52 protein-coding genes and 1 tRNA gene (1 of these 53 cut by a window edge) are annotated in these 56,113 nt (G+C 64.1%); 29 read left to right on the top strand and 24 right to left on the bottom strand.

What is annotated here, in order from left to right:
• Positions 1–470, bottom strand: partial view of an alpha/beta fold hydrolase gene (locus J1C49_RS13420; RefSeq protein WP_370639415.1) — the 5' portion only. Its footprint begins 514 nt before the window's first position; the window shows 470 of its 984 coding nt (coding positions 1–470); it begins with the start codon at positions 468–470; the stop codon falls past the left edge of the window.
• Positions 471–498: 28 nt separating this feature from the next.
• Positions 499–1,440, bottom strand: a complete 942-nt coding sequence (gene metA, locus J1C49_RS13415) for a homoserine O-succinyltransferase (protein WP_227446338.1) — start codon at positions 1,438–1,440, stop codon at positions 499–501.
• 166 nt (positions 1,441–1,606) lie between these two features.
• Here metA and J1C49_RS13410 point away from each other — a divergent pair, with 166 nt between their 5' ends.
• Positions 1,607–2,209 carry a hypothetical protein gene (locus tag J1C49_RS13410; protein WP_227446337.1) on the top strand — a complete coding sequence of 201 codons (603 nt, stop codon included), beginning with the start codon at positions 1,607–1,609 and terminating at the stop codon, positions 2,207–2,209.
• Here the strand turns inward: J1C49_RS13410 and J1C49_RS13405 are convergent.
• On the bottom strand, positions 2,181–3,053 hold the full coding sequence (locus tag J1C49_RS13405) for an ATPase (RefSeq protein ID WP_227446336.1): 873 nt from the start codon (positions 3,051–3,053) through the stop codon (positions 2,181–2,183). The two genes, J1C49_RS13410 and J1C49_RS13405, sit on opposite strands and share 29 nt — an antisense overlap.
• 73 nt (positions 3,054–3,126) lie before the next feature.
• Positions 3,127–4,269, bottom strand: coding sequence for a glycosyltransferase (locus J1C49_RS13400; protein ID WP_227446335.1), 1,143 nt, complete (start codon positions 4,267–4,269; stop codon positions 3,127–3,129).
• 141 nt (positions 4,270–4,410) lie between these two features.
• Here J1C49_RS13400 and ccmE point away from each other — a divergent pair, with 141 nt between their 5' ends.
• Together ccmE and J1C49_RS13390 are read left to right on the top strand one after the other, a co-directional pair.
• A complete protein-coding gene (gene ccmE / locus J1C49_RS13395; RefSeq protein WP_227446334.1) occupies positions 4,411–4,866 on the top strand; it encodes a cytochrome c maturation protein CcmE in 456 nt (151 codons plus the stop codon).
• Positions 4,867–5,005: 139 nt separating this feature from the next.
• Positions 5,006–5,500 carry a cupin domain-containing protein gene (locus J1C49_RS13390; RefSeq protein WP_227446333.1) on the top strand — a complete coding sequence of 165 codons (495 nt, stop codon included), beginning with the start codon at positions 5,006–5,008 and terminating at the stop codon, positions 5,498–5,500.
• Between the two features lie 3 nt (positions 5,501–5,503).
• Here the strand turns inward: J1C49_RS13390 and mnmA are convergent, their stop codons facing one another.
• On the bottom strand, positions 5,504–6,646 hold the full coding sequence (mnmA, locus tag J1C49_RS13385) for a tRNA 2-thiouridine(34) synthase MnmA (RefSeq protein ID WP_227446332.1): 1,143 nt from the start codon (positions 6,644–6,646) through the stop codon (positions 5,504–5,506).
• Positions 6,647–6,768: 122 nt separating this feature from the next.
• Between mnmA and J1C49_RS13380 the strand changes: the two genes are divergently transcribed.
• The 5 genes from J1C49_RS13380 to J1C49_RS21745 all read left to right on the top strand — a co-directional run bounded on the left by J1C49_RS13380 (position 6,769) and on the right by J1C49_RS21745 (position 12,645).
• Positions 6,769–7,047, top strand: coding sequence for a DUF1153 domain-containing protein (locus J1C49_RS13380; protein WP_227446331.1), 279 nt, complete (start codon positions 6,769–6,771; stop codon positions 7,045–7,047).
• 93 nt (positions 7,048–7,140) lie between these two features.
• The gene (gene ctrA / locus J1C49_RS13375; RefSeq protein WP_227446330.1) at positions 7,141–7,857 is read left to right on the top strand and encodes a response regulator transcription factor CtrA; all 717 of its coding nucleotides are present in this window, start codon (positions 7,141–7,143) and stop codon (positions 7,855–7,857) included.
• Between the two features lie 225 nt (positions 7,858–8,082).
• Complete coding sequence (gene ligA, locus J1C49_RS13370; protein WP_227446329.1) at positions 8,083–10,218, top strand: NAD-dependent DNA ligase LigA; 2,136 nt, start codon at positions 8,083–8,085, stop codon at positions 10,216–10,218.
• On the top strand, positions 10,215–12,305 hold the full coding sequence (gene recG / locus J1C49_RS13365) for an ATP-dependent DNA helicase RecG (protein ID WP_227446364.1): 2,091 nt from the start codon (positions 10,215–10,217) through the stop codon (positions 12,303–12,305). The genes ligA and recG overlap by 4 nt, the downstream gene beginning before the upstream one ends.
• A 217-nt stretch (positions 12,306–12,522) precedes the next feature.
• Positions 12,523–12,645 carry a hypothetical protein gene (locus J1C49_RS21745; protein WP_255670710.1) on the top strand — a complete coding sequence of 41 codons (123 nt, stop codon included), beginning with the start codon at positions 12,523–12,525 and terminating at the stop codon, positions 12,643–12,645.
• A 200-nt stretch (positions 12,646–12,845) separates the two neighbouring features.
• Here the strand turns inward: J1C49_RS21745 and J1C49_RS13360 are convergent, their stop codons facing one another.
• Positions 12,846–14,489 carry a CTP synthase gene (locus J1C49_RS13360; protein ID WP_227446328.1) on the bottom strand — a complete coding sequence of 548 codons (1,644 nt, stop codon included), beginning with the start codon at positions 14,487–14,489 and terminating at the stop codon, positions 12,846–12,848.
• A 261-nt stretch (positions 14,490–14,750) separates the two neighbouring features.
• Positions 14,751–15,110: a preprotein translocase subunit SecG gene (gene secG / locus J1C49_RS13355; RefSeq protein WP_227446363.1), complete on the bottom strand. Its 360-nt coding sequence runs from the start codon at positions 15,108–15,110 to the stop codon at positions 14,751–14,753.
• Positions 15,111–15,272: 162 nt separating this feature from the next.
• On the opposite strand from secG, the gene nthA reads away from it, so the two are divergent.
• Genes nthA through J1C49_RS13340 form a run of 3 tightly spaced genes read left to right on the top strand, consistent with a single transcriptional unit; the run spans position 15,273 to position 16,887 of the window.
• Positions 15,273–15,893 carry a nitrile hydratase subunit alpha gene (gene nthA, locus J1C49_RS13350; protein ID WP_227446327.1) on the top strand — a complete coding sequence of 207 codons (621 nt, stop codon included), beginning with the start codon at positions 15,273–15,275 and terminating at the stop codon, positions 15,891–15,893.
• On the top strand, positions 15,890–16,564 hold the full coding sequence (gene nthB, locus J1C49_RS13345) for a nitrile hydratase subunit beta (protein WP_227446326.1): 675 nt from the start codon (positions 15,890–15,892) through the stop codon (positions 16,562–16,564). Before nthA ends, nthB begins: the two co-directional genes overlap by 4 nt.
• Positions 16,561–16,887 carry a nitrile hydratase accessory protein gene (locus tag J1C49_RS13340; protein WP_227446325.1) on the top strand — a complete coding sequence of 109 codons (327 nt, stop codon included), beginning with the start codon at positions 16,561–16,563 and terminating at the stop codon, positions 16,885–16,887. The genes nthB and J1C49_RS13340 overlap by 4 nt, the downstream gene beginning before the upstream one ends.
• Before the next feature lie 314 nt (positions 16,888–17,201).
• Here J1C49_RS13340 and J1C49_RS13335 read toward each other — a convergent pair whose 3' ends face one another.
• Complete coding sequence (locus tag J1C49_RS13335; RefSeq protein WP_227446362.1) at positions 17,202–17,597, bottom strand: DUF6524 family protein; 396 nt, start codon at positions 17,595–17,597, stop codon at positions 17,202–17,204.
• Positions 17,598–17,751: 154 nt separating this feature from the next.
• Here J1C49_RS13335 and J1C49_RS13330 point away from each other — a divergent pair, with 154 nt between their 5' ends.
• Together J1C49_RS13330 and J1C49_RS13325 are read left to right on the top strand one after the other, a co-directional pair.
• A complete protein-coding gene (locus J1C49_RS13330; protein WP_227446324.1) occupies positions 17,752–19,047 on the top strand; it encodes an adenylosuccinate synthase in 1,296 nt (431 codons plus the stop codon).
• Positions 19,048–19,056: 9 nt separating this feature from the next.
• Complete coding sequence (locus J1C49_RS13325) at positions 19,057–19,290, top strand: DUF2842 domain-containing protein (protein ID WP_227446323.1); 234 nt, start codon at positions 19,057–19,059, stop codon at positions 19,288–19,290.
• Positions 19,291–19,751: 461 nt separating this feature from the next.
• Here the strand turns inward: J1C49_RS13325 and J1C49_RS13320 are convergent, their stop codons facing one another.
• Complete coding sequence (locus J1C49_RS13320) at positions 19,752–23,111, bottom strand: hypothetical protein (RefSeq protein WP_227446322.1); 3,360 nt, start codon at positions 23,109–23,111, stop codon at positions 19,752–19,754.
• A 139-nt stretch (positions 23,112–23,250) separates the two neighbouring features.
• Here J1C49_RS13320 and J1C49_RS13315 point away from each other — a divergent pair, with 139 nt between their 5' ends.
• Complete coding sequence (locus J1C49_RS13315) at positions 23,251–23,937, top strand: thiamine diphosphokinase (protein WP_227446321.1); 687 nt, start codon at positions 23,251–23,253, stop codon at positions 23,935–23,937.
• Here the strand turns inward: J1C49_RS13315 and J1C49_RS13310 are convergent.
• The 9 genes from J1C49_RS13310 to ssb form a co-directional block, all read right to left on the bottom strand.
• Positions 23,858–24,808, bottom strand: coding sequence for a DMT family transporter (locus tag J1C49_RS13310; protein ID WP_227446320.1), 951 nt, complete (start codon positions 24,806–24,808; stop codon positions 23,858–23,860). The two genes, J1C49_RS13315 and J1C49_RS13310, sit on opposite strands and share 80 nt — an antisense overlap.
• Before the next feature lie 392 nt (positions 24,809–25,200).
• Complete coding sequence (locus J1C49_RS13305; protein WP_227446319.1) at positions 25,201–26,130, bottom strand: AEC family transporter; 930 nt, start codon at positions 26,128–26,130, stop codon at positions 25,201–25,203.
• Positions 26,131–26,289: 159 nt separating this feature from the next.
• Entirely contained in the window at positions 26,290–27,090 is an 801-nt protein-coding gene (locus tag J1C49_RS13300; protein ID WP_227446318.1) for an MBL fold metallo-hydrolase, read from the bottom strand.
• Positions 27,087–27,899 carry a TatD family hydrolase gene (locus tag J1C49_RS13295; RefSeq protein ID WP_227446317.1) on the bottom strand — a complete coding sequence of 271 codons (813 nt, stop codon included), beginning with the start codon at positions 27,897–27,899 and terminating at the stop codon, positions 27,087–27,089. Before J1C49_RS13295 ends, J1C49_RS13300 begins: the two co-directional genes overlap by 4 nt.
• 253 nt (positions 27,900–28,152) lie before the next feature.
• Complete coding sequence (locus J1C49_RS13290) at positions 28,153–28,518, bottom strand: DUF4345 family protein (protein WP_227446316.1); 366 nt, start codon at positions 28,516–28,518, stop codon at positions 28,153–28,155.
• 294 nt (positions 28,519–28,812) lie between these two features.
• Positions 28,813–28,886: transfer RNA gene (locus J1C49_RS13285), tRNA-Gly, on the bottom strand.
• A gap of 86 nt (positions 28,887–28,972) precedes the next feature.
• A complete protein-coding gene (locus tag J1C49_RS13280; RefSeq protein ID WP_227446315.1) occupies positions 28,973–31,027 on the bottom strand; it encodes an ASKHA domain-containing protein in 2,055 nt (684 codons plus the stop codon).
• Between the two features lie 505 nt (positions 31,028–31,532).
• The gene (locus J1C49_RS13275) at positions 31,533–32,696 is read right to left on the bottom strand and encodes a CaiB/BaiF CoA-transferase family protein (RefSeq protein WP_227446314.1); all 1,164 of its coding nucleotides are present in this window, start codon (positions 32,694–32,696) and stop codon (positions 31,533–31,535) included.
• Between the two features lie 338 nt (positions 32,697–33,034).
• Positions 33,035–33,592 carry a single-stranded DNA-binding protein gene (gene ssb / locus J1C49_RS13270; RefSeq protein ID WP_227446313.1) on the bottom strand — a complete coding sequence of 186 codons (558 nt, stop codon included), beginning with the start codon at positions 33,590–33,592 and terminating at the stop codon, positions 33,035–33,037.
• 137 nt (positions 33,593–33,729) lie between these two features.
• Between ssb and J1C49_RS13265 the strand changes: the two genes are divergently transcribed.
• Together J1C49_RS13265 and J1C49_RS13260 are read left to right on the top strand one after the other, a co-directional pair.
• Positions 33,730–34,335, top strand: a complete 606-nt coding sequence (locus J1C49_RS13265; protein ID WP_370639414.1) for a lytic transglycosylase domain-containing protein — start codon at positions 33,730–33,732, stop codon at positions 34,333–34,335.
• Between the two features lie 253 nt (positions 34,336–34,588).
• Positions 34,589–35,116, top strand: a complete 528-nt coding sequence (locus J1C49_RS13260; RefSeq protein ID WP_227446312.1) for a hypothetical protein — start codon at positions 34,589–34,591, stop codon at positions 35,114–35,116.
• A gap of 27 nt (positions 35,117–35,143) precedes the next feature.
• Here the strand turns inward: J1C49_RS13260 and J1C49_RS13255 are convergent, their stop codons facing one another.
• The 6 genes from J1C49_RS13255 to miaA all read right to left on the bottom strand — a co-directional run bounded on the left by J1C49_RS13255 (position 35,144) and on the right by miaA (position 43,483).
• The gene (locus J1C49_RS13255; protein ID WP_227446311.1) at positions 35,144–37,228 is read right to left on the bottom strand and encodes an ABC transporter ATP-binding protein; all 2,085 of its coding nucleotides are present in this window, start codon (positions 37,226–37,228) and stop codon (positions 35,144–35,146) included.
• Between the two features lie 102 nt (positions 37,229–37,330).
• Positions 37,331–38,524: an ABC transporter permease gene (locus tag J1C49_RS13250; protein WP_227446310.1), complete on the bottom strand. Its 1,194-nt coding sequence runs from the start codon at positions 38,522–38,524 to the stop codon at positions 37,331–37,333.
• A 13-nt stretch (positions 38,525–38,537) separates the two neighbouring features.
• Positions 38,538–39,584, bottom strand: a complete 1,047-nt coding sequence (locus J1C49_RS13245) for an ABC transporter permease (RefSeq protein WP_227446309.1) — start codon at positions 39,582–39,584, stop codon at positions 38,538–38,540.
• Positions 39,585–39,709: 125 nt separating this feature from the next.
• A complete protein-coding gene (locus tag J1C49_RS13240; protein ID WP_227446308.1) occupies positions 39,710–41,380 on the bottom strand; it encodes an ABC transporter substrate-binding protein in 1,671 nt (556 codons plus the stop codon).
• 251 nt (positions 41,381–41,631) lie between these two features.
• A complete protein-coding gene (locus tag J1C49_RS13235; protein ID WP_227446307.1) occupies positions 41,632–42,546 on the bottom strand; it encodes a helix-turn-helix domain-containing protein in 915 nt (304 codons plus the stop codon).
• Positions 42,547–42,553: 7 nt separating this feature from the next.
• Positions 42,554–43,483 (bottom strand): tRNA (adenosine(37)-N6)-dimethylallyltransferase MiaA, encoded by a 930-nt coding sequence (gene miaA, locus J1C49_RS13230; RefSeq protein WP_227446306.1) that lies wholly within the window; start codon positions 43,481–43,483, stop codon positions 42,554–42,556.
• A gap of 183 nt (positions 43,484–43,666) precedes the next feature.
• Between miaA and pyrH the strand changes: the two genes are divergently transcribed.
• The 13 genes from pyrH to lpxB form a co-directional block, all read left to right on the top strand.
• On the top strand, positions 43,667–44,419 hold the full coding sequence (gene pyrH, locus J1C49_RS13225) for a UMP kinase (RefSeq protein ID WP_227446305.1): 753 nt from the start codon (positions 43,667–43,669) through the stop codon (positions 44,417–44,419).
• A gap of 182 nt (positions 44,420–44,601) precedes the next feature.
• Positions 44,602–45,165: a ribosome recycling factor gene (gene frr / locus J1C49_RS13220; RefSeq protein WP_227446304.1), complete on the top strand. Its 564-nt coding sequence runs from the start codon at positions 44,602–44,604 to the stop codon at positions 45,163–45,165.
• 65 nt (positions 45,166–45,230) lie between these two features.
• Positions 45,231–45,956 (top strand): isoprenyl transferase, encoded by a 726-nt coding sequence (locus J1C49_RS13215; protein ID WP_227446303.1) that lies wholly within the window; start codon positions 45,231–45,233, stop codon positions 45,954–45,956.
• Positions 45,953–46,741 carry a phosphatidate cytidylyltransferase gene (locus tag J1C49_RS13210; protein WP_227446302.1) on the top strand — a complete coding sequence of 263 codons (789 nt, stop codon included), beginning with the start codon at positions 45,953–45,955 and terminating at the stop codon, positions 46,739–46,741. Before J1C49_RS13215 ends, J1C49_RS13210 begins: the two co-directional genes overlap by 4 nt.
• A gap of 4 nt (positions 46,742–46,745) precedes the next feature.
• Positions 46,746–47,921 carry a 1-deoxy-D-xylulose-5-phosphate reductoisomerase gene (dxr, locus tag J1C49_RS13205; RefSeq protein WP_227446301.1) on the top strand — a complete coding sequence of 392 codons (1,176 nt, stop codon included), beginning with the start codon at positions 46,746–46,748 and terminating at the stop codon, positions 47,919–47,921.
• A 52-nt stretch (positions 47,922–47,973) separates the two neighbouring features.
• Positions 47,974–49,317 (top strand): RIP metalloprotease RseP, encoded by a 1,344-nt coding sequence (rseP, locus tag J1C49_RS13200; RefSeq protein ID WP_227446300.1) that lies wholly within the window; start codon positions 47,974–47,976, stop codon positions 49,315–49,317.
• A 219-nt stretch (positions 49,318–49,536) separates the two neighbouring features.
• Positions 49,537–49,668 (top strand): hypothetical protein, encoded by a 132-nt coding sequence (locus J1C49_RS21740; protein WP_255670707.1) that lies wholly within the window; start codon positions 49,537–49,539, stop codon positions 49,666–49,668.
• Between the two features lie 209 nt (positions 49,669–49,877).
• Positions 49,878–52,214, top strand: a complete 2,337-nt coding sequence (gene bamA, locus J1C49_RS13195) for an outer membrane protein assembly factor BamA (protein WP_227446299.1) — start codon at positions 49,878–49,880, stop codon at positions 52,212–52,214.
• Between the two features lie 73 nt (positions 52,215–52,287).
• Complete coding sequence (locus tag J1C49_RS13190) at positions 52,288–52,854, top strand: OmpH family outer membrane protein (RefSeq protein WP_227446298.1); 567 nt, start codon at positions 52,288–52,290, stop codon at positions 52,852–52,854.
• 121 nt (positions 52,855–52,975) lie between these two features.
• Positions 52,976–53,437: a 3-hydroxyacyl-ACP dehydratase FabZ gene (fabZ, locus tag J1C49_RS13185; RefSeq protein ID WP_227446297.1), complete on the top strand. Its 462-nt coding sequence runs from the start codon at positions 52,976–52,978 to the stop codon at positions 53,435–53,437.
• Complete coding sequence (gene lpxA / locus J1C49_RS13180) at positions 53,434–54,222, top strand: acyl-ACP--UDP-N-acetylglucosamine O-acyltransferase (protein WP_227446296.1); 789 nt, start codon at positions 53,434–53,436, stop codon at positions 54,220–54,222. Before fabZ ends, lpxA begins: the two co-directional genes overlap by 4 nt.
• Positions 54,223–54,228: 6 nt before the next feature.
• On the top strand, positions 54,229–55,029 hold the full coding sequence (locus J1C49_RS13175; protein WP_227446295.1) for an LpxI family protein: 801 nt from the start codon (positions 54,229–54,231) through the stop codon (positions 55,027–55,029).
• A 1-nt stretch (position 55,030) separates the two neighbouring features.
• The coding region (gene lpxB, locus J1C49_RS13170) for a lipid-A-disaccharide synthase (RefSeq protein ID WP_227446294.1) at positions 55,031–56,113 on the top strand (1,083 nt) is incomplete at its 3' end.

The raw sequence follows: 56,113 nt of genomic DNA, 5'->3' as shown, positions 1-56,113 counted from the left end.
TGCTCAAGCCCCCAGGCCATGGCGACCGCCCCGCCGAAGGAATGGCCGAGCACCACTGGAGTGTCGACCCCAAGCTGCTTTGCGGCCCCCGCGAGCAGGGCGGCCTGCTCCTGTGGCGTCTCAGCCGATGGCGCAAAGGCCCTGTCATACGCCGGATCGACCCGCCCGGTATAGCCGAGCCCGGGCCGGTCAAAGGCGGTCACTCGGTAGCCTGCCTCCACAAGCCGGGGCATCAGTGAAAACGTGAAATCCCGCAGGTTGCCGCCGGCCCCGTGGATCAGGACCACATCCGGTCCGGTGCCGTCCTGCACGTAATGCACACGCACAGCGCCTTCGGTCACAAAGCGGCCCACTGGGGGCCAGCGGTCCTCGGCAGAGGCTTCCATGCGCGCGGCGCGCTTGTCCGCCCATATGCCACAGCTGCCCAGCGTGAGCGCTGCCCCGATCACAAGTGCCCGCACGATCATCATCTCTCCCAATCCGTGGCGCCGACGGGTGTCAAAGCCTCAGATCTGTTGATTTGGAGCCAATCTCCTGAAGGTCAAAGGGTGTGGTCTGGTAGATCTCGGTGATCCAGTTGCCGAACAGCAGATGCGCATGGCTGCGCCACCGGTTTTGCGGGGTCTGCGTGGGATCGTCGTCGGGGTAGTAGTTTGCGGGGATGTTGATCGGCGTGCCCGCCGCCACGTCCCGATCATATTCGCCCTTGAGCGTGTCGCTGTCATATTCGAAATGGTTGAACACATAGAGCGCGCGGTGGTCGGGGTCTTCGACAAGACACGGGCCGGTTTCGGCGCTGTCGATCAGGATGGCCAAACCGGCGGCCTCGATTTCCGCACGGCGCAGTTCGGTCCAGCGCGACACGGGGATCACCATGTCGTCGGAGAAGCCACGCAGGTAGGGGGACGCGGGCGCGCAGTTGCGGTGGCGGATGCAGCCGAAAGCCTTGGCCTCCAGCATGTGTTTGGCAACGCCATGGAAATGGTTGATCATCGCCATCCCGCCCCAACACACGCCGAACGTGGAATGCACATGGGTCTGGGTCCAGTCAAAGACCCGTTGCAGCTCGTCCCAATAGGTGACTTCGTCGAAGGGCAGATGCTCGATCGGCGCCCCGGTGATGATCAGCCCGTCGAACTTCTCGCCGCTCTCGGCGATATCGGAGAATGGCCGGTAAAACTCGGCCATATGCTCGGCGGCGGTGTTCTTGGTTTCGTGCTCCGTCATCCGGATCAGCGACAGCTCGATCTGTAGCGGGGTCGCCCCGATCAGCCGCGCGAACTGGTTTTCGGTCGCGATCTTGCGCGGCATCAGGTTCAACAACCCCACGCGCAGTGGCCGGATGTCCTGCCGGGCGGCGGCGTCCTCGCCCATGACCATGACGCCTTCAGATTGCAAGACCGAGTAGGCTGGCAAGGAGCTGGGCAGTTTGATGGGCATGGGTCTGACCTTCGTTCTCATTGGGACGCGACAGATAGGGCAGCAATCGCGGTTTCACAAGCCGCACGCAGGATCGGCATCTGCTCCCGGTTCGCCTGGCGGCTTGATCGACCGTGTCAGTCATGCTTGGCTCGGCGCATGAAAGCAGTTCTTGCCAGGAGACGCCATGACACGCATCGGAAGACCGCTCCGGATGGGCATTGCCGTTTTGGCGGCATTAATCGTCGGCATGCCACAGCAAGCCCGCGCGCAGGACGACGACGGCATGGCGTTTCAGCGCTGCATCTGGCGTTGCCTTGCAAGCAATGGACCGGCTGACAATCCGCAATACGAGCGCTGCGTGGCACGGATCTGCACCGAAGGGGGGATCGCGCAGGTGCCGTTGCCCAACGCGCGAAGCCCCGGCGACCGCTGGTATGGGCACGTCCTGCGCGACGGCACCGCCTATGCGGGCGTGCACGCGACGGATGGCAGCCATGCGTTTTACTTCACCTGCGACGCGTCCGGCAAAAGGACGTGGCGGATCGTCGGCACCGAGATGCCGGAAGGAGACTGGGATCTGTTTGCAGATCGCGTGACCCGAACGCTGCGCTTCCAAAAGGATGGCGAAGACCTCGTGGCCCCCGTTGCAGGGGATGACGCGTTGCTTGCAGCGCTCAAGAAAGGCAGCGTGATGACCTTCGGCCATGTGGATATGCCCGAGCACCCGATCGCACCGCTCAGGGGGTCGTCAAAAGCGATCAGCGCCGCTGAGGCGCGCTGTCAATAGCCTCTGCAATCACGTCGATGAAATCCGCCTCCGCGCCGACCTGCGCCATGGCATCGGCCTGCACCGTCACGCCCCAGTTCTCCGCCATCGCCCGGTAGAGCGGTTGGCGATGCGCAAGCGCCCGGGCATAGGTCCAGCGGATGAAACTGTCCGGGTCGACGGCGTCGGCCCGCAGCCCGGTTTCGGCGAGGTAACGCTCCCACGCGGTTTCGAGAAAGGCGGGCTGGTAGGCCATGGGCTTTGGTGCGCGGTCAAAGCGGCGTTCCAGTTCGGCCATATGGTCCGTGCCGCTCTCGATCCAGACCATGAGCGCCCGCTCTGTCAGTGCGGTCAGGATCGGATCGTCCGGATCGTGCGGATCGACCCATTCACAGATCGAACCGCCGGTGTCACAAACAAAATGCGGATAGCCATAAAGCGTCTCCGCGCGGTCGATGAAGTCGCCGGTGTCGAGCAGCGCCTGCATCTCGGCGCGGCGGAACTGCTCCTGTCGGCGCCGGTATTCCACTATCGGCAACCCGCCACGCTCCGGTGCGCCCGGCTTGCCCAGATAGGCAGAGACCGGTGCCAGATTGTCGAAGGTCAGGTTGGAGCCGATATAGATCGAATCCGACATCAGAAGATCGCGCAGATACGGCACCTGCATGGCATGGCGCTTGGCCTCATCGGCGATGTATTCGCCCATGTACCGGGTGCCGATGCGGTAATCGATGGAGTAGTGAAACCAGTCCCCGGTTTCTCTCAGCATGGTGGAAACATGGGTCTTGCCGAGCCCGGACATCGCAAACAGCACCACGCGGCGCTTTTCGGCATGACACCAGTCGGCAGCGGTAGGATAAATCATCGGCATGGCCCTTGCTTCGGGTCAGGGGCGCGCGCCCCGTCTGGCTTTTGGGTAGCGGCGTTGGCGCGGGCCGTCAAACCGACGGGCCGGCGATCGTGTCGCGGATAACGCGCTCGAGTTTTTCGAGCAGGACCCCATTGTCGAAGCGCTCCAGCGCGGTGGCGCGCGCGGCACGGGCGAGCCGGTCGGGGTCCGGCAGGGCAAAGGCCTCTGCAATGGCGGCGGCGAACCCGTCCTGATCCCATTCTTCTACAAGAAAGCCGTTTTTGCCGGGTATCACGGCTTCCGGGATGCCCGCGTGAACCGTGGAGATCGGGATGGCACCGCAGGCCAGAGCTTCCTGAATGGCGGTCGGCAATCCTTCGGTGTTGCCGTCCTTTGCCGTCACGGAGTGTTGCAGGAAGAAGGCCGTCTGGGCGAGATGCGCGCGCACCGCATCATGGGGCAGGGCGCCGGTGAAGGTGACCTGGTCGGCGACGCCGAGATCGGCCGCCCGGGCGCGGGCGGGCTCCAGCAGAGGACCATCGCCGATAAAGGTCAGATGCGCGGCTGTGCCTCGTGCGGCGGTGGCGAAGGCGTCGAGCGTGACCAGCGGGGCCTTTTTCTCGACCATGCGCCCCACGGCCAGACAGCTCAACGGCCGCTTATCACCGGGCTGAAAGCGGCTTGTGTCGACCCCGGAGGGGATCACATGGGCGTTGGGGTGGCGCACGCCGTGGCGCGCGAGGTTATCAAGCAGGAACTGGCTGACCGAGATCATGCCCGCCAGCCTCGGCATCATCTTGCGGTAGGAGCGCACACGCTGGGCCGAGCGCAGCGCGCGCGACGCATCGGTTCCGCGCCAGTAGGTGAAGACCGGAATGCCAAGATCATTGCCGAGCTTGGCGACAACGAGCGCCTGTGTGCCGAATTCGGAGAGGATCACATCGACGCGCTGCGCGCGCAGAAAGGCGGCCAGCGCCGCGCGGTTGTCACCAAAGGGCAGCCGTGACGTGCCATGCAGCACAGCACCGCTCAGCGCCGCGAAGGGGCGCAGCAGCGTGTCGCGCGCGGAGAGCTTTGCGCGCCGCTCGAATAGCGGTTTTTGATAGGGATCGTCACCATTGGCCCGGCCGCAGATCACGCAGGTATTGCCGCCGAACAGATGCGCGATGTGGCGATTGATGAAGGTCTCGCCCGGCACGTGGTAGTCGGACGTGGCGATGGCGGCTTTCATGGGTGATCCTGAACTGGCATGGTCCGGTGTCGTCTAGCGTGCAACGCTCAGGCTGCCAAGGGCTGCGGCGAATTGCGCCGGGGTCTCCCCAAACCCGGCAGAGCAGACTATATTACGCAGGCCGGAGGAGGAACGCGTTTTATGGCCCTGAAATCGCTCAAGAAGAAACGTCGCATTCAGATTATCGCGCTGGCGTCCGTGGCGCTTGTCGTGTCGACCGCGCTGATCGGATACGCGATGCGCGACGGGATCAACTTTTTCCGCTCGCCGACCCAGATCGTGGAAGAGCCGCCCGCGCCAACGGAGGTGTTCCGCATCGGTGGCCTCGTGGAGGAAGGCTCCATCGTGCGGGGCTCGGGTGAACAGATCAAGTTCTCCGTGACCGATGGCGGTGCCACGGTGCCGGTGGTGTATACCGGCGTTCTGCCCGATCTCTTCGAGGAGAATCAGGGCATGGTCGGCACCGGACGCTATGTGGACGGTGTGTTCGAGGCGAGCGAGATCCTTGCCAAACATGACGAGACCTACATGCCCGCGGAAGTGGTCGATATCCTCAAGGAACAGGGCGTCTATCAGGAGCCTGACAAGGGATCCTGAGCGGGGCGCGCCGATGATTGGCCCTCAGGGTTTCGAGCGATGCACAAAGCATGCACATCGCATGCACATTCCATGCGCATGATCGTGCGTTTCACCGGGCCAGCCGTCCTTTGACCCGACATCCGTGAGAGAGGACGCCATGACCGAGAAGCCTTACCTGCTCCGTGCCGAAGAGATCGCCGCCATGGCGGGGTTGGAGAAAACACATTTCCTCAATCCCGACGCCAAACGCGTCAACAAATCGCTGGGGGACGCCACGGGCCTCACGGGGGTGGGCGTTCATCTCATCGAAGTGGCGCCGGGCGCGGAAACCACGGAATACCACGTTCATCACCATGAAGACGAATGCGTCTATATCCTCGAAGGCACCGCAACCGCGCAGATCGGTGACGACAGGCTTGCCGTCGGCGCGGGCGATTTCATTGGATATCGCAAGGGCGGTCTGGCGCATACCATCGTCAATACCGGAGACCAAACGCTGCGCTGTCTCGTGATCGGCCAGCGGCTCGACCATGACATCGGTGACTACCCGAACAAGGGAAAGCGGATTTTCCGCAATGTCGGCTTGCCGTGGACGCTGGTCGACCATGACGCGCTCACAAGCGTCACAGCGGGTGCCAAGACCAAGGACTGACGCTCAGTATCCGCGCCAGATCCAGCCGCCTCCGAAGATCCGCGAATCGTCCGGTGCGTAGAACACGCAGGCCTGACCGGGCGAAACGCCTTCTTCCGGCGTCAGCAGTTCAACTTCGGCAGTGGTTTCGCTCAGCGGCCGGATGATCGCGTCACGCGGGGGGCGTGTCGAGCGCACCTTCACGGCGAGCGGCCATTCGGAGCGCGACGTGAAGGGGACATCGCCCAGCCAGTTGATTTCGCGCACCGGAATCGTGCGGGTCGCGAGCATCTCCTTGGGGCCGACAACCACGCGCCGGGCGTCCACGTCGAGCTTGACCACGTAAAGCGGCTCGCTCAACCCGCCGATTCCCAACCCGCGGCGCTGTCCGATCGTGTAATGGATGACCCCGCGATGCGTGCCGAGCACGCGCCCGTCCGCATGCACGATCTCGCCGGGTTCCGCGGAGCCGGGGCGCAGCTTTTCGATTACGGCGGCATAGTCGCCGTTCGGCACAAAGCAGATATCTTGGCTGTCGGGTTTGTCGGCCACCGCAAGACCGTACCGCGCCGCAAGCGCGCGGGTCGCGTCCTTGGACGGAAGATGCCCGAGCGGAAAGCGCAGGTAATCGAGCTGTTCCGGCGTCGTCGAAAACAGGAAGTAGGATTGGTCCCGCGCGGCATCGGCGGCGGCATGCAACTCCGCGCCGGCCGGGCCCATCTTGCGCTGGATATAGTGACCCGTGGCCATGCAATCGGCGTCGAGATCTTTTGCGGTTTCAAGCAGATCGCGGAACTTGACCCGCTCGTTGCAGCGGATGCATGGCACCGGGGTGGCCCCCCCGAGATAGCTGTCGGCGAACTCGTCGATCACCGCTTCGCGGAAGGTGTTTTCGTAATCCAGCACATAGTGCGGAAAGCCCATCTCCTCGGCCACGCGTCGCGCGTCGTGGATGTCGCGCCCCGCACAACAGGCGCCCTTCTTAGCGAGGGCCGCGCCGTGGTCATAAAGCTGCAAGGTGACGCCGACAACGTCATACCCTTCTTCCTTCAGCTGCGCGGCCACGACGGAGCTGTCGACGCCGCCCGACATGGCAACGACGACGCGCGTTTCCGACGGCGGTTTTGGCAGCCCGAGCGAATTCAGCGGGGCAGGATCGAGAGGCATGACCGGTCTCCTGAAAGTCAGAGGCAAATATAGGAAAATCCGAACTACTCTCAAGGGCCCGTTTCAGGCGCTGTTAAGAGGTGCTCGGCTTGAGTAGGCCAACCAGGTAACGAGGGTTTGGTATGTATCTCAAGAAAGTGGATGGGCCGCGTGCCGTGCAGCTTCCGGATGGCAGTTTCATGACCCGCGCGGATTTGCCATCGGTCGAGACCCGTCGATGGGTGGCGTCCCGCAAGGCTAAGGTGGTTGCGGCGGTGCAGCACGGGCTGCTCACATCGGAACAGGCCTGTAAAACCTATGGGTTGAGTGACGAAGAGCTTCAGGAGTGGATCAACGCGGCCGATTGTCATGGCATCGACGCATTGAAAGCCACACGGCTGCAAAAGTATCGTCAACCCTAAGTTGCAAAATAAAGGAATCGCGTTAAGGTAATAAGGCGTTAACTATTCTATCCCAAAAAGGCCTCAGAGAACTGGGGAAACCGGAGGCTGTAAATGCGTATCCTGCTTGTGGAAGACGATCCCACAACCGCCAAGAGCATTGAACTGATGCTCGGTCATGCAAATCTCAATGTCTATTCCACCGATCTGGGTGAAGAAGGCATCGATCTGGCAAAGCTATATGATTACGATTTGATCTTGCTTGATCTGAATTTGCCGGACCTGAACGGCTATGAAGTCCTGCGTCAATTGCGCGTGGCGCGGGTCGATACACCCATTCTGATCCTGTCGGGTGAAGACGATACGCAAAACAAGATCAAGGGCTTCGGGTTTGGCGCCGATGACTACCTGACCAAACCGTTTCATCGCGATGAATTGATCGCGCGTATTCACGCGATTATCCGGCGCTCCAAAGGGCATGCGCAATCGGTGATCCGGACGGGCAAGGTCTCTGTCAATCTCGATGCCAAAACCGTCGAGGTGCAGGGCAAACCGGTCCATCTCACAGGCAAGGAATACCAGATGCTCGAACTGCTGTCCTTGCGCAAAGGCACGACGCTGACCAAGGAAATGTTTCTCAACCACCTTTACGGCGGCATGGATGAGCCCGAGCTGAAGATCATTGACGTGTTTATCTGCAAACTGCGCAAGAAACTCAGCGAGGCCACGGGCGACGACAATTACATCGAAACGGTTTGGGGCCGCGGCTATGTGCTCCGCGATCCGCAACCGGTGCTCGACGATCCCAGCCCGATCGCGGCTTCCGCCTGACACAGGCCGTTCTCACGACGCCCGCAGGATAAGGCGGGACGCAAACGCTTTCCGGAAGGCTTCGTGGCAGGGATACCTGCGCGAAGCCTTTTTTTGCGCGCCCGCTCTGCTTTGGCTCCTTAAGTGCACGACGCGCCAGCCGCGCAAACTTGCGCGCTGCACTGGACGATCGCGGACCCGAGACCTATCACTCGATCCAATCCCAAACTGGAGAGGCGCGCAGGGATGAGTTTTGAGACACGCGAACCGGAAGCCCTGACCGAGAGTGAAGCCGCAGACGAGCTTGCCCGTCTTGCCGCGCTGCTTGCGGAGGCCAATCTGGCCTATCACGCCAAGGACGCGCCGGAGATTTCCGACGCCGAGTACGATCGCCTCAAGCGCCGCAATGCCGCGATCGAAGCGCGCTTTCCCCATCTGAAACGCGCCGACAGCCCGGCCGATCAGGTCGGTGCCGCCCCCGCGGAGGGGTTCGGCAAGGTGCGCCACAGCGTGCGGATGCTGTCATTGGCCAATGCGTTTGACGACGCCGATATCGCCGATTTCGACAAGGGCATCCGCCGCTATCTCGGTTTGGCCGACACGGATGCTCTGATCTACACGTCCGAGCCCAAGATCGACGGGCTGTCCCTTTCGCTGCGCTATGAAGATGGGGAGCTTGTCCAGGCCGCCACGCGTGGCGACGGCGCGATTGGCGAAAACGTCACCGAGAATGCACGCACGATTGCGGATATCCCGCACCGGCTCGAAGGCGCGCCTGCCGTGCTCGAAGTCCGGGGCGAAGTCTATATGAGCCATGACGATTTTGGCGCGCTCAACGAGGCCCAGACCGCGCGCGGCGGCAAGCGCTTTGCCAATCCGCGGAACGCCGCCGCCGGCAGCCTGCGCCAGCTTGACCCGGAGATCACGCGCAGCCGGCCGCTGCGGTTTTTCGCCTACGCCTGGGGAGAGCTGAGCGCCCCGCTGGCCGAGACACAGCTCGGCGCGATCGAACGGCTGGCCGCGCTGGGGTTTCAGACCAACCCCTTGACTCGACGCTGCGCGGATGTGGCGGAGATGGTCGCCCATTACCGTCGGATCGAGGAGGGCCGGGCGACGCTGGGCTATGACATTGACGGCGTCGTCTACAAAGTGGATTCGCTCGCGCTTCAGGAGCGGCTCGGCTTCCGCTCGACAACCCCGAGATGGGCGATTGCACATAAGTTTCCCGCAGAGCTTGCCTGGACGCGGCTCGTCGCAATCGATATCCAGGTGGGCCGGACCGGCGCCCTGTCTCCGGTGGCGCGGCTGCAGCCGGTGACGGTCGGCGGCGTGGTGGTCTCCAATGCGACGCTGCACAACGAAGACTATATCGCCGGCTTCGACTCCAAGGGAGCGCCGATCCGGGCGGATGCGGATGGCACGCCCAAGGACATCCGCGTGGGTGACTGGGTGCAGGTCTACCGCGCGGGAGACGTGATCCCGAAGGTTGCGGATGTCGACATATCCAGGCGCGACGCGGGCGCGGAGATGTTTCAGTTCCCGGTGCATTGCCCGGAATGCGGATCGGACGCGATCAGAGAGCCGGGAGACTCGGTCCGGCGCTGTTCGGGTGGCCTGATTTGTCCGGCGCAAGCGGTGGAAAAGCTGAAACATTTCGTGTCCCGCGCGGCCTTTGACATCGACGGGCTTGGCGCCAAACAAGTCGAGCAGTTCCATGCGGATGGCTGGATCCGTGAACCGGCAGACATCTTCACGCTGCGCGAGCGGTATGGAACCGGTATGCAACAGCTCAAGAACCGCGAGGGCTGGGGCGAAAAATCCGCCAGCAACCTGTTTGACGCCATTGACGCGCGCCGGGAGATTGCGCTGTCGCGGCTGATCTTCGGGCTGGGTGTGCGGCATGTGGGCGAACAGGCCTCCGCCCTGATCGCGCGGCATTACGGAAGCTGGACCGCGTTCGATGCGGCGATGCTGGCGGCCGAACCCTGCGATGGGCCTGCCTGGGAAGACCTGATCGGGATTGACGGGGTTGGACCGGTGATGGCCAAGAGCCTTGTCTCCGCCATGAACCAACCCGCCGAACGGGAGTCGCTGGCACGGCTTGTCGCGCAGCTCGACGTGCAGGATGCCGAGCGCCCGCAGGTTGCGGACAGCCCCGTGGCGGACAAGACGATCGTCTTCACCGGCAGTCTTGAAAAAATGACGCGCGCCGAAGCCAAGGCGCGCGCCGAGGCGCTTGGGGCCAAGGTCTCCGGCTCCGTCTCGGCGAAGACGGATATCGTGGTGGCCGGACCGGGGGCCGGGTCGAAGGAGAAGAAGGCGCGCGAGCTCGGAGTGACGATCCTCGATGAGGATGAGTGGCTGGACCTGATCGAGGGATGACCGGGCGCCCGGAAGTGCTCTGGCCGCTTTTCGCAGCGGCGCAATCGCTCGCCGGGGTGGGCCCGAAGACGGCGCAAGCGCTTGAGCATATTGGTATCTCGGCGCCGCTGGATCTGCTCTATACCTTGCCCTATGCGGTGATCGACCGGCGGTTGCGCGACACTGCGGAGGGCGCGCCGCTGCCTGCGGTGTTGACGCTTGCGATCCGCATTGGCGAGCATCGCCCGCCGCGCAAGCGGGGCGGCGCCTACCGGGTGATGGCCAATGACAGCGGCGGGCCGCTCCAGATCGTGTTTTTCCATGCCAAAGCCGACTACCTGATGCGGTTGCTGCCGCCGGGAGAAGAGCGGATCGTCTCCGGACGGGTCGAGTCGTTCGATGGCGTCGCGCAGATGGTGCATCCCGACCATGTTCTGCGGCCCGATGAGGCGCAGGATTTGCCGGGCTTCGAGCCGGTCTATCCGCTCACTGCGGGGATCACACAAAAACTGATGGTCAAAGCAGTGGCGGATGCGATGACGCGGCTGCCGGATCTCGAAGAATGGATCGACCCGGCCCAGAAGCGCGAGACCGTTTGGCCGGACTGGCGCGCGGCGTTGCTGTTGGCCCATGCGCCGGAAGGGCTGGACGACCTTGCCCCCACCGCGCCGGCGCGCACGCGGCTGGCTTATGACGAGTTGATGGCACATCAGCTCACATTGGCGCTCGCCCGGGCGGACCGGCGGCGGGGGCGGGGCATGGTGACACAGGGAAACGGCCAATTGCGGCGGCGGGTTCTGGACTCCTTGCCTTATCGGCCCACGGGCGCGCAGCTGCGGGCGATGGACGAGATCGCCGCGGACATGGCGCAATCCGAGCGCATGAACCGCCTGCTTCAGGGCGATGTCGGAGCGGGCAAGACCCTTGTGGCCTTCATGGCCCTGCTGACGGCCGTGGAAAGCGGCGGGCAGGGCGTCATGATGGCACCGACGGAGATCCTGGCGCGGCAACATCTCGAAGGGTTGCAGCCGCTGGCGGAAGCGGCGGGCGTGGTGCTTGAGATCCTGACCGGCCGCGACAAGGGGAGCGAGCGCGCCGCCAAGCTAAACGCTTTGGCCAAGGGCAAGATCGGCATTCTGGTTGGCACGCATGCGGTCTTCCAGAAAGACGTGCAGTTCGCGGATCTGCGGCTTGCGGTGGTCGACGAGCAGCATCGCTTTGGCGTGCGCCAACGGCTGGAGCTCGGCCAGAAAGGGCAGGGCGCGGATGTGCTTGTGATGACGGCAACGCCGATCCCGCGGTCGCTGTCGCTGGCGCAATATGGCGACATGGACGTGTCGGTGCTGGACGAGAAGCCGCCCGGCCGCAAACCGATCCAGACGGCGATGGTCTCGACCGAGCGGATCGACGAGGTGGTCACGCATCTGCGCCGCGCCGTTGCCGAGGGACGGCAGGTCTATTGGGTGTGTCCGCTGGTCGAGGAGAGCGAAGTGTCCGATCTCGTGTCGGCCGAGGCGCGGTTCAAGCATTTGCGCGCGGTGCTTGGCGAAGGGCGCGTCGGGCTGGTTCATGGCCAGATGCCCCCGGCCGAGAAGGACGCCGCGATGGCCCGGTTTGTCGACGGCCAGACGGCGGTGCTTGTGGCGACAACGGTGATTGAGGTCGGCGTGAACGTGCCCAACGCGACGATCATGGTGATCGAGCGCGCGGAAAGCTTTGGCCTTGCACAGTTGCATCAGTTGCGCGGTCGGGTCGGGCGCGGCGAGGCGGCCTCGACGTGCCTCTTGCTCTATCAGGCGCCGCTGTCGGAAACGGCCAATACGCGCCTGACGACGCTGCGCGAGACGGAGGACGGATTCCGCATTGCGGAGGTCGACCTCGAGATGCGCGGGGCCGGGGACCTCATCGGGACGGCGCAGAGCGGCTTGCCGCGGTTCCGGGTTGCCGATCTGGAACGGCAGGCGGGTTTGATGGCCATCGCGCAAAGCGATGCCCGGCGTCTCCTCGCCGATGATCCGGCGCTGACAAGCCCGCGCGGCAAGGCTGCGCGCCTGCTGTTGTGGTTGATGCGTCAGGACGAGGCGATCCGCCTGATTTCGGTCGGCTAACCGCAGTAGGCGACGGCGCTGCGCGGTCCGGGCAGGGGCTTTGCCTCGCCACATTGGGACCAAGCGCCCGAAGGCTCATACGGCAGGTCAGGGCCCTCATTGGTAAGTGTCTGAAAATCCTCATAATTCCATTTTTGTTCTCAAATGTTCGCAAAAAGTTCTTTACGGGGCGTTAAGGATATGAGAACAAATAGGCAACGCAACGATGGAGGTTCCGATGATCGACCAAGTCAAGACAGCGCTGACCCGCCAGGCCGGCACGCTTTGGCAAGACGCGCTCGGTGCGGCCTCTCTCGTGGTGATCCTTGTTTCTGCCCTTCATCTTCCTGCCATCATGTAAGGGTATTGTTTCTGCCTGCGTGTTTCGTGAACCGGGTTTGATGATTCTCTCTGTCCCGAGAATTTGACCTGTCCCCAGATCGGCCTGCCTGCCGAACGCCCGTCACGACAGATCACACGCCCCTTGCCGCCGCCTCCTGCCCGGAGTGCGGCGGTTTTTTTATGCTGGAACGGTGGGAGGGGGCGGAGGCCGGGGCCGCGTCAGACCAGACGCGACACGTCCTTGGCGGCGCGCACGAAGTCGCGGAACAGCGGGTGCGGGGCGAAGGGTTTGGACTTCAGTTCGGGATGGAACTGCACGCCGATAAACCAAGGATGATCCGGCCATTCGACGATTTCGGGCAGCTTGCCATCGGGGGACATGCCGGAAAAGGCCAGCCCGGTTTCCTCAAGCTTTTTGCGATACTTGATATCGACCTCGTAGCGGTGCCGATGGCGTTCGTCGATCGTGGTCTTGCCATAGACCTCCGCCACTTTCGACCCTTCGCTCAGAACCGCGTCATAGGCGCCAAGCCGCATGGTTCCGCCTTTTGCGTCATCGGGGCGGCGGTTGACCTTCTCGTTGCCCTGCACCCATTCCTTGAGGTGGTAAACCACCGGTTCGAAACGCTTTTCTCCGGCTTCGTGGTCAAATTCCTCGGAGCCGGCCTTGGCCACGCCGGCGACGTTGCGGGCCGCTTCGATCACCGCCATCTGCATGCCAAGACAGATCCCGAGATAGGGGATCTTGTGTTCCCGCGCGAATTGCGCGGCCTTGATCTTGCCTTCGGTGCCGCGCTCGCCAAAGCCGCCGGGCACGAGGATGGCGTCGAATTTCTCGAGATGCGGCGCGGGATCCTCGCGTTCGAAAATCTCTGCGTCGACCCATTCCACATGGACCTTCACCCGGTTGGCCAGGCCGCCATGCGTAAGCGCCTCGGCAATGGATTTGTAGGCGTCCTCGAGTTGCACATATTTGCCGACAATCGCAATGGTGACCTCGCCTTCGGGGTTGTGGATGCGGTCATACACGTCCTCCCACTTGTCGAGGTTGGGCTTCGGGGCGGGCGTGATCTGGAACGCGTCGAGCACGGCCTGATCGAGACCCTCGCGGTGATAGGCCAGCGGCGCATCGTAGATCGACGGCAGATCCTGCGCGGCGATCACGGCATCGGGCCGCACGTTGCAGAACAACGCGAGCTTTTCGCGTTCCTTGCGCGGGATCGGGCCCTCGGACCGGCAGACGAGGATATCGGGTGCCAGCCCGATGGAGCGCAGTTCCTTCACCGAATGCTGCGTTGGCTTGGTCTTGAGCTCGCCCGAGGCCTTGATGAAGGGCAACAGCGTCAGGTGCATGAAGATGCATTGGCCGCGCGGCTTGTCTTGGCTGAACTGGCGGATCGCTTCGAAGAAGGGCAGGCCCTCGATATCGCCGACCGTGCCGCCGATCTCGCAGAGCATGAAATCGACCTCGTCCTCACCGATCGAGATGAAATCCTTGATCTCGTTGGTGACGTGCGGAATCACCTGAATGGTCTTGCCCAGGTAGTCGCCGCGACGCTCCTTTTCGAGCACGGTGGTATAGATCCGCCCCGACGAGATGGAATCCGTGCGTCGCGCGGGCACGCCGGTGAACCGTTCGTAGTGACCAAGGTCAAGGTCGGTTTCCGCGCCATCGTCGGTGACGAAGACCTCGCCATGTTCGAATGGCGACATGGTGCCGGGATCGACGTTGAGATAGGGGTCGAGCTTGCGCAGTCTCACCGAGAAGCCGCGCGCTTGCAACAGCGCGCCAAGTGCGGCGGATGCCAGACCCTTGCCAAGCGAAGAAACCACACCACCGGTGATAAAGATGAAGCGTGCCATGTGGCCGGACCCCGTGAAATATGGCACGCGACCGGATCGCGCGCCGTTGCCTGATTGTTGGTGAAGATCCGCTGTGGCGGTCGATTTAAGACCGGAACGGGACCACCCGCCGCTAAAAAACGGCAGCATCACGGGATTTGAGAGGTAGCGGATTCGCGCAAAAATGTCCAGAGCCGCCGCAAGATGCTGTTGCGGCGTTCGGGTAAACATCAAACGCTTGTGGGCGGTGCCCCCGGCCTACGCGGCGGGGGCCTGTCAGGATCAGTCGGCGCGCGGCACGAGCGGTGCGTCGGGGTCAATCGTCGACGGCGGCGGCAGGAGCGCGTCCGTGTCGATCTCGCCGTCTTCGGCCGCGGCAGGGGCGCCACCAAACCGGTCCATCACGGATGTGCCTTCCGCATTACGGGCAGAGATCACCGTCAGCGTGAGGGACACGGCCATGAAGGCAATGCCAAAGACCCAAGTCAGCTTGGTCATCGCATTGGCCGCGGAGCGTTGCGACATGGCCCCGCCACCGCCGCCGCCCATACCAAGCCCCCCGCCTTCGGAGCGCTGGAGAAGCACCACGCCGATCAGGGCGAGAGCGAGAAGAAGAAGCACGATAAGAAGGACGTTTTCCATGAGGGCCTGCGGCTGTCTGCGGATCACGTGGTATCTATGCGAGGTATGGGCGCGGCGCAACCCGCCAAAATACCCCCCGAGGCCGGGAAATCGCGCGCCGCGCGCGCGGCCGGGCGCAAAGCGGGCTTGCCCTGCGGAGCGCGGCTGGGGCATGGTTTGATCATGCCTCATGACCATGCCGACCCCGACCACGCCCAAGCGCATCTGCCCTCCGACCCCGCACTGCGCGTCAAGGCATTGGAAACGCTGCTTGAACGCAAGGGTTTGATAGACCCTGCGGCTCTGGATGCGATCATCGATACCTACGCCCACAAGATCGGGCCGCAGAACGGCGCGCGCGTGGTGGCCAAGGCGTGGCGCGATCCCGATTTTGCCCGCGCGCTGGATGAAGACGCCACGGCGGTATGCGCCGAGTTGGGGTTTTACGGTCGCCAGGGGGAGCATGTTGTCGCGCTGCGCAACACGCCGGACTGCCACAACATGGTGGTCTGCACCTTGTGTTCCTGCTACCCGTGGCCGCTTCTGGGCATTCCGCCGGGCTGGTACAAATCCGATGCCTACCGGTCCCGTGCGGTGCGAGAGCCCCGCAAGGTGCTTGCGGAGTTCGGGGTTGCGTTGGCGCCGGATCAGTCGGTGCGCGTGTGGGATTCGACCGCGGAAATCCGCTATCTCGTGATCCCCATGCGACCGGAAGGCACCGAAGGGTGGGATGAAGAGGCGCTGGCGGCGCTGGTGACGCGCGACAGCATGATCGGGACGGGCCTTGCCCGGACGCCGCAATGACGCGGGTGCATGACATGGGCGGGCGTTTCGGCGATGGCGCGGTGACGCCGGAGCCGGAAGATGCGCCGGTTTTTGCCGAACCGTGGCACGCGCGCGCGCTTGCGCTGACGCTGGCCGCCGGGGCGTTGGGGCAATGGACGCTGGACCGGTCCCGCTTTGCCCGTGAAAGCCTTGCGCCGTCCGATTACGCGGCGTTTTCCTATTACGAAAAATGGCTTGCCGGCTTGGCGGATCTGCTTGTGGCGCAAGGGGTTGTCACCCGAGAGGAGCTTTCGGGAGGCGAACCGGCCACGTCGGAACTGGCGTCGCGCCGCTTGCCCGCGGAGCGGGTGCCGAAGGTGCTGGCATCGGGCGGACCGACCGATCGCACCGGCCCGGATGGCCGCTTTGCGGTGGGGGACCGGGTGCGCACGCGCAGGCCGGCCCGCAATACGCTGGTTGGCGGCGGCCACACGCGCCTGCCGGGCTATGCCGCCGGTGTCGAGGGGCAGGTGATCCTGTGCCACGGCCCGCATGTGTTTCCGGACAGCAATGCCCATGGGCTCGGTGAAGCGCCACAGGCGCTATACACCGTTATGTTCGATGCCGCCGCGCTTTGGGGTGATCCGGAGCGGGCGGGCGACAGCGTGACCTGCGATCTCTGGGACAGTTACCTGGAGCCGGTGTTGTGAGCGCCGAAGCGGAGACGCCACCGCCCGAGCCGGTGTTCGGGGCGCCGTGGCACGCGCAGGTCTTTGCGCTGACGGTGCATCTTCATACGCGCGGAGCGTTCAGCTGGACCGATTGGGCGCAGATGCTGGGCGCGGTTCTGGCAGAACACGGGCTGAACAAGGAGCTTGATGGCGGGGACGATTACTTCCTCGCCTGGGTCAGCGCGCTTGAGCAGATCTGTGCCCGTCAGGGGCTCGCCGATGCCGCGACGCTGCAGACGCTCAAGGCGCAATGGGCGGCCGCCTATCGCGACACGCCGCACGGTGCGCCGGTGCATCTTTGATCCTGCCGGAGTGGTGGGCGCGGCGTGTGTCCGGGCCGGTGACACTGGAGCCAGTTTGAGGGCGGCGGGTTGGGTTATGACCTGAAGGTTCGCGGCCAATTGGATTCTGGCCCGTAGGATGGTGGCCTGCGGGATCGCGGCCATCACGCGGGTGACAGCTGGGATCGATGCCGCCATGCTGATTGACGCGATCATTGGTGCTGCTTTCTGTGCGGCTCGCGTCCGTGATGCGGACCGCCCGTCACGAGGCTATGCGTGTCACTAGGCCCTCCGTGTCACGAGGCCCTGCGTGCAACAAGGCCCCTGCGAGCGGGCTATTCCTCGACATCATCCATGTCGACCTGACCGGACAGGCGGCGGCGGATGATGGACCAGCTCAGCCCGACGCCAAGCACGACGGAAAGCGCAAAGATCCCGACCCAGGTGGCCAACGTCGGATCGGAGGGATCAAAAAGCCCGAAATCCTGAGCGACCCAGAGGATCGCGGCCACCAGCGCCAGCACCAGAACCATGCCACCCGCGCCAATGGACCGCAGCGTGGCGCGCAGGTAGATGATGAAGCCGATCGTCAACAGAAGGCCGGCGAGCACGATCATCGGCAATTGCTCGCCCCAGTTGCTTTGCGCCCAACGCACGTAGTTCCATTGCGTCGGGTTATAGGTGGCGGCAATCAGGAGGAAGGCAAACAGCCAGCGCAGCAGGAAACTCATCATGGGGCCTCGGTCGGGACGGTGAATGTGTTCCCTGTAGCGATTTCGGGGCGCTGCGCCAATGGGCGACACGGGGATGCGCGGATTTAGCGGTTTCGCGAGGGGCAGGCTTTGCGTATAGGGGGCGCGCGATACAGAATAGGGACGCACTGATATGGCAAATGTGGTCGTCGTCGGCGCCCAGTGGGGCGATGAAGGCAAAGGCAAGATCGTGGATTGGCTTTCGAGCCGCGCGGATGTGATTTGTCGCTTTCAGGGCGGGCACAATGCCGGTCACACGCTGGTTGTGGATGGCACGGTCTACAAGCTTCATGCGCTGCCCTCCGGCGTGGTGCGGTCCGGCAAGCTGTCGGTGATCGGCAACGGTGTGGTGCTTGACCCCTGGCACCTGCTGTCGGAGATCGAGACCGTGCGCGCGCAGGGTGTCGAGATCAGCCCAGAGACGCTGATGATTGCGGAAAACACGCCGCTGATCCTGCCGATTCATGGCGAACTGGACCGGGCGCGTGAAGCCGCCGCCAATCCGGGAACGAAGATCGGCACCACCGGGCGCGGCATCGGACCCGCCTATGAGGACAAGGTGGGCCGCAGGGCGGTGCGCGTGGCCGACCTTGCCGATGCGCCGACGTTGGAAGCGCGGGTTGATCGGGCGCTTGCGCATCACAACGCGCTCCGGCGCGGTCTGGGGCTCGATCCGGTGGATCGCGACGCGCTGATTGACCAGCTGCGCGCGGTGGCACCGGAGGTTCTGCGCTACGCGGGGCCGGTCTGGAAGGTGCTCAACGAGAAGCGGCGCGCCGGCAAGCGGATCCTGTTCGAAGGCGCGCAAGGCGCGTTGCTCGACATCGATTTCGGCACCTATCCTTTCGTGACCTCCTCCAATGTGATCGCGGGGCAGGCCTCCACCGGAACCGGTATCGGACCGGGGTCGATCGATTTTGTGCTCGGGATCGTAAAGGCTTATACGACCCGCGTTGGCGAGGGACCGTTCCCGACCGAGCTGGACGACGCCGATGGCGAGATGCTTGGCGAGCGCGGCCACGAGTTTGGCACAACCACGGGGCGAAAGCGCCGCTGCGGCTGGTTCGACGCGGTACTCGTGCGCCAAACCTGTGCCACCTCGGGGGTTTCGGGGATTTCGCTGACCAAGCTGGATGTGCTCGACGGGTTCAAAACGCTCAAGATCTGCGTTGGGTATGAGCTGGATGGAGAGCGTCTGGACTACCTGCCCTTTGCGTCGGATCAGCAGGCGCGCTGCACGCCAATCTATGAAGAGATGGAGGGCTGGTCCGAATCGACCGAGGGCGCGCGGAGCTGGGCCGATTTGCCCGCGGCTGCGATCAAATATGTGCGGCGCGTCGAGGAGTTGATTGGCTGCCCGGTGGCGCTGTTGTCCACCTCACCGGAACGCGACGACACCATCCTTGTCACAGACCCCTTTGCGGACTAACTCCCGATCATGGCACTGAGTTACAAAGCACGTCGTCGTTGGTCCCTTGTGATCCTTCTGGTTGGGTTGCCGCTTTACGTGGTGGCTTGCGTGACGATCATTTCGTTGTTCGACCGCCCGCCGATCTGGCTCGAATTCCTGATCTATGTGGCGCTCGGCATCGTGTGGGCGTTCCCGTTGAAGTCGGTGTTCAAGGGCATCGGACAGGCCGACCCCGACGCGCCACGCGATGACCGACCCTGACCGCCACGGGACGAGCGGTACTTGCCTCGCCACGTCATGGCGCGCCGTGAACGTGGCGGGGAAATCGAGCTAGACACGGCACGCGATGACCGACCCTGACCTCCAAGGGACGACCGGCATCAGCGTCGCCACGTGATAGCACGCCGTGAAGGTGGCGGGGGAATTGAGTGCGACACGCGACTCGACAACCGGCCCTGATCGCCACAGGACGACCGACCCCGACACACCACGCAATAAACGGGGCTGATCGCTCCAGGGCACGGGCCTTGTGAGACAGCGGATCGCGGAAGGATCCGACGTGTCGCACGGATGCTCCATTGCTCAGGGCGCGAAGTTTCGTCTGTGATGCGGGCCACCCCGTCGAGAGTCACGGAGCCGGTGCTGACCACTTTTTGCGAGACATGAAAAAGGCGACCCGCTTGGGGTCGCCTTCATCCGTTGTGATCGCGCGGTGCGGCGGCTCAACCGGCCGCGCGGCTGTCCGGTCGGAAGCCGATCTGATCGGACGCAGTGAAACGGCCGCCGCTTGTCTTCTCGATCTTGCCTTCGCGCAGCAATTTGCCAAAGCTGCGCAGCCGGTCTTCGCGGCTCGACTCTCCGCCTTCGGCCTGGCGCACAATGGTCATGAGCTGCGGGCGAGAGAATTGCGGCCGCTCTTCGACGTAGGACATATAGGCCGCGGCGGCTTCGAGCAGTTCCGGAAGATCGCGGGCGCCCACATCTTCTGCATAGGCGACGAAACCGCCATGGGCATCGGTGGAGAGGGCTGCGCCGGTCTCTTCGGCGAGGCTCACGCGTCGCGGCCGCACCGGTGCTGCGGTTGTGTCGGCGGCAGGTTGCGCGACGCGCTGCTCGGCCACAAGCGTGAGCGGCGCGGGGCGCGGCGTGCCGGGCTGTTCCGGACGCTCGGACCTGATCGCGGCCGTTTGCGGCCTGCGCGGGCGCACCACGGTTTCGAGATCGCGCCGATACGCCTCCGTTGCACCCTGTTCGTCCTTGCGCATCAATTGTTTGTCCGCGCGGGTTGCAGCCACGGCGGCGCGCAGATGCGCGATGGCGCTGCGGCGGCGATTGCCTTCGGGTTCTTCCAGGGCGCTGTCCGTCTGCGCCATCAGCCGGCTTGCGTCATTCTCCTCCACGGAGCTTTCGGTGAGCATGGCCCGGGCCGGCGAGGCGAGCCGCACAGCCTTGCGCGCGCCTTCGATATCAATATCCGGCTCGGGCTGCGGTGCGACAGGATCTTCAAGGCGGAGCGGCGCCGCATCTTCTTCGATCGTGTCGCGCTCAAGCGCGGCAGCTGTATCCTCTGGCCAATCGTCTTCGGTGATGGGGCTGTCCGCAACGAAGGCCTGAGGTGGCTCGGCACTGTCTGCATATGTGTCTTCGTCGAATTCTGCCTTGATCTGTTCCAGTTCTTCGCGCAGCGCGCGTTCTTCCTCGGTGTCGAGCCCTGTGTCGGCCGACGCGGCGGATAGCGGGTCGTCTTCGATTTCTTCGACATCGCCCTGAGCAAGGGCCTGATCGAACACCGCACGTTTGACCTTGACGACGCGGGCGCGCAGCGGCGTGGCACGGTTTTCCGCGAGCGCGGGGTCGGTCTCTGACACCCTATCGGCCTCGCTGTTGGCACCATCATCTTGCTGAGTGTCCTCGGCAAAAATCGCCGACCAGTCGTCATCCGCATCGCGCACGGTGGCGGTCACGTCTTCCTGAAGGTCGACTTCGTCTTCCGTCTCCGGGAGAGCGGTCGGTTCGCCGAGCACCAGCGGCTCAGACGGCAGTGGCGGAGCTGCCTGTGCGGCGGTTTCGGGCGCGGCGCTCTCTGGCGAGGCGCTTTCCATCAGGCCTTCCCATGCAGCGTCGTTGGCTTGCTGCAAATCGTCTTCGACTGACTCCGCGTCATCGTATACGGCCGCGTCGGTGGGGTCGGAAGCAACGGCCGTCGGAGCAGGCGTGGCCTCCGGTTCGGGCGCTTCCACGGGGGCGGCAAGCCCGTCATCGAGGCGGAGCGTCGCTTCGAGGTCGTCCGTTTCCGGAGCGTCTGCGGTGTCATCGGCAAAGACATTTGCGACCGGCGCGTCGCCATCGCTCGACGACAGCAGTTCGGAGAGCCCGGCGATGGGGTCTTCGGGCTGGTCGGGCGCCGATTGCTCGGTCCACGCGTCACCGGGCGCATCCTGCGCCGTCTCGACGGTGCTTGTTTCGGCGTCTTCGACGACCGCGGCGAGCGTGTCGGACAGGTCGATCTCGTCGCTTTGGCCGGCAGGGACGGCCGCAGGTTCGGCGGCGGCGGCCAGCGTGTCGGCGAGAAGGGTTTCGAGCGGGTCCTGCTCTGTTGGACCGTCGTCCCTGGTCGCCTCCGCCACCGCGCTGTCGTTATCCATATATTCGTCGAGATCCGCCGACTCTGTCGGCGCCGCAACGGCATCGTCGTCCTGCAAGCCGATCTCATCTGTGCGGAGATCGTCGGTATCGGTCTCCTCGAACTCCGCGAGGTCGATGGCACCGTCCTGCGCGTGTTCGGACACCGGATCAGCGTCTGACTGGGGGTCCCGGGCGGGGGCGTCCGCCGGTTGGGCCGAAGCTTCGGTATGCGCATGGCGGGAAGCGGCAGGTCTTGTGCCGGGCTCCGACAAGATGAACCGGTCTTCGGGATCCGAAAGGCTGACCGGTTCGGCCGGATCATAGAGCGCATCGAGCGCACCGGTGATATCGAGCTCTGGGTTGAGCTCATACTCTTCGGCGTATTGCGCGGCGGCGTCCTGTGTCTCTTGTGTCTCCGACACCGGCTCCGCGCTGTCGTCATCGCTGGCGGCCGGCATGTCTTGCGACGCGGCCTGCGGCAGATCGTCGAACACCGAAGCCAGAGGCGCGGTATCCACCGAATCGGTCAGATCGTCGGTATCGAACAGCGGGTCGGCACGGTGGAGGCCAGCGCTGTGCGCGTCCGTCGCCCCCTCGTTCTGCGCCTTGCGGGCAACCACGTTGCGGATGCGCTCAAGCTTGGCGGCGATGCTGTTGGGGGCGGGGGCTTGCGTCTCAAGCACAGGCTCGGGGGACGATGCCGGGCCGTCGTCAGACGCGCCCGTTGCCGCATCCTCTTCCGCCAAAGCCACGGCCTCACCCGGAGCGGCGTCCGCGTCGGCCTTCATGCTGTCCACATCGGTCGACGGTTCGGCGAGCATTGCGGCCAGCGCATCGGCTGCGCCATCGTCGCGTGCCTCGCGCGTCGGGGCTGCATCGCCCATTGCGGCGGCCAGCGGGCTGTCGTCCAGCGCCGGTTCCTCCGCCGGGGGGGCGTCCGTCAGGCTTTCGCCTTGCGTGTCGGCGGCACCGTGACCGAGCGTGTCCCCGGCAGGCCCGTCGAGGGCGGGATCGTCGTTTGGAACCTCGACGATTTCGGCGACCGCGTCGATCGTGTCGTCGTCAGGCAGGCTGTCCGTCAGATCGACGTCATCGCCGTCTTGCGCATCAGCGCGGGAAACTGGGGCCGCGGCTTGCATCCTTCCGGAGGCGAGCGATGGTCCGGCGGCAAGCGCCGCGGCCAGGGCACCGGAAGAGGCAGCTCCGGTACCGAATGCAGGAGAACGAACCGTGAGAGCGCCGCCGGCCTCGATGCCGTCGATCTGGCGCCGCATCATCTCAGAGGCAAGCTCGGGGTCGAACTGGGGCGGTTCGGCCCCGAAAAAGCGATCCTCGGTCACAACGGATCTGAAAAAATGCGTGGCATCCTTCACCGCGGCCAGTGGATCCTCGAACCCTTCTGCCGTACAGGAAAACGTGCCGTAAGAGACCGTCAGAATTTTGGTCGAACTCACCATGGGGCTGCTCTCTTTCTTTCGTGTCGCAACAGAGTGTTTACCATGTTGGAAAAGTCGAAAGCCGACCGAATCCGTGTTTAGCAGGGTATCATTTCGTGACTTGATTGTGATCTGTTTCTCAGAAGGCCGTTAACTGCGCATGAATGATCGCATTGTTCGCAAATTGTCACCAATTCTGCTGGTCGGTGGCGGCGATTGCCGCAATTGCGGGCTTTCGGAGGCCATGCGCACGGCTCAGACTGTCGTGGCAGCCGATGGCGGCGCCGAAGCCGTGCTCGCCCGCGGGCGGATTCCGGATGCCGTGATCGGGGATATGGACTCACTTTCGCCACAATTGGCCGCGCAGATCCCCGCGGAGCGCCGCCACCAGATCGCCGAACAGGACAGCACCGATTTCGACAAGGCGCTTCGGAGTATCGCGGCGCCGATGATCCGGGCCTTTGGTTTTACCGGCAAACGGCTCGACCATCAGCTTGCGGTGCTCAGCGTTCTGGCCCGCTACCCCGAACAGCGCGTGGTTCTGGTGGGGGCGGAGGATGTGACCATCCTGTGCCCGCCGCGGATCACGGTGCCGCTTGCGCCGGGCACGCGGGTGTCGCTCTGGCCGCTTGCACCGGTGTCGGGGCGCTCAACCGGGCTGCGCTGGCCCATCGACGGGATTGCGATGGCCCCCGACGGGAGGGTCGGCACGTCGAACGAAGCACTGGGGCCCGTGACGCTGGATATGGCTGCTCCGCGCATGTTGCTCATCCTGCCGGCGTCTTGCCGGGAGGCGCTTGAGACGGCCGCGCAAGATGCGCCGCAATGGCCCGCTCGCGCAGAATGATGTAAAGCCCGGCCCCGACCGTGATCATGATGCCGAGGCTTGCAAGCGGGTTGGGCAAATCGGCAAAGAGCAGGTAGCCGATCACCGTGGCGACGGGGATTTCCAGATACTGCACCGGGGCGAGCGTCGAGGCTGGCGCAAACCGCAACGACCATGTCATGAGAAGGTGGGCCAGTGTCCCGGCAAGCCCCATGGCGGCGATCAGGCGCCATTGCGCGCCATCCGGCGACTGCCAGGCAAGCAAGGCGTCAAAAGACCGAGGCGCAAGAAAAACCATGGGCAACAGGATCGCCGTTGCCATGAGGGCCGAGATGGCCTGCATGCCGATGGGATCGACCTCCCGCGCGATGACGCGGGTCGACAGCATGAAGCCGGCAAAGAGAAAGGCGACGCCAAGCGGCAGAAGAGCGGGCCAGCCGACATCTTCAAACGCGGGTTGGATGACGAGAAGCGTGCCGGTGAATCCCACCGCGCAGGCCGCGATCCGGCGCCAGCCAACCTCCTCGGCCAGAAGCCAGTATCCCAGCAACAGCAGAATGAAGGGCATCACAAAGGCGATGGCGATGGCGTCGGCGAGCGGCAGGTAGATCAGGCTGGTGAACATCAGGGTGATGCCGAGGATGTGGAAGACGGTCCGCAGGGCGGTAAAGCGCCAGGCGCGGGGGCTCATCTGCCAGCGGCGCCGGCTCAGCACCATGATGGGCACAAGGATCGCGGCCTGAAAGGCAAAGCGCAACAGGACGAGCTGTCCGGTGGGCAGGGTGCCGCCGAGCATCTTGGCCAGTGCATCACCAAACGGCGCGAGGATGCAGAAGCCGAGCATGAGGGTCAGGCCGAGTAAGGGGCGGTCGGCGTCGCGCAAAGGGGTCATCGGCGCTAGGCTAGAGCGCAATCCGGGAAGTGGGAACCAGTATTCGGGATGGGTTGTGCGGTTTGCCCGAGCGCGAACCGAGATGTGGGCACTGGTTTTCGGGACGGGTTGCGCGGTTTGCCTGCGCGCGAACCGAAATGTGGGCACTGGTTTTCGGCACGGATTGCGCGGTTTGCCTGCGCGCAATCCGGGAAGTGGGAACCGGTTTTCGGGATGGGGTGCGCGGTTTGCCCGCGCGCAAACCGAAAAGTGGGAACCAGTTTTCGGGACAGGTTGCGCGGTTTGCCCGAGCGCAAACCGAAAAGTGGGCACCGGTTTTCGGGTTGCATTGCGCGATTTGCCCGAGCGCAATTCTCAGGCGGCGGGTCTTGTGACCCGGCGCTGCACCCGCGTCACGGCAGGATGGTGAGCCAGACCCAGGCCGTGAAGATGGACAGCACGGTTGCGATCAGAACGGCCGACGCGTTGACCCGCTTTGCGCGGCCATACATGTTGGCAAAGACATAGGAATTGATCCCCGGCGCCATGGCGGCGTTGATCACCGCGGAGCGCAACGCCGCGTCCGACAGCTGCGTGACCTGGCCCAATGTCCAGGCAATGGAGGGGTGCAGCACCAGCGATATTGCACAGATCATCGCGATCACGCGCCCGTCTCCTTCGGGTTTGTAACGGCACAGCACGCCCCCCATGCCGAACAGCGCCGTGGGCAGGGCGGCGGCAACCACCATGTCCAGCGCATCAGCGAAGACGCGCGGATATTGGATCTCGGCCCAGTTCGACAGTGCACCCAGCGCGATCCCGATGACGAGCGCATTGCGGAACATGGCTTTTGCAACCGTGCCGGGCAGGGCGGTCTTGGGGCCGCCACGGGCCCGCACGATCTCCATCGCCGTGATCCCGAGCATGTAGCAGAACGGGGAATGGAAGGCGATGATCGCGTAATTGCCCGAAAGCGCCTCCGTGCCATAGGCGCGCTCGGTGAGCGGAAGGCCAAGCATCACGGAATTGGCAAACAGGCTGGCAAAGCCGATGGCGACGGAATCCTCCCAATCGCGACCGAAGAGGTAGCGCGCGCCAAGCAACCCGACGGTGAAGCCGGTGGCAGAGCCGGTGTAGAAGCTCAACAGCAAAGCGGGATTGAAGACCTCGGCGAAATCCACCTGCCAGATCGCGCGGAACAGCAGACAGGGGATCGCGATCTTCTGGGTGAACTCCATGATCCCGTCGATCGCGGTATCCGAGAAGAAGCCCCGCCAGACCGCCACGTAGCCCGCGGCGATGACCGCGAAGACCGGCAGGATGACGTCGATCAGCGCCTGCATGGGCTTTGTGACCCGCAGCTGGCCGGTCGTCGCGCGCGCGGTCTGGTGACCGGCGCAGGGCTCTGCGTCCTATGGCGCGCGATATGGGGCCTGCGCCTGACGAGGATCGGCCCGATCGGGGGGGCGGGACCGCGGGCGCGCGGCAGGACCATGGCGCGGTCAGACCGCATAGCGGATCGTCATCCCGTCATAGGCGGGCGTGACATGCTCGGGGGTTTCTTCGGCCACGGTCGCGTAATCGAGATCGATATGCATGTTGGTGAGCACGGCCCGCCGGGGCGCCGCCTGTTTGATCCATTCCAGCGCCTGGTCGAGATGGGCATGGGTCGGGTGCGGCGTGCGGCGCAGCGCATCCAGCACCCAGCAGTCGAGGTTCTGCAGATGCTGCCAGCTGTCATCGGGGATCCTGGCCACATCGGGCAGATAGGCAAAATCCCGGATCCGGAAGCCAAGCGCGTCGATGCTGCCGTGGTTGACCTTGAACGGCGTAAGCGTCACCGCGCCGCCCGCGCCGTCGATGGCAAACGGCCCGTCGATCGTGTGCATGTTGAGGATCGGCGGGTAGGGCGAGCCTTCGGGCTGCACAAAGGCATAGCCAAAGCGTGAAATCAGGTCGGATTGCGTGTCGCCATCGGCCCAGACCGCAAGCCGTTCGCGCATGTTGAAGACGATCATGCGCAGATCGTCGAGCCCGTGCACATGGTCGGCATGGCTGTGGGTGTAGACCACCGCGTCGAGCGCGCCAACGCCGGCATCCAGAAGCTGCGCGCGCATGTCTGGCGAGGTATCCACGAGAATGCGGGTCGTGCCGGCGTCGGTCTCCTGCTCGATGAGCAGCGAACAGCGGCGCCGGACGTTGCGCGGATTGTCCGGGTCGCAGTCTCCCCAATGCCCACCAAGGCGCGGAACGCCGCCCGAAGACCCGCAGCCGAGGATCGTGAAGCGCAGCTCGCCGCTCATGGCGCGGGCCTCCACGCTGCGGCCTTTGCAAAGAGCCGGTTGAAATTGTCTTCGGTGGCGCGGGCAAAGGCGGCATAGTCCATCCCGAACACTTCCGCGCCCTTGCGCGCGGTATGCGCCACATAGGCCGGTTCGTTGCGCTTGCCGCGATGGGGCGGGGGCGCGAGATAGGGGCTGTCGGTCTCCACGAGGATGCGGTCCAGCGGTGCTGCGGCGAAGATCTCGCGCAGCGCGCCGCTCTTGGGAAAGGCCGCGATGCCCGACATGGACAGGTAGAACCCGAGTTCCACCGCCGTGCGCGCAAGATCCGGCCCCGAGGAAAAGCAATGCATCACACAGCCATAGGGCTGGACGCGGTGGGCTTCCGACAGGATGCGGGCCATGTCCTCGTCGGCATCGCGGGCGTGAATGATCAGCGGCAGGCCGGTTTCCTGCGCTGCTTCGATATGAATGCGCAGGGAGCGTTTCTGCACCTCCGCACTGTCGGCGGTGTAGTGATAGTCCAGTCCGGTTTCCCCGATCCCGACCATCTTGGGATGGCGCGCGAGCGCCTTGAGTTCGTCGACCGTGGTCATGGGCTCTTCGGCGGCGCTCATCGGGTGGGTGCCCGCGGCATAGAAGACCGGGTCATGCGCCTCCGCCAGTGCCCGCACGGTGGGTTCGTTGCGCAGCCGGGTGCAGATTGTCACCATCCGGTGCACCCCGGCCTCGGCCGCCCGTGCCACCAGGTCGGCCTGTTCCCCGTTGAAATCGGGAAAATCGATATGGCAATGGCTGTCGGTGATAGCTGGCGCTGGCTGGTCGGTCATCGCAAGATCCTTGTCGCTTGAACGGCAGGTATCGGGCGGGCAGGGAGCCGTCAAGCGGGGGGCGGTCATGGCGTTGTGGATGCAGAACATCAGCGGGGCAAAGGTGGCCATGTCAGGCAGCCATGTGCTGTGTTTGCGGGCGATTGGCCACCGGGAGTGTGGCGCGGCCTTTGCCTGACCAGAACCCATCCGCATGCGGTGACGGCGTATCGCGTGGCTCGCCCAGCCGCGACGCGTGCCGGCACCCAAGTGATCAGGTGGTTGCGGCGAAAAACCCTGTCCAGACAAGCCATGCGGCGGGCAATGCCTCGAAGGCCAGGAACGTGACCGCTTTGCGCAGCGGTGGTTTGTCCAGAATGATGGACAGCAGACGCCCGCTTGACGCGCCGACATAGGCCACACCAAGCATCCCATAGGCCATGGGGTCCCCGGTCGCGAGGCAGACGACACCCACGGCAACGAACAGCCCGCCGGCGGAGGCGCGCAGTTCGCTCAGACCCATGGTTGTGTCTTGCGGCGCAAGATCCAGCGCGCTTGCCGTGTAACGTGGCGCAAGAAAGCCGAAGAGCCCAAAGCCGATGGTCATCAAGGCGAGGGCGGGATTGATCCAGTCGATCATGGAAAGCTCCAGAAAATTTGGCGGCTTCGCTCAACGTAGCGTGATTTCGGAATTGTCAGCAGGTGCAACGGCAAGTGCCGGGAATTGTTCCGGTCAGACGGAGTCACAGACGGCGCGCTCTGGCTTGGCGCGCGTCGTCTCCCGCCGGGATTGACGTCGGACGCGCACAATTTCACGAGCCGGTTGCGCGTTTTGTCCGTGGTTTGACCCGCTTTATCCGCCTCGGTCGCACGCGACAGACCGCGCGCGAGGTCGAGCCCGGGCACCGGCGGATCAGCGTGTTTACGGAAAAGCTGGAGCGGGTAACGGGAATCGAACCCGTAACTTAAGCTTGGGAAGCTCGCGTGATACCTTTTCACCATACCCGCCGCTGCGTTGTCGAGTAATCCGGCAAGCGCGTCGTCGTCAAGACCCCATTCGCGCGTCTTTGGAGCCAAGACGGGCGCGGCCTGTCTCAGGCCGGGCTGCGTCGCCTGCGCCTGCGCCCGCCCGTCGCGCCGGGATCGCCCCCGCCCTGGTTGAAGCTCACGGAAGGCAACGTGACGATGGCGGAAAGCTCCGGGAACGGGTCGGTCGCGTGGGGGATCGCGTTCGCGGCGACAAAATGTTCCTGAAAGCGCGGCTCGATGGCGGTTTCGATCTTGCTGATCTCTCCCACCATGCGCTCGATCTCCCGCCGGGCGGCCTTGTTGCACAGGGCAATGCGCGCGCCGGTGCCCGCGGCGTTGCCCGCGGAGGTGACCTTTTCGAGCGGTACGTCCGGGATCATTCCAAGCACCATCGCGTGCAGCGGCGAGATATGCGCGCCGAAGGCGCCGGCAAGCACCACGCGGTCGACCTTGTCGACGCCACGCTCATCCATCAGCAGCCGCGCGCCCGCGTAGAGCGCCGATTTTGCGAGCTGGATCGCACGGATGTCGCCCTGGGTGACGGTGATGCGCGGCCCGCCATCGGCGCTGGCATCATGGATCAGGTAGGCATGGGTGCGCCCTTCGGCCACGCAGCGATCCGTGCCGGTCTGCTCCGCCGATCCGATCAGTCCCGAGGGATCCATCAGCCCGGCAATGCGCAGTTCGGCGACCGCCTCGATGATCCCGGAGCCGCAGATGCCGGTGATCCCGGTGCTGGCCACCGCCTCCCAGAACCCGTCCTCGTCCGACCAGAGCGGACAGCCGATGACGCGGAACCGCGGGGCTTTGGTCACCGGATCGATGCGGATCGCTTCGATGGCGCCGGGTGCTGCGCGCTGGCCGGCGCTGATCTGCGCGCCTTCGAAGGCCGGGCCTGTCGGCGAGGAACAGGCGAGCACGCGCTCGGTGTCGCCAAGCAGGATTTCCGCGTTGGTACCCACATCGACGATCAGGGCGAGATCGGGGCTTTGACCCGGTTGTTCGGACAGCGCCACGGCTGCGGCATCGGCCCCCACATGGCCTGCGATGCAGGGCAGGATGTAGATCTGTGCCGCGGCGGGCAGGATGCCAAGCGACAGCTCCGCCGCGCTCAGCGTCATCGACGACGATGTTGCCAGCGCAAAGGGTGCCTGTCCAAGCTCTACAGGGTCGATCCCGATGAGGAGGTGGTGCATCACCGGATTGCATACAAAGACAGCCTCGAGAATGAGCTCGGGGGTGATCCCGGCCTCTTCGGCAATGGCCGCGGTCAGCGTGTCGATCGCCTCGCGCACGGTGCGAGTCATTTCCTGATCGCCGCCCGGGTTCATCATGGCGTAAGACACCCGGCTCATCAGGTCTTCGCCAAAGCGGATCTGAGGGTTCATGAGGCCCTGCGATGCCACGACCGCCCCGGTATCGAGATCGGTGAGATGGGCGGCGATGGTGGTCGAGCCGAGGTCGATCGCGAGCCCGAAAAGCCCGCCCTCATGCAGGCCGGGCCAGGCGGCGACGATTTTCGGCGCGCTGCCCTCGGTGGCGCTGTGCAGCGCAACCGTGATCCGCCAGCCGCCCTTGCGCAGGATGGTCTGCAGACGCGAAAGGACAGGGAAGGCGATGCCGACCGAAGCGATGTCCCACTGGTCGCGCAGCGCCCGGGCGACCCGCTCGAGGTCGCCCGTGGGTTCGTGCATGTCGGGTTCGTCGACCTCGATGAAATAGAGCCGCGTGGCGGGATCCATTTGGATCGCGCGCGCGGTGGCTTCCTTGCGCACGACCTGCCGGTGCACCTGGCTTTCGGCAGGCACGTCGATGACCACATCGCCCTCGATTTTCGCCTGACAGCCGAGTCGCCGCCCGGGTTTGAGCCCGCGTTTTTCGTCATAGCGCGCCTCGACGGCATTCCATTTGGAGAGCGCATCGGACGCGACCGTCAGACCGTGCTTGGGAAACGCGCCGTAAGACGGGGTGATCTGGCATTTCGAACAGATCCCCCGTCCGCCGCAGACGGAATCGAGATCGACCCCGAGTTGACGCGCGGCTGTGAGCACCGGCGTGCCGACGGGAAACCGGCCGCGTTTGCCGGACGGGGTAAAGACGACGAGGGGATCGCTGGACATGGGGTTTCCGTACAGAACTCTGAGATGTGCGGGAGGATAGGGGAACTGGTCGCAAGTTAAAGGCCGGGTCGCGACATACCGGCACAAGAAGACGTCATGACGGGGTTCATTGGCGCTTTGGCGGCGCTCCGACCCGCAGGCCAAGTCGACAAGGTCCGCCTGTAGGGCGGCTCGGCATGGTCGGGCCTCTCCGGGGATGTGCTAGGCGCGGTTGCGGGGCCGTGGTGCGCGCGGTGAGGGCGCTTGGCCCGTCGGAAGGTCGGCTCGCCGTGGTCGGGCCTCTTCGGGGATGTGTTGGGCGGGATTGCGGGGCCGTGGCGCGCGAGGTGAGCGCGCTTGGCCCGTCGGAAGGTCGGCTCGGGGTGGTCTGGACGCATGACGGATTCGATCTGTGCGATTGTGGTCCGTGGCGCGTGAGTTTAGGGCGCATGGCCGGCCTCAGGAGCGGCTCGGCGTGGTCGGGCCGCGGCAACGCCCCCCTTGCCGGGCGCATATCCTGCCGGGCCTATGCCCCTTTTGACGCGGTTTCGCTCAGCCACCGCATGATTTCGCCCCGGTTTGCATCGAGATCGGGAGCGGGGCGCCGACAGGTCGGATCCGGCGCGTCGGACAGCTTGATCGGGTTGCCCGCGGCCTTGTATGCCGCGCGCCCGTTGATATCGAGCACGTCCACAACCATGTTGCGCGCCAGGATCTGGGGATCCTTCATCACCTGATCGATGTTCTGGATCGGCCCGGTGGGGATTCCCGCGGCGGTCAGACGCGCAATCCAGCTCGCCGCGGTCTGGTCGATGGTCACCGCTTCGATCAACCGCTTGAGCAGCCGCGCGTTCTTGACCCGCGCCGCATTGGTGGCAAAACGCGGATCATCCGCCAGCGGCAGGTTCATCGCGACGCAGAGCTTTTCAAAGAGCTTGTCGTTTCCTGCGGCGATCACGAAAAGCCCGTCGGAAGCGTGAAAGGTCTCGAAGGGCGCAATGCTGGGATGGCGCGCCCCACTGCGTTGGGGCGGTTTGCCGGTCACGGTGCTGATCGCGATCGCATGTTCCAGAATCGCCAGTTGCGAGTCGAGCATCGACACGTCGACCTTGCGCCCGAGCCCGGTGCGTTCCCGGTCCAGCAGGGCGGCCAGCACGCCCTGAGCGAGAAACATGCCGGCCACGATGTCGCCGATAGAGGCCCCGACGCGCACCGGCTCACGGTTTTTCTCGCCGGTGATCGACATCACGCCGCCGCGGGCCTGCACCACCATGTCATAGGCGGGGCGTTTGGAATCGGGGCCGGTGTGCCCAAATCCGGAAACGGCCCCGTAAACCAGATGCGGCAAGGCCGCGTGCAGGTCCTCCCAGCCATAGCCCAAGCGCTCCATCACGCCGGGGCGGAAGTTTTCGACAAGCACGTCGGCCTGCGACAAGATTGCGTCAAAGATCTCCCGATCCGCCTCGGCATGCAGATCCAGCGCGATGGATTTCTTGCCGTGGTTGATGGCCGCGAAATAGGCCGACTTTCCGTCCTTGAATGGCGGGAAGGCGCGGGTGTCATCGCCCTGTCCGGGGCGTTCGACCTTGATCACCTGCGCGCCGAGATCCGACAGCGTCATGGTGCAAAACGGTCCGGCAAGGACATGCGTGAGATCGACAATGGTTATCCCATCGAGCGGTTGGGCCATGCTGGGCCTCCGTCATTACCTGTGGTCCCGTCGTTGCGGGCTGCTCTTGATTGGGTCCATGAGACCGTGCGCGGCGAGATCTGGCAAGCCGTTTTGACGCCGCGCGGGCAAGATTCCGGATTGCGGACGGTTGCTGTGACCGATTGTGCGCCGGATCGGGTCGGCGCGGTGATCTTTGCGGTGATCGACGCAGTGATCGGCGCGGGGGACGGGCAGGGGGCCGGCGCATCACCGGGCATGCCCGGACAGGAAAAAGCCGCGCCCTTGTCGGGCACGGCCGTGTTGGTTTTGTGGCGCGCCGTGACAGCGATCGCGGCGCGGATTGCGAGCGGGTCGGCTCAGAACGGGATCTCGTCGTCGATATCGCGGGACGGTGCGCGCGACGGGCCAGAGCCGCCACCGGAACCACCGCCGGAGCCGCCGCCCCCGTAGCCGCCGCCTTCGTCGTAGCCGCCGCCACCGCCACCGCCGTAGTCGCCACCGCCACCGCCATAGCCGCCGGAGCCCCCGCCGCCATAACCGCCACCGCCGCCACCGCCGCCGTCGCGCCCGTCAAGGAAGGTCATTTCGCCAGCGTAGGGGCGCAGCACAACTTCCGTGGAATACCGGTCCTGACCGGACTGGTCCTGCCATTTCCGGGTCTCCAGCTTGCCCTCGATATAGACCTTGGAGCCTTTGCGAAGGTATTGCTCGGCGAGGCGGACCAGGTTCTCGTTGAAGATGGCCACAGTGTGCCATTCAGTCCGTTCCCGGCGTTCGCCGGTGTTGCGATCCTTCCAGTTTTCAGAGGTGGCGATCCGCAGGTTGCACACCTTGCCGCCGTTCTGGAAGGACCGCACTTCCGGATCGCGACCCAGATTGCCAATGAGGATCACCTTGTTGACGGAACCGGCCATCGTTTCTCCCTTCGAATCCCGTGTCGTGTCTAGGGGCTGACCCTATACCACCCAATTCGGGGGGGGAACCGAAGCGGGTGGTCAGCCGGACAATTTTGCCTTAATGTACGCGAAACTTTTTGTGGGCAGGGCAGTTCATGATTTCTGGACGTTTGGTTGCCGCTTCGGTCTTGATCATGGCCTTGAGCGGAGAGACAGCCTTGGCTGACGTGTTGTCGTCAAGCGGGCGCGCGCGGATCTTCGACAGCCAGACCCGGGTTCTCGACACCCGCGCGGCGCGGCAATACAACAATTCCGTGCGCTTGCAGCCGCCGAAGGTCATCACCCCGACGAAATATGACGACGAAGAAGGGCCGACGCCACAGTATCGCGGACGCTACAAGGGCGTCTATGCGGATATGGCCCGCGGCGTTGCACGCCGGCATGGCATCCCCGAAGGGCTCTTCTTGCGACTCGTGAATCAGGAAAGCCGCTTCAACCCCAAGGCGCGCTCGCACAAGGGCGCCATCGGCCTTGCACAGCTGATGCCGGGCACCGCGCGCGAACTCGGTGTCGATCCGCACGACCCGGCCGAAAACCTCGATGGCGGCGCGCGCTATCTCAAGCAGCAATACCGCAAGTTCGGGTCGTGGCGGCTGGCGCTTGCGGCCTATAACGCCGGACCGGGTGCCGTGCTCAAGCACAAGGGCATCCCGCCTTTCCGCGAAACGCGTAATTACGTGAAGGTCATCTGGGGCAAGTAGCCCCCGTTTTCCGACACAGAGTTTTCCGACACAGCGCTTTCCGACGCAGAGCTTTCCGACGCAGTGTTTTCCGCCACAGAGTTTTCCTGCGGGGCGTCACGCACTGATGTGTCGGACGATGCGCCTGTCCGACGTGCCCCGCCAGGGCCGCCAAGCGCATCGGGGCGGCGCGGGATCTGTCCCGGACGGAACAATTCCCGCGCTTCGACGTTGCTCACCCACGACACCGAATGGTAGAAAGGGATGAGACATCATGGTCCGCAACAGTCTTTACAGCCTCGCCGCAGCGATCACATTTGTGGCCACCCCCGGCCTGAGCCAGTCGATGGCCGTTGAAACCATCGATGTATCGGTTGACCTTGAAGCCGCCGCGCCGACCGCGTTTTATCCGGGGCTCGAAAGCGACGTATCCGATGCGCTTGTTCTTCGCCTGCGTCCGCAGATCGACGATGAGGGGATCGAGATGCAGGTGATCATCACAAGCCTTGATCTGCCTGAACGCCCTTCGGAAATCGATGCCAGCACCACAAGCCGTCTGAGCGCGGAGATCCGGTATCGCGACACGGAGGGCCGCGGGCGTCTTCATGGCTACAAGAAGACCTTTGTCATAGCCCCGCTCGACTCGGCAGAGACGGCGCCCCTCACACCGGCCCAAGCCGCGTCACTCAAGAACGAGACCTATGCGCGCCTTGTGAACGCGCTGGCGGATGATGCCGTTGCCAACATGCCCGTGGATGTGCCCGTCGCCACCTTGCGCGGTGGGCAGGACCTGCCGGGATAGGCCGGATCGGAACCGGGCGCGGCGGGGTTATTCTGCCGCCACCTTGATCACGGCATCCATCTCGGCCAGCACGGCGTCCGACAGGTGGCACTTGATCTGATGGCCGTCGGCGAGCGTCTTCTGAGCGGGCACCTCGCTCTCGCAAAGCCCGCCGGGCACGCGGTCCTTCCATCGGCAACGGGTCTGGAAGGGACACCCAGATGGCGGGTTCATCGCCGACGGGATGTCGCCCTCAAGCACGATATGCGTCTTCTCGACCGAGGTGTCGGCAATCGGCACAGCCGACAGGAGCGCCTCGGTGTAAGGATGGTAGGGCGGCGCAAAAACCTGGTCCGTGGTGCCAAGCTCCACCACATGGCCGAGATACATCACCATCACCCGGTCGCTCAGGTAGCGCACGATGCTCAGATCGTGGCTGATAAAGAGCAGGGTGGTCTTGTGCTCGCGCTGGATCTCCATCAGCAGATCGGTCACCGCGGCCTGCACCGACACGTCGAGCGCGGAAACCGGTTCATCCGCGACGACGATCCGCGCATCCCCCGCAAAGGCCCGCGCGATGCCCACACGCTGTTTCTGGCCCCCTGAAAGCTGGCGCGGCATGCGATCGGCAAAGGCGCGGGGCAGCTTCACCAGGTCAAGCAATTCCAGCATGCGCTTGCGTCGCGCATCCTCGCTGTCGCCGATCCCGAAGATCTCCAGCGCCCGCATGATCTGGCGCCCCACCGTCATGGAGGGGTTGAGCGTGTCGAAGGGGTTCTGGAACACCATCTGGATGTCGGAAATGGTCTTGGTGTCGCGATCCTCGATCGCTGTGCTCTGGATGGGCTTGTTGTCGAGCAGGATCTCGCCCTCCGTAGCGGTCTCCAACCCCATCAACACCTTGGCAAAGGTCGACTTGCCACAACCGCTCTCGCCGACAATGGCCAGTGTCTCGCTTTCGCGCGCCTCGAAACTGAGCGTCTCGTTGGCCTTCACCACCTTGGTCTCGCCGGAACTGCCAAAGAGCGCGTTGGCCGCAACCTCATAGTATTTCTTGAGGTTGTCCATGCGCAGCACAACCTTGCCGGGCTCGCCCTTTTCCTTGGTGGCCTCGAGCGCCATCGGCGCCTTCCAGTCGATCTCCTGAAACTTGACGCAGCGCGTGGCGTGGCGGTCGTTGCCGGGCACCTGCGCCATCGGAATATCGCCCACATCGCAGCGGCCCGCTTCGAAATAGTCGCAGCGCGGACCAAAATTGCAGCCTTGCGGGCGCTCATGGGGCAGGGGGAAGTTGCCGGGGATCGCGCGCAGGGGCCGCGCGTTCTTGTCAGCCCCGGGCAGCGGGATCGAGCGAAACAGCGCCTGCGTGTAGGGGTGCTGCATCTCGTCGAACACATCGGCAATCGAGCCGCGCTCCACCGCCTCGCCGGAATACATGACACAGAGCCGGTCGCAGGTTTCCAGCACCAGCCCGAGATTGTGCGAGATGAACAGCATCGAAGTGCCGTATTTCTTGCCGAGATCCTTGACCAGCTCGACCACGGCGGCCTCGACGGTCACATCGAGCGCGGTGGTCGGCTCATCGAGGATGAGCAGCGACGGCTCCGCCATCAGCGCCATGGCAATGACGATCCGCTGTTGCTGTCCGCCTGAAAGCTGGTGCGGGTAGCTGTCGAGAATGCGCTTGGGGTCCGGCAGCTTCACATCCGTGACCACCTGCAACGCCCTGTCATACGCCTCTTTCTCTGACGATCCGCGATGGATCATCGGCACTTCCATAAGCTGGCGGCCGATCTTCATCGCCGGGTTCAGGCTTGCCATCGGCTCCTGATAGATCATCGCGATCTCCGAGCCGCGAATCTGGCGCAATTCATCGGCGCTCATCGCACCAAGATCCCGTCCCTTGAACTTGATCGATCCGCCGACGATCCGGCCGTTCTTGCCAAGATCCTGCATCACGCCAAGCGCCACGGTGGATTTTCCACACCCGCTTTCGCCCACAAGTCCAACGGCCTCGCCCGGCTGCACCGCAACCGAGAAGTCCATCACCGCGGGGATCTCGCGCAGGCGGGTAAAAAACGAAATCGAAAGTCTGTCGATCTCGAGAATGGGTCCGTCATAGGTATCTGCCATGATCTCTCTCCCTGTCGGAGCAGCCCGAAGACCGAATGTCTCGTTTCTTTGGGCCTGAAATATCCCGGGGGTCCGGGGGCTGGCCCCCGGTCCCGCCTGTCCTCAATCGCGCAACGATTCCTCGCGCAGACCATCCGCCAGCAGGTTCAGGCCCAGCACCAGCGACAACAACGAGAAGGCCGGCACCAGCGCGGGGTGCAGGTAGATCCGCAACAACCGCCGCCCGTCATTGATGGTGGTCCCCCAGTCCGGGCTTTCCGGCGGCAGCCCGAGACCAAAGAAGCCCAGCGTGCCCAGAAGGATCGTCGTGTAGCCGATCCGCAAACAGAAATCGACGATCAGCGGCCCGCGCGCATTGGGCAGGATCTCCCAGAGCATGATGTACCACGGGCCCTCGCCGCGGGTCGCGGCCGCGGCCACATAGTCGCGTGTCTTGATGTCCATGGTCAGGCCACGCACGATCCGGAAGACCGTGGGCGAATTGACGAAAACCACCGACACAAACACCACGAGGATGCCCGAGGGCACATCGAAGAGATCGGCAAATCCCGGCAGGATATGCACCTTCGATCCGACCTCTGACACGAGGCTGAGATAGAGCCAGCCCAGAACGCCCAGAACCCCGATCAGCAATGGCGTGCGCAGGCTCGGGCGGGTGTGATAGCGCGAGTTCAGCAGCACTGCGGCAAAGACCAGCGGGAAGATGAACAGGAATGTCGCCATGTAGTTCGGGATGCCCGTGGCGATGATTTCCGGTGTCACCAGCAGGTAGAAGAGCAAGATCACCGGGAAGGCGAGGATCAGGTTGGCCAGAAAGCTCAACCCGGTGTCGAGCCGCCCGCCGTAATAGCCCGCAGGCAGGCCCAGCGTGATGCCGACCATGAAGGCAAAGACGGTGGCGAGCGGGGCAATCTGCATCACCACCCAGGCGCCATCGACCATCCGGCTGAACACGTCGCGGCCAAGGTTGTCGCCACCGAGCAGGTAATAGGGGTAGATACCCTCCTCGACGCCGAGGATAGCCGTGCCGGGCACCTTGTTCTTCATCGAGGCGATCTGCGCGAGGCTGTCATGGGTCACAATCAGCCCCATCGCTCCGAAAAGGCCCGTGAACACCCAGAACATCACCAGCGCAAAGCCGATCATGCCGATCATGCTGTCAAAGAGTTTGCCGTACAGCCCCAGCCTGCGTTTGAACAGGATGGAGACCACGAAAAGCAGCACCAGAGCGATCCACACAGGGGTCAGCTGGGCCATGACGCGGGCGATGATCTCGCCCCAGGAAAGCGGGTCCATGAAGCTCTCCTCCTTAGCTGACGCTGATGCGCGGGTTGAGGTAAACGTAGCCGATATCGGAAATCAGCTGCGTGATGAGAACCACAAAGACCGACACCACCGACACGCCGAGCAGCAGCTCGATGTCGTTGTTGCCGGCGGCCTGAACCAGGGTCCAGCCGAAGCCCTTGTAGTTGAACAGCGTCTCGACGATCACCACACCGTTCAGCAGCCACGGGAATTGCAGCATGATGACTGTGAACGGCGCGATGAGCGCGTTGCGCAGCGCGTGCTTCATCACGATATTGCCAAAGCTCACCCCCTTGAGCCGCGCGGTGCGGATATATTGCGCGGTCATGACCTCCGCCATGGAGGCCCGGGTCATCCGCGCGATATAGCCCATGCCGTAAAGCGCGATGGTCAGGACCGGCAGGAAGAAATTCTCGAAATTGGCGTCTTCCATGGCCGAGGCGGCCGTGGCCTTGAACCACTGCAACCCGGCTGTCGAGGAGGCAAAGACCGCAATCAGGATCACGCCCGAGACATATTCCGGTGTTGCGGTTGTGGTGATGGCAATTGTCGACAGGCTGCGGTCGGTTGCAGACCCCTCGCGCATGCCGGCCAGCACCCCAAGCAGGAGCGCCGAAGGCACCATGACCACCAAGACCCAGAACATCAGTTTGCCGGTCAGGGCGAGGCTTTCGCCGACCTTGTCGAGCACCGGCACCTTGAACACGGTCGAGCTGCCCCAGTTGCCCTGCAACACGCCGCAGAAGGTTGCGGCATCCTCCACCGGTTCACCGGGTATGGCGCAGCGCGCCCGGGTTTCGCCGTCACTGCCTTCGATCACGTAGCCCGGCAAAACGCCCAGCCACTGGCCATATTTGCTGAACACATTGTCCGTGTATCCCCGGTTCGACAACCAGCTGTCGACCTGTTCGTCGGTCATCCGGAAGTTGCCTTCGGACTTGGCGAGCTTTTCGAGGTTTGGATACAGGTTGGTGAGAAAGAAGACGATGAAGGTCAGACAGAGTGCGGTGAGCAGCATCACCCACACGCGTCTGAGAATGAACAGTCCCATGTCAGCCCCTTGCGTTCAGCTGGCGGGGTTGGTCCCCGTCCTTTGATCTCCCCCGTGGTCGTTGACATGCCACGGGGCGAAGAATGGGCCGCCCCCATGGAGGAGCGGCCCGCGATTTGTGGCCGTCAGGCCGCGAAACCCAGTTTGTAAACGTGGATTTCAAAGGACGGGTGCATGTCCACACCGACCATGCCCGGACGGGAGTGGCGGTAGAGCGAGCGCCAGTAAGGCTGGATGATGACGCCGTCATCCTGCATGATCTTCTGGATCTCGGCCATCACTTCACGGCGCGCATCGGCGTCGGAAATCGACATGGCTTGGTTCAGCTTGGCATCGAACTCCGGGTTGGCATAGCCTGCCTCGTTCCACGCCTCGCCGGAGCGATAGGCCAGTGCCAGAACCTGCACGCCAAGCGGGCGGTGGTTCCATTCGGTGATGGAAAGCGGGTATTTCGCCCAGTCGTTCCAGAAGGTCGACCCGGGCAGAACCGTCCGGCGCACATTGATGCCCGCATCGCGCATCTGTGCGGCGGCCGCGTCGCCGGTGTTCTTGGTGAACCCGTCATCCAGCGTGATCAGCTCATGCTCGAAATCCGCCATGCCGGCCTCTTCAAGCAGCGCAGCCGCGCCGTCGGGGTTCACCTCCGTGCCGCCGATATCGGCATATTCGGGATGCACCGGGGCCACGTGGTGGTTTTCGGCCACAACGCCAAGGCCCGCATAGCCCAGCTCAAGGCAGATCTGGTTGTCGACCGCCATCTGCAGCGCCTTGCGGACGCGCACATCCTCATAGGGCACCATGTCACCGACGGGCGTCTGCTGGTTGAAGCGCAGCACCACGGTTGCACCGGTCACAACCTCGGACTTTTCCCAGCCGATCGCATCACCGATCTCGATGAATTCGTTGACGTTCTGATACAGCAGGTCGACCTCTTCGGATTCGACCGCCGCGATCCAGGCCGCCGGGTCGGTGCCGTAATCGATGAACTCGATCCGGTCCGCATAGGCGCCGCCGATGCCTTCCGCCTCTGCGCCCCACCAATTGTGATCGGTGTTCTTGACAAGCACGCCCTTCTGACCGACCGCGAGGCTCTCGGGAAGGTAAGGGCCGGTGCCGATCGGGTTTTCCAGCATGGTGGCCGGGTCGTGGCTCGCATGGACAACGGCGGCGGGATAGTCTGCCATGCCGACGATGATCGTGATGTCGGGGCTTTCCAGCGTGACCTTGACCGTCAGGTCATCGACCTTTGTGACCGCGCCCTCTTTGAGCTTGTTGGTCTCCGTGTCGATCAGCGCGGCCATGCGGCCGGCCATGGAGTTGCCTTCGACGTTCTTGTCGCACCAGTATTCGAACATGCGCACGACGTCATCGGCATTGAACGCGTCGCCGTTGTTCCATGTCACGCCGGGCCGGACGTTGAGCGTGTATTCGGTTGCATCGTCATTGGCCGACCAGCTTTCGAGCAGCATGCCGCGGACGGTTCCGTCGCGGTTATACTCGACCATGTATTCCAGCCAGCCGCGCGTGAAGTTGGAGATCTGCGTCCAGTCCATGGTGCGCGGATCCTTGACCGCACGCACTTCCTGCTGAATGCGGATCGTGCCGCCGGACTGGGCGTGTGCCGCGGCTTGCGCCGGGCTTCCGAGGCCGCCGAGTGCGTAGGCCGCCGATGCGGTGACGCCAAGCGCCGTTGCCCGGGTCAGGAACTCGCGGCGGTCGATCAGCCCGTTCTTGAATTCACGCGCGTAAAGATTGGCAGCAGGGTGCACCCGCCGCGTGTCATTGTGTTGCGTCATACTTGTCTCCCTGTGACACAATAGAAGCGTTTCCGGAGCCTTCTTGTTTTCGGACCACGCATCGCGGCTGCGCCGTTTTTCAAAGCGCTTTGCTCCGTCACGCATCAGTCGACACGGAAAGACAGGCGGCGTCAACGGCAGGTTTGGTCGTTTCGGTGTCAGAAAGCGACATTTTCGGAGCCAGAAAGCGACTTTCCCGGATCGGGCCGCGCTTACGCTGGGTAAGGCGAGCCCGGCCGACAAACCTGTCGTCAGAGATGCGGTTTTGTCATGCGCGAGATCCTGCGCAGCGCGGTGGGGGCATGGCCGGTGCGGGTCTTGATGAACCGCGTGAAATAAGCGGGGGTGGCAAATCCCAGTGCGCGCGCGATCTCGGAGACCGGCGGGTCCGGCCGGCACAAGGCGGCGCGCGCCGCGTGCAGCCGGCAATCGGCGAGCAGATCCGAAGCGGTCAGTCCGGCAAGGGCCTTGCAGCACCGGCTCAGGTGGGTCGGGGTCACCGCGAGGGCGCGTGCGTGCTCTCCCATGCCCTGTGGCGCGGCGCTGTTCGCGACGAGAGCCGTTGCATAGCGGCGGACGAGCTGCGCCGCGGCATCGCTGGGGCCGGGATCGTCCGCGCCCTCGGCAACCTGCCGCCGCATCCAGACCGCAAGCAGGTGCAGATAGGCATCCAGCGCATCGCCGTAGAAGGGCCGTTGCTGATCGCATTCGCGCACCATGGAATCGATGAGACCGGTCAATTCCGCCTGCGCCGCACCGGTCCGGACCCGCAGCAGGAGCGGCCTTTGCGGCAGCGGCAACGGCGCGGGAGACGGCTCCGCTCGGCTCGGGGTGGGCGTGCCGCGTCCCGTGCCGGCGCCGCAAGGCGGTGTTTGCAGATAAAGGGCCGTGGTGCCCGAAGACAGATCGACCGACCACAAGCTGCCCGCCGGCACGAACACGGCGGTATGGGCAGAGATGCCCCGCCGGATGCCGTCGATCACGCATCGCCCCTGGCCGTGGGTGATCCAGAGCAGCACGTGATCCTTACGCGCATGGACCAGCGACCAGGCCCAGGGGGCAGACCGGCTGATCAGGCCGAAGGACCCGCAAACCACCGGCACCGTTGCGCCCTGTGCAGGATGTTGGCCGATGCCCGTGCTGAGAAAGGCGGGTAAGCGGCTCATCGCGTGGTCAGACCCCGCCGGCGAGGGCGCGGGCGGTCCCGTCGATCCATGTCCAGCCCTGCATACGGGCCCGGAACCAGGTGCGCTGGCGCTTGGCGTATTGCCGGGTGCGGATCGCGGCCCGGTCGAGCGCGGCCTCCAGGCTCAGGTCACCGCGCAGATATGCGATCAGCTCTTCTGCGCCGATGGCCTTGCCGGATGGGCGGGCGGGGTCGAAGCCCGCGCTGTTGGCGGCGGCCTCTTCCAGCGCGCCGGTCTCGACCATCTGCGCGAGACGGCGTTCGATGCGCGGCGTCAGCCATTCGCGGGGGGCGTCGATCACGAAGGCATGAGCGCGGGCCAGCGGCAAGCGGGGGGGCGGTGTCTCGTCCTGCCATGCGGCGAGGCCTCGACCGGTTGTCCTCAGGACTTCCCACGCGCGTTGCACCCGTGCCGGGTTCGCCGCGTCGATCCGTGATCGCGTCGCCGTGTCGATCTCCGCAAGCATCGTGCCGAGCCCGTCCCGCGCGAGGCGGGTATCCGCCTCGGCCCGGATCTCAGGCGGCACCTCGGGTGTGCGGGTCAGACCCTCGGTCAGAGCCGAAAAATAGAGACCCGTGCCGCCCACAATCACCGGCGCGGGACTGCGGGCGAGAAACGGCTCGAGATCCGCGAGCCAGGCACCGACCGAATAGGGCGCATGCCCGGGCACATGGCCGTAGAGGTGGTGCGGCACCCGCGCCTCGTCGGCGCGTGGCGGGCGCGCCGTCAGAACGCGCCAGCTGTCAAAGACCTGCAACGCGTCGGCATTGACGATCGCGCGGCCTTGCCGTTCGGCAATGTCGAGCGCCAGGGCCGACTTGCCGCTGGCGGTGGGGCCGGCAATCAGGACGGGGCGCTGTGGATCGAGCCTGTGGAACGGCATCTCGGCCAGGCGGGCAGGGCGGTCGGCGGGCATGGTCCCTCTGTCCTTGATGTTTCGGGCGTTGCTCGGGTCAGCCGCGTGCCGCGGATCGGCGGGGAGCGGCGCCGCATGCCATTGCGGAGCCAGCGCTTTTGGTTCAATGATGCACGCGATCTTATCCCCGTCGCCGCGGCACGCCAACCCTCGGCGCGCGAACCGACCTCAACGGAGCTCCGGATGACTGACCAAACCGCAGAATCCAAGAAATTCAAACGCGTCATGCTCAAGATCTCGGGCGAGGCCCTGATGGGCGACCAGGGTTTCGGTCTCCACCCGCCGACGGTGGAACGCATCGCGCGCGAGGTCAAATCGGTGCACGACATGGGGGTGGAGATCTGCATGGTGATCGGCGGCGGCAATGTCTTTCGCGGTCTGGCCGGATCCGCTCAGGGCATGGAGCGCACGACCGCCGACTACATGGGGATGCTGGCAACGGTGATGAACGCGCTGGCCATGCAGTCGGCGCTTGAGGGGCTGGGCGTCTTCACACGGGTGATCTCTGCCATCCGCATGGACGAGGTGGCCGAGCCGTATATCCGCCGCCGCGCCGTGCGCCACCTCGAAAAGAAGCGGGTCTGCATCTTTGCCGCCGGCACCGGCAACCCCTATTTCACCACCGACACCGCGGCCACGCTGCGCGCCAATGAAATGGCGTGCGAGGCAATCTTCAAGGGCACAAAGGTCGACGGCGTCTATGACAAGGACCCGATGAAGCATGACGACGCGGTGCGCTATGACGAGATCAGCTATGACGAATGCCTGTCCCAGCATCTCGGCGTGATGGACGCCTCCGCGATTGCGCTGGCGCGGGACAATTCCCTGCCGATCATTGTCTTCTCTCTCGACGAGCCGGGAGGCTTCCGGGGGATCCTCGCCGGTGAGGGGACTTATACGGTGGTGCGCGAGAAACCGCTGCGCGAACGGCGCTGATCGGCGCGACGAGTGGGCTGGCGCCATGCCGGGCCTGAGAGCGCGGGCCGCCGGACCCGGTGTGCCAGACATGCTGCGCCAGACGCGGCTCTGGTCAAGACCGGCGCGGATGCGCTATGCAATCAATCAAACACCCAAGATACCAAGACCGCCGCGGGTGGCACGAGCTGTAGGAAAGAACGATGTCAGACGAATTCGAACTCGATACCGACGATCTGAAACGCCGGATGGATGGCGCCATTGCCAATCTGCGCACGGAATTCGCGTCTTTGCGCACCGGGCGCGCCTCCTCTTCCATGCTTGAGCCGGTGATGGTGGACGCCTATGGCGCGCAAACTCCGATCAACCAGGTCGGCACGGTCAACGTGCCAGAGCCGCGCATGGTGACCATCAACGTCTGGGACAAGGGGCTTGTGGGCAAGGTGGAAAAGGCGATCCGCGAAAGCGGTCTCGGCATCAACCCGCAGCTCAACGGCACCATCATCATGCTGCCGATCCCCGAACTGAACGAGGAACGCCGCCGCGAGCTGACCAAGGTTGCGGGCTCTTATGCCGAAAGCGCGCGCGTATCCGTGCGCAACCTGCGCCGCGACGGGATGGATCAGATCAAAAAGGCCAAGGCGAACGGCTTGTCCGAAGACAACCAGAAATTCTGGGAATCAGAAGTGCAGGATCTGACGGACAGCTACATCAAGAAGATCGACGAACAGCTTGAAACCAAACAAGCCGAGATCATGCAGGTCTGAGCCGCCGCGCCAACCGGACCGCCGATTGTGTGCCGCGCACAGATCTTGCAGACAGGAACTTCTTGATGGTCAAGCCGATCCGACAAACCGATGGTCCCGACCATGTGGCCATCATCATGGACGGCAACGGTCGATGGGCCACACAGCGCGGGCGTCCGCGCCTCTTTGGGCATCACGCAGGCGCAAAGCGTGTGCGTGAGGTGGTCGAAGCCTGTCCCGATCTGGGTGTGAAATACCTGACGATCTTTGCTTTTTCGACGGAGAACTGGAAGCGCACCCAAGTCGAGGTGGCGGGGCTGATGTCGCTGTTCCGGCGCTACATCACCAAGGAAACCCGCGCGCTCAAGGCCGAGAACGTCCGGGTGCGCTTTATCGGGGATCGTCCGCGGCTCGATGCGAAGCTGCGCAAGTTGATGGACGATCTTGAAGAGCACACCTGCCATTGTGATGGCGTGAACCTGACAATCGCGCTCAATTACGGTGGGCGCGACGAGGTGGCCCGCGCCACGCAGCGTCTGGCGCGTGACGTTCGGGACGGCAAGCTCGATCCCGAAAGCATCGACGAGGAAACGCTCCCCCGCTATCTCGATACCTGTGTGTTGCCGGACCCGGATCTGGTGATCCGCACCAGTGGCGAGGCGCGGATCTCGAATTTCCTGCTCTGGCAATCGGCCTATGCGGAATACGAGTTTGTCGAAACGCTGTGGCCGGATTTCGGTGCGGAGGAGATGACGCGGCTGGTCCATGCCTACGGCAAGCGCGACCGGCGCTTCGGGGCGGTGGCGCAATGAGCGCGGGGCCCCGTTGGGAAGACCTGCGCACGCGGCTTGTCTCGGCCGTGGTGATGCTGGTTCTCGGGGTCGGCGGCGTCTGGCTCGGCGGCATCTGGTTTCACGGATTGATTGCCGCTGTTTGCGCTTTGATGGTGTGGGAGCTGGTCTGCATGCTCGACACCGAGCGCTCCCGGAGCCAGTACATCCTCGCCGGTGCGACCTTCGTGGTGGCCATGGTTGCGATCGAGGTGCCGCCTGCCTTTGCCCTGCCAATGATCCTTTTGCCGTCCATGCTTGGTTTGGCGCGCATGCAGACCGGCGGTGTGACCTACGCGGTCTTTACTGCGGCGATCGTGCTTGCGGGCTACGGGATGATGGCGCTGCGTGACGATTTCGGCATGACGTGGATGCTCTGGCTTATCCTTGTGGTGGTTGTGACCGATGTGGCGGGGTATTTCGCCGGGCGCATGATCGGTGGCCCCAAGCTCTGGCCCCGGGTCAGCCCCAAGAAAACATGGTCCGGATCCATCGCCGGGTGGCTTGGAGCGGCATTGGTCGGGGCCATTTTTGCTGGCGCCACCAATGTCGGCATCGGTCTTATCGGCATCTCGATTTCCGTCTCCATGGCCAGTCAGCTTGGCGACATCGCGGAAAGCGCCATCAAGCGGCGCGCAGGGGTCAAGGACAGCTCCGCCCTGATCCCCGGCCATGGTGGTCTGCTTGACCGGTTCGACGGTGTTCTGGGCGCGGCGCTGTTCATCGTCATCGCCGGCCAGATCATCGGCTTCCCGCCGGGGAGCTGATGGCATGAGACGGGTTTCCATCTTCGGTGCGACGGGCTCCATCGGGCAGAACACGATTGATCTGATCGCGCGCGCGCCGGAGGAATACAGCGTTGTCGCGCTGACCGGTGGTGCCAATATCGAGCAACTGGCGCAGGACGCGCGCCGTCTGAACGCGCAGGTTGCCGTGACAGCCTATGACGACAAGCTGGACGCGCTGCGCGCCGCGCTCGAAGGATCCGGGGTCGAAGCCGCCGCCGGGCGCACTGCCCTGATCGAGGCCGCCACGCGACCGGCGGATTGGGTCATGTCGGCCATCGTCGGGTCCGCGGGGCTTGAGCCGGGCTTGCGCGCCTTGCAGCAGGGCGCTGCGCTGGCGCTGGCCAACAAGGAAAGCATGGTCTGTGCCGGGCCCTTGATGCTCGAGACGGCCAAGACACATGGCGGCCGTATCCTGCCTGTGGACAGCGAGCATTCCGCGGTGTTTCAGGCGCTGATCGGCGAAGACATGGCCGCTGTCGAGCGGGTCGTGATCACCGCGTCCGGTGGCGCCTTTCGCGACTGGCCGCTGGAAGCACTGGCCAATGCCACGCCCGCAGAGGCGGCAACGCACCCGAATTGGGACATGGGGCAGAGGATCACGATCGATTCGGCGTCGATGTTCAACAAGGCACTGGAACTCATTGAAACACGTGAGTTTTTCGAGATCGAGCCAAGCCAGATCGAGGCGGTTGTGCACCCTGAGAGCCTCATTCACGCGTTGGTGGGCTTCCGGGATGGCGCGTTGATGGCGCATGTCGGACCGCCGGACATGCGCCACGCCATCGGTTTCGCGCTGCACTGGCCGGAGCGGCGGGATCTTCCGGTGGCGCGGCTGGACCTTGCGGCTTTGGGGCAACTCAATTTCCGCAAGGCCTGCGAGACACGCTGGCCCGCGCTGCGTCTGTCACGGTCGGTGATGGAGACCCGCGGGCTGGCCGGTGCGGTGTTCAACGCCGCGAAGGAACGGGCGCTCGACGGGTTCCTCGACGGGCGCATCGGGTTCACTCAGATGGCGGAGGTGGTCGAGGAGGTCTTGTCCCAGCTTTCGTCCGGCGATGGCCTCACTCCTGCCACGCTCACCCTTGATACGGTCATGCGCGCGGACCATCTCGCAAGGGAGCGGGCCGATGCCATCATGGCACGCCGCGCCGCAAACTGACCATTGATTAACCGGTCGCACGCAGAATGCGACTTGAGAGGGAGCACTTGCTTTGGATCTGACCACGCTCATCCCGCAATTCGGCGGCCTGATCTGGACGCTTCTTGCGTTTGTGATTGCCCTTTCGGTTATCGTCGCGATCCATGAATACGGCCATTACATCGTTGGCAAGTGGTCCGGCATCTATCCCGAAGTGTTTTCGCTCGGCTTTGGCCCTGTGCTCTATTCTCGCACCGACAGCTTCGGCACCAAGTGGCAATTCGCGCTGCTGCCGTTTGGCGGTTACGTGAAGTTTCGCGGGGACGCCAACGCGTCCGGCGGCCGCGACGAGGCCGTTCTGGGCAGCATCGACGAGTCGGACAGGCGCAGCACGATGGACGGAGCACCGCTTTGGGCGCGCACCGCAACCGTGGCTGCCGGGCCGCTCTTCAACTTCGCGCTGTCTATCCTGATCTTTGCCGGCGTCTTCCTGTTCCGGGGCGTTGCGGCAGACCCGCTGACCGTGGGCGAGCTGCGCACCTTGCCAACGCAGCAGGAACTGGTCGAGGGTGACGTGATCCTTGGGATCGAGGGCAAAGCCCCGCCGAGTTTCGACGATCCGGTGGCCTATGAAGCTTTCATGAAGGCATTGCCGCAAGTGCCGCAGCTGACCTATCGCGTCGACCGTGACGGGCGCGAAACAGAGGTGGCCGGCCCTTACGTCTACCCGCCTATCGTGACGCAGGTGGCCCCGCGGTCCGCGGCGGGCGATGCGGGCCTGCGACAGGGCGACGTGATCACCGCGATCAACGGCCAGCAGATCTTTGCCTTCGACCAGCTGCGTCAAGCGGTTGAAGGTTCCGAAGGCGCAACGCTGACCCTCGCGCTCTGGAATGACGGAGCAACCCGCGACGTGGCGCTCACGCCGCGCCGCGTGGACGAGCCGCAGCCTGATGGCGGGTTCGAAACATTCTACCGGATCGGCATCGTGGGCGGAATCGCGTTTGAACCGGCCACCGTATCGCCGGGTGTGTTCGAAGCCACCTGGCAAGGGGTGGTGCAGGTTGGCGAGATCATGCGTGGGTCGCTGTCCGGGCTGTGGCACATGGCCACCGGCGCCATCAGCACCTGCAACCTATCCGGTCCCATCGGGATCGCGGAAACCTCTGGCGACATGGCGAGCCAGGGCGGCACAAGCTTCATCTGGTTCATCGCCGTTCTGTCGACCGCCGTGGGATTGCTGAACCTGTTTCCGGTCCCCGTGCTCGATGGGGGACACCTGGTCTTTTATGCCTACGAGGCCGTGTCTGGCCGCAAGCCATCCGACCGCGCGCTCAAGGTGCTGATGTCGATCGGATTGACGCTGATCCTCGGGTTGATGGTCTTTGCGCTGACAAACGACCTGTTCTGCCCCTGATCGCGTTGCGGATGCGGAATGGGCCGGCCCTACGGTGGGTCGGCCGTTTCGGGTGTGTCCGTCTGCCGCCTCCGGGCTTGATCGCCGGACATCCCGTTGCGCACCGGATGCCGCGCAAAGATCATCCTTGTGCCACGGTTTTGCCCGATTTCGCAGTGCATATGGGTCAAGGCGGCGTGCGCGTGCCGCACAGGCCCATGGCAACCGAAGGACAAGACGATGCAGACAATCCAGGACGGCTATCGCAGCATGAGCCTGCTGGTCCACATCAACTGGGACCGGATGCTGTATATCGCGACGATCGTGGCGGCCTTGTTCGCGGGTGCCTATCTCGGCACCGCCATGCGGTAGCCCCAGCCGTCTCGACCACAACATCTATTCGATGAAAAACCCGGCAAGATCGTCCGATTTGGGCGGTTTTGTTGTGTCTGGCGTTTTGACAACCCCGGTCAATCCCGATACTGAAACCTCAAGGGATGTCTTTATGGATTGGTACGATGGCTGCAGGCTCATTCGCGGGTGGCGCAAGGCGCTTTGAAACAAAGGCTCGTATCGGCCGTATGGCCCGTATTGGCGCCATCACGCTGGCGCTTTCGGGCGGTGTCGGGGCGCTGACGATTCCGCATGTCGCCTATGCCCAGAACTTCAGCTTCAACAGTGTCTCCATCGAAGGCAACCAGCGTATCGAGCCCGCGACGATCCTGAGCTATGCTGGAATTGCGCGCGGTGAGCGGGTTTCCGCTGCACAGCTCAACGATGCCTATCAGCGGATCCTGGCCTCCGGCCTTTTCGAATCCGTCGAGATCGATCCGCAGGGATCGCGGCTCGTGATCCGCGTGGTGGAATACCCGACGATCAACCGCATCTCCTTCGAGGGCAATCAGCGGATCGACGATGAAAACCTTGCCGCGCTCATCACGTCGCAATCGCGGCGCGTCTTCAGCCCGCGGGTGGCCGAGGCGGATGCGCAAACGATTTCCGAATCCTATATCGAGCAGGGCCGTCTGGCGGCTCGGGTCGAGCCAAAGGTGATCCGACGCTCCAACAACCGCGTCGATCTCGTGTTCGAGATTTTCGAAGGCGGCGTGTCGGAGATCGAACGTATCGGGTTTGTCGGAAACGGCACCTATTCGGACAACCGGCTCCGCCGCGTTCTCGACACCAAGCAGGCGGGTTTCCTGCGCGCCCTGATCCGCCGCGACACGCTGATCGAAGACCGGATCGAATTCGACAAGCAGCTGCTACGCGATTTCTACCTCTCGCGCGGCTACGTGGATTTCCGCGTGACGGGCGTGAATGCCGAGCTTGCGCAAGAGCGCGACGGCTATTTCGTGACCTTCAACGTCGAGGAAGGCCAGCAATTCACCGTTGGTGCCGTGACAGTGAATTCCGACCTGCCGGAAGTTGATCTGGACGTGTTCGAAAGCCGGTTGAGGCTGCGCGAAGGTGCGGTCTACTCGCCGCTCCGGGTAGAGAACGAGATCGCCCGCCTTGAGCGTCTGGCTTTGCGCGAAGGTCTCAACTTCGTGCGGGTCGAGCCGCGCATCGAGCGCAACGATCGCGACCTGACGCTGGATGTGGAGTTCGTGCTGACCCGCGGTGAGCGCATCTTTATCGAACGCATTGATATTGAGGGCAATTCCACCACGTTGGACCGGGTCGTGCGGCGACAGTTCGACGTGGTCGAGGGCGACCCGTTCAATCCACGCGCCGTGCGCGAAAGCGCCGAGCGAATCCGTGCTCTGGGGTTCTTCGGCGAGGCTGACGTGCAGGCCCGGGAGGGGTCCAGCCCGCAGCAGGTCATTGTCGAGGTCGACGTCGAAGAGCAGCCTACCGGCGCGCTCAGCTTTGGCGGCTCCTATTCGACGACAACTGGCTTCGGCGCCGCGATCTCCTTCTCCGAGCGCAATTTCCTCGGTCGCGGTCAGGCGCTCGGCCTGAGCTTCAATACGTCCAGCACGGCTCGTGCCTACGCGTTCAATTTCCTTGAGCCGGCCTTCCTCGGTCGGGACCTCTCCTTCGGGATCGATCTCAATTACAACGAGACGGACAATCTCGGGACCGATTGGGACACAACCGTTGGCAATTTCGGCATTTCGCTTGGGTTCCCGGTGTCGGAGAACGGCCGCGTGGGTCTGCGCTACGGTCTGAAATACACCGATCTCGTGTTGCCGGACGATACACCGCTACCGACGGCGGCGGACCCGGAAATCGGCGGGATCATTCGCGCCGAGGCCGATGAAGGCCCGCGTTATGACAGCTTTATCGGCTACACCTACAGCTTCGACACACGCCGGACGGGCCTGAATCCCAACGCCGGAGTGCGGCTCGAGTTTGGTCAGGATTTTGCCGGACTGGGCGGCGACACGACCTATGTGCGCACGTCTTTCAAGGCACTCGGTCAGACCAAGATCCTTAACGAGGAAGTGACCTTGAGGGCCACGCTCGAAGGTGGCGCGCTGAATTTCTCCGAAGGCACCAGCCGGATCACCGACCGGTTCCTGATCGGGCCGAATATCATGCGTGGCTTCGAATATGGCGGGATCGGCCCGCGCGAAATCGGTCCCGGTGTCAACGACCCGCTGGGCGGCAATTTCTACGCCGTGGCGCGGTTTGATGCGGAGTTTCCGCTTGGACTGCCCGAAGAATACGGGCTGCGCGGGGGCCTGTTCTATGATGTGGGGTCCGTTTGGGGGCTCAGCTCTGATACTAAGGACAATGCGCTTGCGGCAAACAAGGTGGTGTCGGATGGCTTTGAAGCGCGTCACACTGTCGGCTTTTCGCTGCTTTGGGACAGCGCCATCGGCCCGCTGCGCTTGAACTTCTCCGAGCCGCTGCAGAAGAACAAGTATGACAAGCCGCTGAACTTCAACCTGACCATTCAGACACAATTCTGAGCCGATGCGCCTGGCCGCTCTTGCTTGCGCGTGGATGCTCGGGCTCTGGCCGGTCATGTCTGCGGCTCAGCCCTTGGCAGGCACCCTTTCCGAAGGCACGGTGCAAAGCCCGATCCTTGTGATCGAGTTTGACCGGGCGTTTGCACAGAGCGCCTTTGGGCAGCGTGTGTTGGTGGAGATCGAGGCGGAAGGCGCAAGCCTCGCGGCCGAGAACCGACGCATCGAGGCCGAACTGACCGAGGAGGAGCGCCGCCTGACCGACGAGCGCGCGGGCATGGAACCGGATGAATTCCGTGCGTTGGCCCGCGCCTTCGATGAAAAGGTGCAACGCCTCCGCCGCGAACAGGACATCAAGGCAAGGGCGCTCAATCAGCGCAGCGAAGACGCGAGGCGGCAGTTCCTCGCCGTCTCGGAGCCGGTGCTTCAGTCCTTGATGCGCGAGAGCGGGGCCGCTGTCATCCTGGAGCGGCGCGCGGTCTTTCTTGCGGCCAATTTCATCGACGTGACCGATCAGGCGGTGGACCGGATCGACAATCAAATCGGTGACGGCGCCGATCTGACACCCATGGCGCAGCCAGAACCGGAGCCAGACAATTCCGGTCTTCCCGCTTTCGAAACACCGCCGGACGAACAGGAGTAACGGGCCGGATTGCCGGGCTTCGACCAGGGGTGCGGAATGCGGCCCATCTCCGGCAGGACCCTTGCCCCGCGCCACGCGCGTTGCTAGGGACTTTGCGACCGCGAATTACAGGACAGCCGTTATGAGTGACACCCATCAAAGCGCCGATATCCAGTTGATCCAGCGGATCCTTCCGCACCGCTATCCTTTTCTTCTGGTGGATCGCGTCGAAGAGATCGCCGGCACCCAAAGCGCGGTGGGCATCAAGAACGTCACCATGAATGAACCGCATTTCCAAGGCCATTTTCCGGGAACGCCGATCATGCCCGGCGTCACCATTGTCGAGGCGATGGCCCAGACGGCGGCGGTGATGGTCGGGGTGGCGCTGGATCTCGCGGACAAGGACATGCTGATCTACTTCATGGCGATCGACAAATGTAAGTTCCGTCGCAAGGTGATCCCCGGCGACCAGTTGCGGATGCACCTGACGACGGTGCGGGGCAAGCCGGGCGGCAAGGTCTGGAAATTTGCCGGCCGCGCCGAGGTGGACGGCGAGATGGCGGCCGAGGTGGAGTTTACCGCGATGATGGACCTGCCGTCGTGACCGAGGCCCGGATTCACCCATCAGCCGTCATCGAACCGGGCGCGAAAATCGGTGAGGGATGTGTGATTGGCCCGTTTTGCCATGTGGGTCCGGATGTCACCCTGCATGATCGTGTCGAACTCAAGAGCCACGTCGTCGTGGGCGGAGAGACAGAGGTCGGCAGCGACACGGTGATCTTTCCCTTCGCGGTGATTGGCGAAATCCCGCAAGACCTCAAGTTTCGCGGAGAGAAAACCCGTCTCGTGATCGGTGCGCGCAACCGCATCCGCGAGCATGTGACCATGAACACCGGCACCGAGGGCGGTGGCGGCGAAACCCGCGTGGGCAATGACGGTCTGTTCATGGCGGGCTGTCACGTGGCGCATGACGCGCGGGTGGGCGACCGGGTGATTCTTGTCAACAACTGCGCCCTGGCGGGACATTGCATCATCGAGGATGACGTGATCGTCGGAGGATTGTCCGGCGTGCATCAATGGGTTCGGGTCGGGCGTGGCGCCATCATCGGCGCCGTGACGATGGTCACCAATGACGTGATCCCTTACGGCCTTGTGCAGGCGCCGCGCGGCAAGCTCGACGGGCTGAACCTCGTCGGTCTCAAACGCAAAGGCGTTGCGCGGTCCGACATCACGGCGTTGCGCGCGGCATTTCAGATGCTGGCGCAGGGCGAAGGCGCGTTTCAGGACCGCGCGCGACGTCTTGGCGACGAAACCCAAAGCGATTACGTGAAGGAAATCGTCGATTTCGTGCTGAGCGCAAGCGACCGTTCCTTCCTGACACCCGGTTGATCGCCCATGCTGGCGTTGATCGCAGGGCGCGGGGCCTTGCCCCTCGCGGTCAGCGAGGCGGTTCGACCCCCCATCGTGATCTGTGCCATGCACGGCTCCTTGCCGGATCGCGTAAAGCCGGACCACGTGTTCCGGTTGGAGGCGCTCGGCGGGTTTCTGGCTTGGTTGCGCCGCAAGGGCGTGACGGAAGTGTGTTTCTGTGGCGCGGTGGACCGCCCGAAGCTTTCGTGGTGGCGGCTTGACCTGCGCACCCTCGCGCTTCTTCCGAGGATCCGGCGCGCCTTGCGCACGGGCGATGACAGCGCTCTGAGGATCGCCATTTCGGTGTTCGAGGATCAGGGGCTGACCGTGCGCGCCGCCCACGAAGTCGCCCCTGAGCTGCTGCCCGTCGCGGGCTGTCTAACGCAGAGGACGCCCGATGCCGGGATACAGGCCGCGATGCGGCTGGGCGATCAGGTGAGCCTTGAACAAGCGCGGGCAGACCTCGGGCAGGCCTGCGTGATCCGGGACGGCACGGTGCTTGTGCGCGAGGCACAGGATGGCACCGACGCGATGCTTGACCGTCTCGCCAGGGAGGCACCCGAAAGCGCCCGCGGCGCGGTGCTCTACAAGGCCCCCAAACCGGGACAGGAGCGTCGCGCGGATTTACCGGTCATTGGGCTGGAAACCGCACAGCGGATCGGCGCGATGGGCTTTGCAGGCATTGTAATCGAAGCGGGGGGCGTCATGGTGCTTGATCAGGAGGCGGTGCTGGCGACGCTGGACGCGCGGGGCGCCTTCCTCTGGGTTCGCGAAAGGCAAGACTGACATGCGGGTATTCATCACGGCAGGGGAACCATCGGGCGACAAACTCGGCGCCGCGTTGATGCAAGGGTTGCAGCAGCGCGTGCCGGATATTCGGTTCGAGGGCATCGGTGGTGACCGCATGCTCGAACAGGGGCTCGAAAGCCTGTTCCCGATGGACGAGATCTCCATCATGGGTATCGCCGAGATCCTCAAGGACTACCGCCATCTCAAGGCACGGATCCGGCAAACCGCCGACGCGGTGATCGAGGCACGTCCGGACGTGCTGATCACCATTGATCTGCCCGAGTTTTCCTTGCGCGTGGCGCGGTTGGTCAAGGCATCGTCCAAGGTGCGCGTGGTGCACTACGTCGCGCCCACGGTCTGGGCCTGGCGACCAAAGCGGGCGCAGAAGATGGCCAGCCACGTGGATCAGGTGCTGGCGCTCTTGCCATTCGAGCCACCTTACATGGAGCGGGCAGGGGTGGCGTGCGATTTTGTCGGCCATCCGGTGGTGATGGACCCCGTTGCAACGCCGCAGGAGGCCGAGGGCTTTCGGGACCGGCATGGCGTTGCCGGCCCGATGGCGCTGGTGCTGCCCGGATCACGCAGGTCTGAGGTCAGCCGTCTGTTGCCCATCTTTCGCGCCGTTGCGGACCGCCTTCATGCCGACCGTCCGGACTTGCGCCTGGTGTGTCCGGCGGCGCGCCCGGTGGCGCAGACCGTGCGCGCAGCTGTCGAGGCCTGGCCTGGTGCGCCAATTGTCATCGATCCCGACGAAGACCACGACGGGGCGCAAAAGCGCGCGGCCTTCCGCGCAGCCGATGTGGCGCTCGCGGCCTCGGGCACCGTCTCGCTTGAATTGGCGGCGGCAGGCACGCCGATGGTGATCGCCTATGATATGAGCTGGCTGTCGCGCCAGATCATCGGGCGCATGTTGCTCGTGGACACGGTCACGCTGGTGAATCTGGTGTCGGAAACCCGCGCGGTTCCGGAATTCATCGGTCAGGCCTGCCGTCCGGGACCCATCGCGCAGGCACTGCTCGACACGTTGGATAACCCGACGGCACAGGATGCGGCGATGGCCGTGACGATGGACCGTTTGGGA

Origin of the sequence: Cognatishimia sp. F0-27, assembly GCF_020667845.1 — a bacterium.
Taxonomy (GTDB): Bacteria; Pseudomonadota; Alphaproteobacteria; order Rhodobacterales; family Rhodobacteraceae; genus JAFMPQ01.
Note: the sequence above shows the minus strand (reverse complement) of the source record. Positions and strands in the feature narration are given on the sequence as shown.

What these genes read in the sequence shown, in the direction of transcription:
- metA (WP_227446338.1), bottom strand. Translation starts at nt 1,440, where the DNA reads ATGCCCATCAAACTGCCCAGCTCCTTGCCAGCCTACTCGGTCTTGCAA.
- J1C49_RS13410 (WP_227446337.1), top strand. Translation starts at nt 1,607, where the DNA reads ATGACACGCATCGGAAGACCGCTCCGGATGGGCATTGCCGTTTTGGCG.
- J1C49_RS13405 (WP_227446336.1), bottom strand. Translation starts at nt 3,053, where the DNA reads ATGATTTATCCTACCGCTGCCGACTGGTGTCATGCCGAAAAGCGCCGC.
- J1C49_RS13400 (WP_227446335.1), bottom strand. Translation starts at nt 4,269, where the DNA reads ATGAAAGCCGCCATCGCCACGTCCGACTACCACGTGCCGGGCGAGACC.
- ccmE (WP_227446334.1), top strand. Translation starts at nt 4,411, where the DNA reads ATGGCCCTGAAATCGCTCAAGAAGAAACGTCGCATTCAGATTATCGCG.
- J1C49_RS13390 (WP_227446333.1), top strand. Translation starts at nt 5,006, where the DNA reads ATGACCGAGAAGCCTTACCTGCTCCGTGCCGAAGAGATCGCCGCCATG.
- mnmA (WP_227446332.1), bottom strand. Translation starts at nt 6,646, where the DNA reads ATGCCTCTCGATCCTGCCCCGCTGAATTCGCTCGGGCTGCCAAAACCG.
- J1C49_RS13380 (WP_227446331.1), top strand. Translation starts at nt 6,769, where the DNA reads ATGTATCTCAAGAAAGTGGATGGGCCGCGTGCCGTGCAGCTTCCGGAT.
- ctrA (WP_227446330.1), top strand. Translation starts at nt 7,141, where the DNA reads ATGCGTATCCTGCTTGTGGAAGACGATCCCACAACCGCCAAGAGCATT.
- ligA (WP_227446329.1), top strand. Translation starts at nt 8,083, where the DNA reads ATGAGTTTTGAGACACGCGAACCGGAAGCCCTGACCGAGAGTGAAGCC.
- recG (WP_227446364.1), top strand. Translation starts at nt 10,215, where the DNA reads ATGACCGGGCGCCCGGAAGTGCTCTGGCCGCTTTTCGCAGCGGCGCAA.
- J1C49_RS21745 (WP_255670710.1), top strand. Translation starts at nt 12,523, where the DNA reads ATGATCGACCAAGTCAAGACAGCGCTGACCCGCCAGGCCGGCACGCTT.
- J1C49_RS13360 (WP_227446328.1), bottom strand. Translation starts at nt 14,489, where the DNA reads ATGGCACGCTTCATCTTTATCACCGGTGGTGTGGTTTCTTCGCTTGGC.
- secG (WP_227446363.1), bottom strand. Translation starts at nt 15,110, where the DNA reads ATGGAAAACGTCCTTCTTATCGTGCTTCTTCTTCTCGCTCTCGCCCTG.
- nthA (WP_227446327.1), top strand. Translation starts at nt 15,273, where the DNA reads ATGCCTCATGACCATGCCGACCCCGACCACGCCCAAGCGCATCTGCCC.
- nthB (WP_227446326.1), top strand. Translation starts at nt 15,890, where the DNA reads ATGACGCGGGTGCATGACATGGGCGGGCGTTTCGGCGATGGCGCGGTG.
- J1C49_RS13335 (WP_227446362.1), bottom strand. Translation starts at nt 17,597, where the DNA reads ATGAGTTTCCTGCTGCGCTGGCTGTTTGCCTTCCTCCTGATTGCCGCC.
- J1C49_RS13330 (WP_227446324.1), top strand. Translation starts at nt 17,752, where the DNA reads ATGGCAAATGTGGTCGTCGTCGGCGCCCAGTGGGGCGATGAAGGCAAA.
- J1C49_RS13325 (WP_227446323.1), top strand. Translation starts at nt 19,057, where the DNA reads ATGGCACTGAGTTACAAAGCACGTCGTCGTTGGTCCCTTGTGATCCTT.
- J1C49_RS13320 (WP_227446322.1), bottom strand. Translation starts at nt 23,111, where the DNA reads ATGGTGAGTTCGACCAAAATTCTGACGGTCTCTTACGGCACGTTTTCC.
- J1C49_RS13315 (WP_227446321.1), top strand. Translation starts at nt 23,251, where the DNA reads ATGAATGATCGCATTGTTCGCAAATTGTCACCAATTCTGCTGGTCGGT.
- J1C49_RS13310 (WP_227446320.1), bottom strand. Translation starts at nt 24,808, where the DNA reads ATGACCCCTTTGCGCGACGCCGACCGCCCCTTACTCGGCCTGACCCTC.
- J1C49_RS13305 (WP_227446319.1), bottom strand. Translation starts at nt 26,130, where the DNA reads ATGCAGGCGCTGATCGACGTCATCCTGCCGGTCTTCGCGGTCATCGCC.
- J1C49_RS13300 (WP_227446318.1), bottom strand. Translation starts at nt 27,090, where the DNA reads ATGAGCGGCGAGCTGCGCTTCACGATCCTCGGCTGCGGGTCTTCGGGC.
- J1C49_RS13295 (WP_227446317.1), bottom strand. Translation starts at nt 27,899, where the DNA reads ATGACCGACCAGCCAGCGCCAGCTATCACCGACAGCCATTGCCATATC.
- J1C49_RS13290 (WP_227446316.1), bottom strand. Translation starts at nt 28,518, where the DNA reads ATGATCGACTGGATCAATCCCGCCCTCGCCTTGATGACCATCGGCTTT.
- J1C49_RS13280 (WP_227446315.1), bottom strand. Translation starts at nt 31,027, where the DNA reads ATGTCCAGCGATCCCCTCGTCGTCTTTACCCCGTCCGGCAAACGCGGC.
- J1C49_RS13275 (WP_227446314.1), bottom strand. Translation starts at nt 32,696, where the DNA reads ATGGCCCAACCGCTCGATGGGATAACCATTGTCGATCTCACGCATGTC.
- ssb (WP_227446313.1), bottom strand. Translation starts at nt 33,592, where the DNA reads ATGGCCGGTTCCGTCAACAAGGTGATCCTCATTGGCAATCTGGGTCGC.
- J1C49_RS13265 (WP_370639414.1), top strand. Translation starts at nt 33,730, where the DNA reads ATGATTTCTGGACGTTTGGTTGCCGCTTCGGTCTTGATCATGGCCTTG.
- J1C49_RS13260 (WP_227446312.1), top strand. Translation starts at nt 34,589, where the DNA reads ATGGTCCGCAACAGTCTTTACAGCCTCGCCGCAGCGATCACATTTGTG.
- J1C49_RS13255 (WP_227446311.1), bottom strand. Translation starts at nt 37,228, where the DNA reads ATGGCAGATACCTATGACGGACCCATTCTCGAGATCGACAGACTTTCG.
- J1C49_RS13250 (WP_227446310.1), bottom strand. Translation starts at nt 38,524, where the DNA reads ATGGACCCGCTTTCCTGGGGCGAGATCATCGCCCGCGTCATGGCCCAG.
- J1C49_RS13245 (WP_227446309.1), bottom strand. Translation starts at nt 39,584, where the DNA reads ATGGGACTGTTCATTCTCAGACGCGTGTGGGTGATGCTGCTCACCGCA.
- J1C49_RS13240 (WP_227446308.1), bottom strand. Translation starts at nt 41,380, where the DNA reads ATGACGCAACACAATGACACGCGGCGGGTGCACCCTGCTGCCAATCTT.
- J1C49_RS13235 (WP_227446307.1), bottom strand. Translation starts at nt 42,546, where the DNA reads ATGAGCCGCTTACCCGCCTTTCTCAGCACGGGCATCGGCCAACATCCT.
- miaA (WP_227446306.1), bottom strand. Translation starts at nt 43,483, where the DNA reads ATGCCCGCCGACCGCCCTGCCCGCCTGGCCGAGATGCCGTTCCACAGG.
- pyrH (WP_227446305.1), top strand. Translation starts at nt 43,667, where the DNA reads ATGACTGACCAAACCGCAGAATCCAAGAAATTCAAACGCGTCATGCTC.
- frr (WP_227446304.1), top strand. Translation starts at nt 44,602, where the DNA reads ATGTCAGACGAATTCGAACTCGATACCGACGATCTGAAACGCCGGATG.
- J1C49_RS13215 (WP_227446303.1), top strand. Translation starts at nt 45,231, where the DNA reads ATGGTCAAGCCGATCCGACAAACCGATGGTCCCGACCATGTGGCCATC.
- J1C49_RS13210 (WP_227446302.1), top strand. Translation starts at nt 45,953, where the DNA reads ATGAGCGCGGGGCCCCGTTGGGAAGACCTGCGCACGCGGCTTGTCTCG.
- dxr (WP_227446301.1), top strand. Translation starts at nt 46,746, where the DNA reads ATGAGACGGGTTTCCATCTTCGGTGCGACGGGCTCCATCGGGCAGAAC.
- J1C49_RS21740 (WP_255670707.1), top strand. Translation starts at nt 49,537, where the DNA reads ATGCAGACAATCCAGGACGGCTATCGCAGCATGAGCCTGCTGGTCCAC.
- bamA (WP_227446299.1), top strand. Translation starts at nt 49,878, where the DNA reads ATGGCCCGTATTGGCGCCATCACGCTGGCGCTTTCGGGCGGTGTCGGG.
- fabZ (WP_227446297.1), top strand. Translation starts at nt 52,976, where the DNA reads ATGAGTGACACCCATCAAAGCGCCGATATCCAGTTGATCCAGCGGATC.
- J1C49_RS13175 (WP_227446295.1), top strand. Translation starts at nt 54,229, where the DNA reads ATGCTGGCGTTGATCGCAGGGCGCGGGGCCTTGCCCCTCGCGGTCAGC.